This window comes from Streptomyces sp. NPDC001770 (genome assembly GCF_053596135.1).
The window spans coordinates 115,344-156,309 of record NZ_JBSFFN010000017.1 but is presented as its reverse complement, the minus strand read 5'-3'; the positions used below and the strand labels follow the sequence as shown (position 1 = coordinate 156,309).

The 40,966-nt window shown below is 71.1% G+C and carries 37 protein-coding genes, 2 pseudogenes and 1 riboswitch (1 of these 40 running past the window's edge); of the genes and pseudogenes, 15 read left to right on the top strand and 24 right to left on the bottom strand.

The annotated features are described in order from the left end of the window. A partial coding sequence (locus ACWCSV_RS17630) for a glycoside hydrolase family 27 protein (RefSeq protein WP_451143117.1) occupies positions 1-1,272 on the top strand: 1,272 nt, incomplete at its 5' end. 47 nt (positions 1,273-1,319) lie between these two features. Further along, positions 1,320-1,532 carry a hypothetical protein gene (locus ACWCSV_RS17625; RefSeq protein ID WP_451143115.1) on the top strand — a complete coding sequence of 71 codons (213 nt, stop codon included), beginning with the start codon at positions 1,320-1,322 and terminating at the stop codon, positions 1,530-1,532. Positions 1,533-1,863: 331 nt separating this feature from the next. Here the strand turns inward: ACWCSV_RS17625 and ACWCSV_RS17620 are convergent, their stop codons facing one another. The 5 genes from ACWCSV_RS17620 to ACWCSV_RS17600 form a co-directional block, all read right to left on the bottom strand. Then, positions 1,864-3,870, bottom strand: coding sequence for a GxGYxYP domain-containing protein (locus ACWCSV_RS17620; protein WP_451143113.1), 2,007 nt, complete (start codon positions 3,868-3,870; stop codon positions 1,864-1,866). A gap of 229 nt (positions 3,871-4,099) precedes the next feature. Further along, a complete protein-coding gene (locus ACWCSV_RS17615) occupies positions 4,100-5,737 on the bottom strand; it encodes a phytoene desaturase family protein (RefSeq protein WP_451143111.1) in 1,638 nt (545 codons plus the stop codon). A 104-nt stretch (positions 5,738-5,841) separates the two neighbouring features. After that, a complete protein-coding gene (locus ACWCSV_RS17610) occupies positions 5,842-6,288 on the bottom strand; it encodes an SRPBCC family protein (protein ID WP_451143109.1) in 447 nt (148 codons plus the stop codon). A 294-nt stretch (positions 6,289-6,582) separates the two neighbouring features. Then, positions 6,583-7,050 (bottom strand): DUF5709 domain-containing protein, encoded by a 468-nt coding sequence (locus ACWCSV_RS17605; RefSeq protein ID WP_451143107.1) that lies wholly within the window; start codon positions 7,048-7,050, stop codon positions 6,583-6,585. Positions 7,051-7,171: 121 nt separating this feature from the next. Continuing rightward, a complete protein-coding gene (locus ACWCSV_RS17600) occupies positions 7,172-7,498 on the bottom strand; it encodes a plasmid stabilization protein (protein ID WP_451143105.1) in 327 nt (108 codons plus the stop codon). Between the two features lie 474 nt (positions 7,499-7,972). Between ACWCSV_RS17600 and ACWCSV_RS17595 the strand changes: the two genes are divergently transcribed. Next, positions 7,973-8,245: a hypothetical protein gene (locus ACWCSV_RS17595; RefSeq protein WP_451143103.1), complete on the top strand. Its 273-nt coding sequence runs from the start codon at positions 7,973-7,975 to the stop codon at positions 8,243-8,245. 75 nt (positions 8,246-8,320) lie between these two features. On the opposite strand, the gene ACWCSV_RS17590 is transcribed toward ACWCSV_RS17595, so the two are convergent. After that, positions 8,321-10,450: a sigma-70 family RNA polymerase sigma factor gene (locus ACWCSV_RS17590; protein WP_451143101.1), complete on the bottom strand. Its 2,130-nt coding sequence runs from the start codon at positions 10,448-10,450 to the stop codon at positions 8,321-8,323. Positions 10,451-10,609: 159 nt separating this feature from the next. On the opposite strand from ACWCSV_RS17590, the gene ACWCSV_RS17585 reads away from it, so the two are divergent. The 5 genes from ACWCSV_RS17585 (at position 10,610) to ACWCSV_RS17565 (ending at position 17,599) form a co-directional block, all read left to right on the top strand. After that, complete coding sequence (locus ACWCSV_RS17585) at positions 10,610-12,322, top strand: pectinesterase family protein (protein ID WP_451143099.1); 1,713 nt, start codon at positions 10,610-10,612, stop codon at positions 12,320-12,322. 45 nt (positions 12,323-12,367) lie between these two features. After that, the gene (locus ACWCSV_RS17580) at positions 12,368-13,819 is read left to right on the top strand and encodes an RICIN domain-containing protein (protein ID WP_451143097.1); all 1,452 of its coding nucleotides are present in this window, start codon (positions 12,368-12,370) and stop codon (positions 13,817-13,819) included. A 171-nt stretch (positions 13,820-13,990) separates the two neighbouring features. Continuing rightward, complete coding sequence (locus ACWCSV_RS17575) at positions 13,991-15,523, top strand: glycoside hydrolase family 43 protein (RefSeq protein WP_451143095.1); 1,533 nt, start codon at positions 13,991-13,993, stop codon at positions 15,521-15,523. A 123-nt stretch (positions 15,524-15,646) separates the two neighbouring features. Continuing rightward, positions 15,647-16,789 (top strand): hypothetical protein, encoded by a 1,143-nt coding sequence (locus ACWCSV_RS17570; protein ID WP_451143093.1) that lies wholly within the window; start codon positions 15,647-15,649, stop codon positions 16,787-16,789. A gap of 57 nt (positions 16,790-16,846) precedes the next feature. Next, entirely contained in the window at positions 16,847-17,599 is a 753-nt protein-coding gene (locus ACWCSV_RS17565; RefSeq protein ID WP_451143091.1) for a ZIP family metal transporter, read from the top strand. A 143-nt stretch (positions 17,600-17,742) separates the two neighbouring features. Here ACWCSV_RS17565 and ACWCSV_RS17560 read toward each other — a convergent pair whose 3' ends face one another. Both ACWCSV_RS17560 and ACWCSV_RS17555 read right to left on the bottom strand, forming a co-directional pair. Beyond that, the gene (locus ACWCSV_RS17560) at positions 17,743-18,084 is read right to left on the bottom strand and encodes a GNAT family N-acetyltransferase (RefSeq protein WP_451143121.1); all 342 of its coding nucleotides are present in this window, start codon (positions 18,082-18,084) and stop codon (positions 17,743-17,745) included. Positions 18,085-18,099: 15 nt separating this feature from the next. Next, positions 18,100-19,128 (bottom strand): annotated as a pseudogene (locus ACWCSV_RS17555) (pirin family protein); the annotation flags it as partial. Positions 19,129-19,203: 75 nt separating this feature from the next. On the opposite strand from ACWCSV_RS17555, the gene ACWCSV_RS17550 reads away from it, so the two are divergent. Further along, entirely contained in the window at positions 19,204-19,692 is a 489-nt protein-coding gene (locus tag ACWCSV_RS17550) for a carboxymuconolactone decarboxylase family protein (RefSeq protein WP_451143089.1), read from the top strand. Positions 19,693-20,013: 321 nt separating this feature from the next. Continuing rightward, complete coding sequence (locus ACWCSV_RS17545) at positions 20,014-21,225, top strand: undecaprenyl/decaprenyl-phosphate alpha-N-acetylglucosaminyl 1-phosphate transferase (RefSeq protein ID WP_451143087.1); 1,212 nt, start codon at positions 20,014-20,016, stop codon at positions 21,223-21,225. A 52-nt stretch (positions 21,226-21,277) separates the two neighbouring features. Here ACWCSV_RS17545 and ACWCSV_RS17540 read toward each other — a convergent pair whose 3' ends face one another. From ACWCSV_RS17540 to ACWCSV_RS17530, 3 genes are all read right to left on the bottom strand, one after another. Continuing rightward, positions 21,278-22,792, bottom strand: coding sequence for a sodium:solute symporter family protein (locus ACWCSV_RS17540; RefSeq protein ID WP_451143085.1), 1,515 nt, complete (start codon positions 22,790-22,792; stop codon positions 21,278-21,280). A gap of 164 nt (positions 22,793-22,956) precedes the next feature. Continuing rightward, complete coding sequence (locus tag ACWCSV_RS17535) at positions 22,957-24,231, bottom strand: glucarate dehydratase family protein (protein WP_451143083.1); 1,275 nt, start codon at positions 24,229-24,231, stop codon at positions 22,957-22,959. Then, positions 24,231-25,184, bottom strand: coding sequence for a 5-dehydro-4-deoxyglucarate dehydratase (locus tag ACWCSV_RS17530; RefSeq protein ID WP_451143081.1), 954 nt, complete (start codon positions 25,182-25,184; stop codon positions 24,231-24,233). Before ACWCSV_RS17530 ends, ACWCSV_RS17535 begins: the two co-directional genes overlap by 1 nt. 801 nt (positions 25,185-25,985) lie before the next feature. Beyond that, positions 25,986-26,132, top strand: a riboswitch (adenosylcobalamin (AdoCbl) riboswitch). A 3-nt stretch (positions 26,133-26,135) separates the two neighbouring features. Here ACWCSV_RS17530 and ACWCSV_RS17525 point away from each other — a divergent pair. Continuing rightward, positions 26,136-26,351, top strand: coding sequence for a CbtB domain-containing protein (locus ACWCSV_RS17525; protein ID WP_451143079.1), 216 nt, complete (start codon positions 26,136-26,138; stop codon positions 26,349-26,351). Between the two features lie 22 nt (positions 26,352-26,373). Continuing rightward, positions 26,374-27,147, top strand: a complete 774-nt coding sequence (locus ACWCSV_RS17520) for a CbtA family protein (RefSeq protein WP_451143077.1) — start codon at positions 26,374-26,376, stop codon at positions 27,145-27,147. A gap of 152 nt (positions 27,148-27,299) precedes the next feature. Here ACWCSV_RS17520 and ACWCSV_RS17515 read toward each other — a convergent pair whose 3' ends face one another. Further along, on the bottom strand, positions 27,300-27,647 hold the full coding sequence (locus tag ACWCSV_RS17515; RefSeq protein ID WP_451143075.1) for a tetratricopeptide repeat protein: 348 nt from the start codon (positions 27,645-27,647) through the stop codon (positions 27,300-27,302). A gap of 158 nt (positions 27,648-27,805) precedes the next feature. Here ACWCSV_RS17515 and ACWCSV_RS17510 point away from each other — a divergent pair, with 158 nt between their 5' ends. Beyond that, the gene (locus tag ACWCSV_RS17510; protein ID WP_451143073.1) at positions 27,806-28,771 is read left to right on the top strand and encodes a pirin family protein; all 966 of its coding nucleotides are present in this window, start codon (positions 27,806-27,808) and stop codon (positions 28,769-28,771) included. Positions 28,772-28,826: 55 nt separating this feature from the next. On the opposite strand, the gene ACWCSV_RS17505 is transcribed toward ACWCSV_RS17510, so the two are convergent. Beyond that, positions 28,827-29,402 (bottom strand): cupin domain-containing protein, encoded by a 576-nt coding sequence (locus ACWCSV_RS17505; protein ID WP_451143071.1) that lies wholly within the window; start codon positions 29,400-29,402, stop codon positions 28,827-28,829. A gap of 271 nt (positions 29,403-29,673) precedes the next feature. On the opposite strand from ACWCSV_RS17505, the gene ACWCSV_RS17500 reads away from it, so the two are divergent. Together ACWCSV_RS17500 and ACWCSV_RS17495 are read left to right on the top strand one after the other, a co-directional pair. Then, entirely contained in the window at positions 29,674-30,021 is a 348-nt protein-coding gene (locus tag ACWCSV_RS17500; protein WP_451143069.1) for a hypothetical protein, read from the top strand. Positions 30,022-30,061: 40 nt separating this feature from the next. Then, positions 30,062-30,769, top strand: a complete 708-nt coding sequence (locus ACWCSV_RS17495; protein WP_451143067.1) for a B3/B4 domain-containing protein — start codon at positions 30,062-30,064, stop codon at positions 30,767-30,769. Positions 30,770-30,833: 64 nt separating this feature from the next. On the opposite strand, the pseudogene ACWCSV_RS17490 reads toward ACWCSV_RS17495, so the two are convergent. From ACWCSV_RS17490 to ACWCSV_RS17440, 11 genes and pseudogenes are all read right to left on the bottom strand, one after another. Then, positions 30,834-31,299: pseudogene (locus tag ACWCSV_RS17490) on the bottom strand (hypothetical protein); the annotation flags it as partial. A gap of 150 nt (positions 31,300-31,449) precedes the next feature. After that, complete coding sequence (locus tag ACWCSV_RS17485) at positions 31,450-32,211, bottom strand: isocitrate lyase/PEP mutase family protein (protein ID WP_451143065.1); 762 nt, start codon at positions 32,209-32,211, stop codon at positions 31,450-31,452. 457 nt (positions 32,212-32,668) lie between these two features. Next, entirely contained in the window at positions 32,669-33,535 is an 867-nt protein-coding gene (locus tag ACWCSV_RS17480) for a fumarylacetoacetate hydrolase family protein (RefSeq protein ID WP_451143063.1), read from the bottom strand. A 56-nt stretch (positions 33,536-33,591) separates the two neighbouring features. After that, positions 33,592-34,632, bottom strand: a complete 1,041-nt coding sequence (locus ACWCSV_RS17475) for a cupin domain-containing protein (RefSeq protein ID WP_451143061.1) — start codon at positions 34,630-34,632, stop codon at positions 33,592-33,594. A gap of 23 nt (positions 34,633-34,655) precedes the next feature. Further along, entirely contained in the window at positions 34,656-35,870 is a 1,215-nt protein-coding gene (locus ACWCSV_RS17470) for an FAD-dependent monooxygenase (RefSeq protein ID WP_451143059.1), read from the bottom strand. A gap of 94 nt (positions 35,871-35,964) precedes the next feature. Continuing rightward, a complete protein-coding gene (locus ACWCSV_RS17465; protein ID WP_451143057.1) occupies positions 35,965-36,615 on the bottom strand; it encodes a CoA transferase subunit B in 651 nt (216 codons plus the stop codon). After that, entirely contained in the window at positions 36,615-37,370 is a 756-nt protein-coding gene (locus ACWCSV_RS17460; protein WP_451143055.1) for a CoA transferase subunit A, read from the bottom strand. The genes ACWCSV_RS17465 and ACWCSV_RS17460 overlap by 1 nt, the downstream gene beginning before the upstream one ends. A 16-nt stretch (positions 37,371-37,386) precedes the next feature. Then, on the bottom strand, positions 37,387-38,139 hold the full coding sequence (locus ACWCSV_RS17455; RefSeq protein WP_451143053.1) for an SDR family oxidoreductase: 753 nt from the start codon (positions 38,137-38,139) through the stop codon (positions 37,387-37,389). After that, the gene (locus tag ACWCSV_RS17450; RefSeq protein WP_451143051.1) at positions 38,136-39,107 is read right to left on the bottom strand and encodes a fumarylacetoacetate hydrolase family protein; all 972 of its coding nucleotides are present in this window, start codon (positions 39,105-39,107) and stop codon (positions 38,136-38,138) included. The genes ACWCSV_RS17455 and ACWCSV_RS17450 overlap by 4 nt, the downstream gene beginning before the upstream one ends. An 89-nt stretch (positions 39,108-39,196) precedes the next feature. Then, positions 39,197-40,129 carry a VOC family protein gene (locus tag ACWCSV_RS17445; RefSeq protein WP_451143049.1) on the bottom strand — a complete coding sequence of 311 codons (933 nt, stop codon included), beginning with the start codon at positions 40,127-40,129 and terminating at the stop codon, positions 39,197-39,199. A gap of 4 nt (positions 40,130-40,133) precedes the next feature. Further along, a protein-coding gene (locus tag ACWCSV_RS17440; RefSeq protein WP_451143047.1) for an amidohydrolase family protein crosses the window boundary here: on the bottom strand, positions 40,134-40,966 show its 3' portion. 187 nt of this gene lie beyond the right edge of the window; only the last 833 of its 1,020 coding nucleotides appear in the window; the start codon falls outside the window, past its right edge; it ends in the stop codon at positions 40,134-40,136.

The window sequence follows — 40,966 nt, the reverse complement described above, 5'->3', positions numbered from 1 at the left end:
GCGGACTACGTGCACTCCAAGGGGCTGAAGTTCGGCCTCTATTCCAGCGCGGGCACCAAGACCTGTGCGGACAACGGGTTCCCCGGCGGCCTCGGGCACGAGCAGCAGGACGCCGACCTGTGGGCTTCCTGGGGTGTGGACTACCTCAAGTACGACAACTGCAACAACACCGGCGTGGACGCGCAGGCCCGGTACAAGGCGATGGGTGACGCGCTGAAGGCCACCGGCCGCCCGATCCTCTACAGCATCTGCGAGTGGGGCTCCAACCAGCCCTGGAACTGGGCGCCGTCCCTCGGCAACTCCTGGCGCACCACGGGCGACATCAACGACTCGTGGTCCTCCATGATCGGTATCGCCCACGAGAACCAGACGAGGGCGCAGTACGCCAAGCCCGGCGCCTGGAACGATCCGGACATGCTGGAGGTCGGCAACGGCGGGATGACCGACACCGAGTACCGCACCCACTTCAGCCTCTGGTCCCAGATGGCCGCACCCCTGCTCATCGGCAGCGACATCCGCAGCGCGAGCCCGGCGACGCTGACCATCCTGAAGAACACCGACGTCATCGCCGTCGACCAGGACCCCCTGGGCAAGCAGGGCACCGTCGTCTCCTCCTCCGGCGGACTCGTCGTGATGTCGAAGCAGTTGGCCAACGGCGACCGCGCGGTCACCCTCACCAACGAGAACGCCTCCACCGCCACCGTCAGCACCACCGCGGCGGCCGCCGGACTGCCTGCCGCGTCCTCCTACCGGCTTGCCAACCTGTGGTCCAAGGCGGTGTCGTCGACGAGCGGCACGATAAGCGCCTCGGTTCCCGCGCACGGCACGGTGATGTACCGGGTCTCGGCCGGCACCGGCAGCAGCACCGGTACGACCCACCCGCTGATCAGCGCCTCCTCCCAGCGCTGCCTGGACGCGGAGGGCGGCGGGACGGAGCCCGGTACGAAGGTCGAGATCTGGGACTGCCACGGTGGGGCCAACCAGGCCGTGACCCTCACCGCGGCCGGTGAACTGCGCCTCTACGGCGGGTCGGCGTGCGTCGACGCCGATGACAACGGGACCGCACCGGGCACCGCGGTGCAGCTCTGGAACTGCAACGGCGGAGCCAACCAGCAATGGAAGCTCAACCCCGACGGGACCGTCACCGGAACCCAGTCGGGCCTCTGCCTCGACGTCACGGGCGGCGACAAATCCGCGGGCAACGTCAACGGGACCGCGCTGGAGCTGTGGAACTGCAACGGTGGCGCCAACCAGAAGTGGAGTCTGGGCTGACACCACCTGAGGCCCGGAACGGCTGCCGGCCCGGCGTGTGCGCGTCCGTGCGCACGCCGTTCCGGCAGGTCACCGGACTACTGCTCGTCAGCCGGATGGTCGCCGCCGCGCTCGTACGATCCGAACTCCGGGCCCGGGCCATGGCCGTGGTCATCGGTAGCCTCACCGCCGCGACCGCGCTGGGCGTACCACTGCTCTTCCTGTACGGACCGGGCGGCGTCCTCGGCAACCTGGCGTCCGGGTACACCACCGACCGCTGAAGTCGCCCCGCAGGAAGCCCCGCTGCTGGTTTCCCTGAACTCCTCCGGAATCCACCTCGGCATCGACCTCGGTACCGTGGTCGGCGCGCTCAGGCTCCCGAACGGAGCGACCCTGGTGTACGGCCCGGGGACGGTGCCGGCGACCGCCGCCCCGCTGTTCCCGCGCATCACCGCACGCGCGGCGGCCCGCATCGGCTGAACCATCACGGCTCCGACCGAGGGCCCTGCCGCCACCGCACGGTGATGGCAGGGCCCTCGCGTACCGCTGGGCGCGCCCCCGCATCAGCGCCGGGGGCCGCGCTCCGCCCGGTTCATCAGCCGGCCCGGTTCATCAGCGAGCCTGGTTCATCAGGTCGAAGAAGGTGTCTGCGCGCACCACTTCGAACGGCGAGCCGAGCAGCTCGACCAGCTCGGCGGCATCGCCCGGCGTCCAGCTCCACGCGTTGATCGCACCCGCGACGAACAGGGGAGCGGTGCCGTCCCAGCCCTCAATGTGTTTCAGCAGCCCGTCCCGGTACTCCGCGGCCTTCCCCTGCGGATAGAAGTTGCCGATCACCGGCAGGCCGGCCGGCCTGGTCCGCAGGTCCCCGGTCTCCCAGGACTGGACGACACCGCGCAGTGGGGTGTTCCGCCGGTAGGAGTCGGCGATCCGCTCGTCGAACGGCATCCATCCGTCGCCCGTCGTGCTGCGCTGGTTGTACGCGTACACCAGGTCCATGCCGGTCCGGCGCAGGAAGCGTCCGGTGAGTTCGGTGTAGGCGTCCAGCGCCTCGGCGGGCCAGGAGCCCGGGTAGGTGTAACCGGCGCCGGAGGGGCCGGAGATGAGCAGGTCGTTGGCGGTGGCAGTGTTCTGGTAGTACGCCAGCAGCGCGGGGCCGATGTCCGCGAGCAGTGGGCTGACCGTCCAGTTGAGCGGCACGCTGCCCCGCGCGGGGTCTTCCCAGATCGTGCGCATGTGGCGCTGGCAGTACTGGATGTTGTCGCCCTCACCGAAGGTGAGGGTGAGGTAGACGCGGTTGCCGAGCCTGGCCTTCGGCCTCGTGCGGACCTTGTCCGAGATCTTCGCGGACACCCCGGCGTGCACGGTGCCGTTCATGAAGAAGTCCGCGGGCACCACCTCGATGCCGTGCTGGGAGGCCCGGTCGACGCCGCCCCACTCGCCCGCCACGTCGTTGGAGAACCAGCCGGCGTACGGGGTCGTGGGCTCGACCCGGCCGAAGACCTCGTCGAGGAGTGCGCCCGTCTCGCCGGACGGAGGCAGCCAGACCACCATGGCCCGGCTCGCGACGGCGTAGTCCCGGAAGTACGGGAACGGCTCGACCCGGGTCGGCGGGGTGGCGGTCGCGGACACCAGGTACTGGTTCCACACGTCGGCCTCGACCAGGAGCTGCCGGGTACCGGGCGGCGGGGTGAAGTGGTAGATGAAGTAACCGCCCCCGTCGGAGAACCGGTTGGCGTCCCCGCCGATGGAGGAGTTGGAGCCGTCGAAGAGGAACGGCGCCTCGGCCTCCGTACCGGGTGCGAAGGAGGCGATCACCTGGCCGTCCGCCTTCACCGCGACCGAACCGACCGAAGCGCCCCAGCCGTCGTCGCCGAACGAGTCCTGGAAGCGGAGGAAGACGCCGTCCCCGCCGGAGAGTTCCGCACTCACGTCGAAGGTGCGGACCTGCCGGTTCGACGAATCCCGGACGCGCTCGGTCTCCCGCGCGATCTCGCGCCAGCTCACGTGGGCGGTCTGCACCGTCCGGGCCGGCGGCAGCCCGGCCAGCAGCGTGTGGGTGCAGCGCGGGAAGAGATGCTCCAACTGCCAGCGATACGTGGCGAGTACGTCGTCCGCGTCGAAACGGCCGCGCAGGTCGGCCACGGTCTTCAGGCCGTACGTACGGGCCTGTTCGGCGGTGGCGGCGACGGCGTTCTCCAGGCCGGCCAGGGTGGTCGCGACGTTCACGGAGTCCGGTACGCCGGGATCGTGCAGGATCGCGCCGCGTATCTCGCCACGGTAGCGGGAGACCAGATCCAGCGCGCGGTCGTGACGGGTGACGCGTGCGCCGGTACCGGACAGCCAGTCGGAGTCGACTCCGCTGCTGTCGAAGTTGAAATAGAGGCGAGGGCCCCGGCGGTTGACCACCCCCTGAAGGGTCGTCAGAAGCAGCTGGTCGTTTCCGTCGAGGGCGCCGACATCGGCGACGTCGAGCCGGGTGGGGCGGCCGAACGACGGCAACAGGCGAGCCGCGGCACGGTTCTCCGTCGCACCGGCCCGAGGGGAGAAGAGGATCCCGGGACCGCCGGCCGCGAGAGCTGCTCCGCCCGCCTGCAGAAGAGTTCTTCGGGACACCATCGGCGATCACTGCTCCTTGGGGGAGGGGGCGACTGGAGCGAGACATCGTTGTCAGATCTGGTGACATCGTTGTCAAGCAAGGGGTGAACGTAGTGCCGGGCCGCGGTGTTGTCCATGGTGCGCGCAAGGAACCACCCTTGGCGCACCCCTGTTTGGCCCACTTCACGGCAATGCTGACCCGGGGTACGGGGCGGGCGCGACCGAACGGCGGTGGGCGGGCGCCGCAGCGTTACGGTGTCCGGCGGCCGGTCTCGCCCGTCCGCCCGCGGTGGGCCAGCAGGCGCTGTGCGGCGGACAGTGCGGCGCCACCGCCACGCCCGGAACGGAGCGCGGCCCGGGCCGCGTTGGCCCCGGGGGCGCCGTGCACCCCGCCGCCCGGATGGGCGGAGGCGGAGGCCAGGTACAGCCGTTTCACCGGCGTCTCGGGGCGGCCCGTGCCCGGTACCGGACGGAACACCAACTGCTGGTGCATCGAGGCCGTTCCGCCGTTGATCGCGCCGTTGCGGAGGTTGCCGTCCGCCGCTTCGAGCGCGCCCGGCGACAGGATCCGCCGGGCGATGACGCGGTCGCGGAACCCGGGGGCGTACCGCTCCACCTGCCGCTCCACCCGGTCCGCCATCCGCTCCCGCTCTCCGGCGTCCCACGCGCCCGTGAGCCCGTCCGCCCCGGCGTCCGCCTTTACCCGGTGCGGCACGTGCGTGTAGGCCCACGCCGACTCGGTGCCCAGCGGCGAACGCGTCGCGTCCGCGGTGGTCATCTGCCCGCAGAGGAGGAACGGCCGGTCTGGAATCAGGCCCCGGGCGATCTGCGCCGCCCACCGGGTCAGCTCGTCCACGCCCTCCGCCAGGTGCACCGTGCCGGCCCCGGCGGCGGCCGGTGCGCTCCACGGCACCGGACCGTCCAGCGCCCAGTCCACCTTGAACGTGGCGAAGTCCCACTCGAACCGGCGCATGTCGTCGAAGATCCGCGGCGGCAGGTGCTCCGCCGGGACCAGCGACGTGTACAGGCTGGGTGCCGACACGTCCGCGAGCACCGCCCGCCGGGCGGGAACGCCCTCCCCGGACGCCGTACGGACGCCCACGGCGCGGCCCTGCCGCACGACCACCTCGGTGACCCGCTGCCCGCACCGCACGGCGCCGCCCCGCGACCGCAACCGCCGCACCAGCGCCTCGGTCAGGGCCCCGGCGCCCCCGACCGGTGCGGGAAAGCCGTAGGACTGCCCGAGCATCGCCATCAGCCAGCCGAAACCGCCGCTCCCGGCCGCCTCGGGCGCCAGATCCGCGTGCAACGCGTTGCCGGCCAGCAGCAGTCTGCCCCCCTCGCCGAGGAACTCCTCGTCCCCCAGCCGGCGTACCGGCAGTACGAGGCTGCGGGCGAGCCGGAGCCCGCCCGCGGCCCGGAGCCGTGCCGCCAGCACGCTTCCGGCGAGGACGGGCGGGAAGGGGGAGAAGAGGGCCTTGACGATGTCGTCGCCGAGCCGGTCCCAGACGTGGCAGAGACCGAGCCAGCTCTCGCCGTCCCCCTGCGCGAAGCCGTCCAGGGCGCCCGCCGTCACCGTCCGGTCACGGTCCAGCACCGCGCAGGAGCCGTCGAGCAGCGGATGGGCCAGCACATGCGGTGCGTGGCTCCAGCGCAGGCCCTCCCGGCCCAGGTCCAGGGCGGACAGCACGGGGGAGGCCGCGGCGAGAGGGTAGAACGAGCTGAACATGTCACTGACGTAGTCGGGGTGGACCTCCCGGTCACTGCGGACGGCACCACCCGGTTCCGGCTGTTCCTCCAGGACCTCGACGCTCCAGCCCGCGTCGGCCAGGACGTTCGCCGCGACCAGCCCGTTGGGGCCGCTTCCGATCACCACCGCGTCGACCATGCTGCCGCCCTTCGGTGCGATGCAGTCTCGCCGTGTCGTGCTTTTATGCCGCGTGCCGCGCCGCCGCGTGCCGCGCCGGGCCGTGTCGGGCCCGCCGTTGGCCGTCAGGCCGGTGGGCGGGACTTCTCCTCGACGAGCCGGGCGAGCCGCGCCAGCATGCTGCGGTGGCGGATCTGGAGCACCGTGTCCAGCAGCGCGTTGTGCAGGGTGGCTCCCAGGCCCCTCAGTGGGTGCTCGTCGACGATGACGAGCGTCTTCTCGCCCCAGGGTCGGATGTCGAAGGCGATGCGCGCCGACCCCAGCGGGCCGCCGCTCGCCTCCAGCTCCAGCGCGCCGGGCCTGTCGATGCGGCGGACCACCGTGCGTCCGGTGACCTCTTTCGGACCCACACGTAGGACGTACGTGATCGAGGACCCCACCTCCGGCCACACGCCCGACTCCGGCCGGGACCGCTCGGTCCCGACCACCCACTCCCCGTAGAGGGCAGGGTCCTCCAGCACGTCCCACACCGCAGCCGGCGGCCGGTCGATGAGATGGTGACGGACAGCCATGATCCTCCTCGGGTCGGTGAGCCCGGTGCTGCCGCGGCCGGTGCGTGAACCCCGTACGAGCGGGCGTTCCGTCGCGTGGGGATTCCCGGCGCTTCGTCGTCTTCGGTGCCTCATGGGCCTTTTTGCGCCCCGTCGGCCTCGCTGCGCGGCGGCCCTCGCCCCCACTCTCGATTCAACCGCGCTCGCGGCGATCCCGCAGAGCGGCGCCCGCGCCCGCGGGCGAGCGCCGGACGTCCGGCCGCGCTCGACCGCGGGTACACGGCTCCCTGGGACGCCGGCCGCCCCGGGGCACGCTCAGCGGCCTCCGTCGCCGCCCTCCTCGTCGACCACGTGCACGGCGGCCTCTTCGGCCGAGGCGGCTCCGCCGTCGACGCCGACGTCCTCGGCGAAGACGTCCGTGTGCCGGCCGGCCGGGTCGTCGGCCTGGCTGAGACGGCCGGCCCGCGACCCGCCCTCGATCCCGGCTTCCGGCTCGCCCTCGCCCCCGGTGAGGTCGCCGATGCCGTCGCCGTCCGGCGGTTCGACGTCGGCGACCTCCTGCGCGAGCCGCTGGTCCAGGGATTCGCCGCGGCGCTCCTCGGCCCCCGTCGTGCCGTACTTGTTCACCGCCAGCGGGCGTTCGGGAGGGGAGTAGCCCTCTTCCATCTGGTCGTCCAGGGTCCGTTCGCCGAGCGCGTCCTCCATGTCGAGCTCGTCGTTGGGCGGATCCTGGCCGTCCTCCTGCGGCTGGTAGACATCGTCGCCGCGTGCCTGTTCCGGCATGGCTTGCTCCTTCACATATCCGTGGGACGGGCATCGGCGCACCCGCCCGCCGCTGGTGCGCCGGAGGATGCGGGTGCGTGGCCCCGCACCGCTCGTGCTGCCACGGCGGGGGGCGGCTGCTTCAGCGGCCGAGCGCCCTCCGCAGTTGCTCCTTGTTCATGGAGGAGCGCCCGTCGATGTTCTTCTTCTTGGCCTCCGCGTAGAGCTGGTCCCGCGTCGGGCCCTGCGCGCCCTGATGGGAGCGTTCGCCGCCACGCTGGTAGGCGGACTTCTTGTCCTCGGTCGACGTCCTGCTCGCCGTTTCCGACTCGCCGGACCGGGCCCGCTGCTTGTTCACCGTCCTGGCGGCGATCTCCTCGGCGCGGGACTCGGAGGTCCCCCGCTCCTGCTGGCTCTCCTTGATGTGCTCGTACTGGCGTTCGCGCTTCGCGTTGGATCCAGCGGGCATGGCCCAGTCCTTTCCGTCCCGTCGTCCCGTCGTCCCGGGTCGGGTCCCCGTCGGCGGCCCGGCCGGCGGCGGGGGCGTCGTCGTGAAGGGACGCTGACCCGCGTTTCCGGGAACTGCTTCCACTAAACAACGGTGGCCCGGAAAAGGCCTCTCGCCCCGTTCGCCCGCCTTCGTCCGGGGAGCCCGGGAGAGCGCCGTGGGGGAGTGAGATGGGCCGAAGGAGGCGTATTGCGCGCCCGGGGGCCATGATGTGCGCCGCTCTGCCACCGGACACCTCGTCCGGTGACCGGCGGTACGCATGGAGTAGCCGGGCCTGGGGATGCTGCTGAGGACGCCGGTGCGTGGAGAAGGGCTCGCGCGCCTCACTCCACGCACCGGCGGGATCCCGAGCGCGGCGGCGGCCCTCCTGCCACCCCCGGAGCGCGCATCGCCCCGGGGCTGCGTCATCTCTGCTTCGCCGGGCACGCTGGACTCATGACCAGCATCTACGAACGCCCTGCCACGCTCGTCCTCGGTGACGAGGAGACCCCCGTCCTGGCCATGCTGAGTGCCGGGGGAGGCGGTACGCCCGGTCCCTGGTCCGGCACGGTCCACGCCGACGGCCTGCAGTTCTCGTTCTGGCCGGCGGTGCAGAGCGGCGGGGTCGTGATCCTGATGCCGGACGGCCGACGGGGGAGGGCCCGGATCGACATGGATGCCGAAAGCGGCAGCGCCAGGATCAGCGGAGAGGGCCCGGCACCCTTCTGACCGCCGCCCGGGTCCGCACCTGCCCGCGCCCGTGCCCGCACGCGTGCCGGTCCCACCGCCGGCCGGTGACGGGGATCAGGGGGCGGTCATCGTCGCCCCCGGCGCCGTACCGCTTCCGCCACGTGGGGCGAGGAACTCCGTACGGGGAAGCGCGCCGTCGGCGGACCGGGGTGCCCGTGCCGTGTCCGGGTCTGTCGAGACGAACGGTGCGGCCCCGTCGCCACCTCCGTCCCAGGTGTTGCCGGTGGACCGGACGGCGTCCCCCAGCGCGACGTCCCGACCGTTCGCGACCGCCGCGTTGGCCCGCGCCACGGCGGCGGCGGTGGGGAGGTGGAAACCGTCCACGCCGTTGCGGTAGGCGGTGTTGCGGGTCAGCGAGATCCGGCCGGGGTTGCCCTCGTCGTTGAACCCCAGACCGGTGTTCTCCCAGGCGGCGTTGTTCCGTACGACATGGGCGACGGCGGCCCGGCTGTGGCCACCGCCCAACGTGAACCCGTTGCCGTTGCCCTGCCAGTCGGCGTCCTGCCACCGGTTCACCCCGTTGCCGAAGGACCAGTTGCTCTCCACCGTCACCGGGCTGGTGAACCCGCCCAGGTCCAGGCCGTCGTTCGCGTTGTCGTACATGCGGCACCCCCGCACGACATTGCCCGACCCGGACCCGAACGCGAGGGCGAGCCCGGCACCGCTGCGCCCGTGGTCTTCGGTGCCGTGGTTCGCGTAGAAGTCGCTGTCGAGTACGGAGTCGGCCTCGGTGCCGTTGTCACGCAGGGTCAGACCGGACTCCGCGTTGTCGTGGAAGGAGAGGCCCTGGAAGACGGTGTGGGCACAGCCCCGGCAGACGTACGCGTGGCTGGCGGAACCGTGGATCTCCAGCCCTCGTACGGTCCAGTAGTCGGCCGTCTGGGTGATCGCCCAGGAGGTCCGGGGGATGCCGGACGCGTCCACGACCGGACGTTCCCCCGGGTAGTTGGTGAGGGTGATGCGGTGTCGCGCGTCCGCATCCGTGGTGATCTCCACGGCCTCGGTGGGACGGTAGGTGCCGCCCCGCAGCAGGATCGTCCCGCCCGGCCGCACCAGGGCGACCGCCTTGCCGAGCGTGGCGAACGGATGCGCGAGGCTTCCGTCACCGCTGTCCGACCCGTCCGGGGCGACGTAGAGCTCCAGTGCGGCGACGTCGTTGCCGGGCGTGGAGGAGGCCGTGGCAACGCCCCGTACGGGTACCGAGGCCCGGGGCGCCGGAGCGGCCGACGGCGGGGAGGCCGGCGACTGCCACAGCAGGAGGCCCAGGGTCCCGACGGTGACCGCCGCTGCCGCCACGGCCACGGCCTTCGCCTTCGCTCCGGCCGCGGTGAGCGGCTCGCGCAGCCGGTCCAGCAGTGAAGGGGCCGCGGACGCGGCTGAGGCGGCGGTGTCGCGGAGCCACACCAGCAGCGCCGCGGGCACGGCGACGAGCCCGATGCCGGGCAGCAGGTTCTCCGGCGGGACCAGGCCGCTCCCGTGCGCCCGGCACTGCGGGCAGTCCCGCACATGACGGGCGAGGCGCTTGCGCCACAGGGCACTGCTCGTCCCGTCCCACCCCCGCGCCTCGGACAGGAGACCGGGACAGCGCGGGGTGGCCGCCAAGGCGTGCACCAGGGTGCGCGCAGCCGCAAGCCTGTCCTTCATCCGCTGGACCCGCACGGCCGTGTGCCGGCGGTCGAGGCCGAGGGAGGCGGCGACTTCGGACCGGGTGAGGCGTCCCGACGCCTCCTCCCAGTAGAGGGCGAGCACCTGCCGGTCGGCGGGTTCGAGCCAACCGGCCGCGCGGGCGAGATGGCGGCGCTGGCCGGTCAACGCGAGTTCGGCGACCGTGCGTTCGGCGAAGTCCGGCAGCGGGTCGGGCACGGACTCGACATCGCGGCGGGTGGAGTTCCCGCCCGCCGCCCGCCGTTGGTACTGCTGGATCTCGCGGTACGCGATGGCCACCGCCCACGAGCGGAACCGGTCGGGCTCGCGCAGCCTCGGCAGACCGCGGACGATCCGCAGCATGGTCTCCTGGACGAGATCGTCCGCATCGGTGTGCCCGTTCAGGGCCCGGCCGACGATCCCGTAGACCAGGGGCAGATGCAGGGCGACCAGTCGTTCCGTCGCCCGCCGGTCGCCGTCCCGTGCGGCGTGCGCGAGGGCTGCGACGTCTTCCTCGGTATCGGTCCGGCGCTCTGCCATGGTCTCTGTCCCACCGGTCATTCATCCGATCGATCACGCCAAGAGCCCGCATCGTGGCACAGCGCCGATGGGCTGTAAAGATCGATTACGAGACGTCGTGCGGGCGGCCCGGAAGCCCGTCCGTGCATGAACGGGCATGTGGGGAAGGCACGTTGATGGATGGCGGGCCGCCCGTGCGGGCAACGGACATCGGCCTGCGTTTCCTGGCTCGAAGTCGGCCCGTCCAAGTCGGGCACAAGAAGCTCCGCTCTTTCCCGGAAAAGTTTCCTGGAGATTTCTGTTATCCCCCACCGCCCCACGCATCTACCAGGTCGCTGCGGCTCCTCCAGCCGCGGCCGGCACCCGGGCGACGGACCCGCTGCCGTACGAGCCGCACGAAGGAGTAGGCGCATGAGGCGAGATCCCGCAGTACGACCCGGCCCGGCCGACGGACACCGGCGCCGCCGAAGCACACCCAGGTTCGGTGCGCTTGTCGCGGCGTTCGTGCTCGCGGTGTGTGCGGTGGTGGTGGGTGGCGCGGTGTCGCCGGCCGCTGCCGCGACGTTGCCGGCGACGGGTGGGGTGTACCAGTTGGCGGTGACGAAGAGCGGTAAGTGCATCGATGTGCCGGGTGCTTCGACGGCGAACGGTGCGTTGTTGCAGCAGTGGGGGTGCACCGCCGATTCGGACTGGCAGGAGTTCAGGCTGGATTCGGCGGGTTCGGGTACGTACCGGCTGGTGAATGTGCACAGCGGCAAGTGCATTGATGTGCCGGACTTCTCGACGGTGTCGGGGACGCGGTTGCAGCAGTACAGCTGCGCGGGTCAGACGAACCAGGCGTGGACGCTGGTGGCGAGCGGCTCGGGGACGTTCCAGATCGTGAACGTCAACAGTGGTCTGTGCATCAGTGACGAGGGCGCGTCGACCACGAACGGCACCGCGGTCATCCAGGAGACCTGCACCGCCAACACCAACAAGCAGTGGGCCTTCAAGCCCGTCTCCACCACGCACAACACCGTCGCGGCCGACGGAACCGGGACGTACACCACCGTGCAGGCGGCGGTCGACGCGGTCGGGACGGGCAACGCGAGCCGGGTCGTCGTCACGATCAAGCCGGGTACCTACCGGCAGGCCGTGACCATCCCCGCCAACAAGCCCTACATCACGCTCCAGGGCACGGGCGACTCCCCGGACGACGTGGTGATCGTCGGCAACCGCAACGCGGGCGACTACGGCACCTCGGGCAGCGCCACCGTGGTCGCCCTCGGCCACGACTTCACCGCGACCAACCTGACGATGTCGAACGACTTCGACGAGAACAGCTCCGACACCGGTGACCAGGCGCTGGCGCTGTACCTCGACGCCGACCGGGCCCTGCTGGACGGCGTGCGGCTCCTCGGCGACCAGGACACCTTCCTGGTCAACAACAACGCCCGTGTCTACGTGTGGAATTCGTACGTCGAAGGCACGGTGGACTTCATCTACGGAGGTGGCATCGCGGTCTTCGACAGCACCCGGATCCACGAGAAGCGGACCACCGGCGGCCCCATCACCGCGGCCAGCACCCCCGCCGAGCGTGCCTACGGGTTCCTCTTCTACCGGTCCACCGTCACGAGCACGGTGAACAACACCACCCAACTCGGCCGCCCGTGGCGCCAGGACGCCCAGGTCCTCTACCGCGAGTGCACGCTCTCGGCGGCCGTCGCCACCGCGCAGCCGTGGACGAACATGTCCACGAGCACCTGGCAGAACGCCCGGTTCCGTGAGTACCGCAACACCGGTGCGGGAGCCACGGTGAACGCCAACCGGCCGCAGCTCACCGACGCCCAGGCGGCCACCTACACCCCGCAGAAGTACCTCGCGGGCACCGACGGCTGGAACCCCGTCCGCTGATCCGGCCCGCGACTTCCTTTGCCGATGGATGAGAAGAGGGAACCCATGTTCAACAGGAGTGGCACCAGGTTCGGTGCGCTTGTCGCGGCGTTCGTGCTCGCGGTGTGTGCGGTGGTGGTGGGTGGCGCGGTGTCGCCGGCCGCTGCCGCGACGTTGCCGGCGACGGGTGGGGTGTACCAGTTGGCGGTGACGAAGAGCGGTAAGTGCATCGATGTGCCGGGTGCTTCGACGGCGAACGGTGCGTTGTTGCAGCAGTGGGGGTGCACCGCCGATTCGGACTGGCTGGAGTTCAGGCTGGATTCGGCGGGTTCGGGTACGTACCGGCTGGTGAATGTGCACAGCGGCAAGTGCATTGATGTGCCGGACTTCTCGACGGTGTCGGGGACGCGGTTGCAGCAGTACAGCTGCGCGGGTCAGACGAACCAGGCGTGGACGCTGGTGGCGAGCGGCTCGGGGACGTTCCAGATCGTGAACGTCAACAGTGGTCTGTGCATCAGTGACGAGGGCGCGTCGACCACGAACGGCACCGCGGTCATCCAGGAGACCTGCACCGCCAACACCAACAAGCAGTGGGCCTTCAAGGCGGTCACGACCGGACGGTCCTGGTCGGACAAGGCGGACGGCTTCGCCTCCACCGGCGGCGGCACCACGGGCGGCGCGGCAGGCAGCACCGTGACCGTGACGACCTACGCCGACCTGGTCAAGTACGCCACCTCCGCCGGCCCGTACGTCATCAAGGTCGCCGCCGCGATCACGGTGGACCCGTACGGCCGCGAGATTCCGGTGACCTCCGACAAGACGATCATCGGCGTCGGCACCAAGGGCGAGATCGTGCACGGCGGGTTCTTCCTGGGCACCGGCGTCCACAACGTCATCATCCGCAACCTCACCATCCGCGACACCCAGATGACCGACGACGATCCGGACGACAAGGTCTACGACTACGACGGCATCCAGATGGACACGGCCGACCACATCTGGATCGACCACAACCGCATCGAGCGGATGAACGACGGCCTCATCGACAGCCGCAAGGACACCACCTACCTCACCATCTCCTGGAACGTCATGGGCACAGAGAACAAGGCCCTCGGCATCGGCTGGACCGACAACGTCACCGCCCGGATGACCATCCACCACAACTGGATCCACGACACCAACCAGCGCAACCCCAGCATCGACAACGTGGCCCTCGCCCACCTCTACAACAACTACCTGCAGAACGTCACGTCCTACGGCAACCTGTCCCGGGGCGCCTCGAAGACCGTCATCGAGAACAGCTACTTCGAGAACGTCGCCAACCCCTTCAACATCGACACCACGGCGGCGTCCCTCACCCAGTCGGGCAGCGTCATGGTCAACTGCACCGGCAAGCAGGTGACGAACGGGACGACCTTCACCCCGAGCAGTTACTACGCGTACACCCTGGATGCGGCGAAGGACGTGCCCGCCCTGCTGAAGGAGTACGCCGGCCCGCAGAGCAACATCGGCGGCTGACCCGTCCCCGTCCTCCGGGACGCCCCCGCCGGCACCCGTTCAACGGGTGCCGGCGGGGAGGGGGCCGGGTGCGGGCCGGCCGACGGTCTGGGGCACCATGCGGGAGCGACACCCGCACGTCCCCCCCACGACCTGGCAGGACGCGCACAACGGCCCGACCCGAGGATGGACATGGCGTACTTCGACAACCCCGTGATACCCGGTTTCAGCCCGGACCCGAGCATCTGCCGCGCGGGCGAGGACTACTACCTGGCGACGTCCAGCTTCGAGTACGTGCCAGGGGTGCCGCTCTGGCACAGTCGCGACCTCACACACTGGCGGCTGATCGGCCACGCCCTCGACAGCCCGGCGCAGTTGGACCTCTCCGACACCGTCGCCTCCTCGTCCGGCGTGTACGCGCCCACCCTGCGCCACCACGACGGGCGCTTCTGGATGATCACGACCGTGGTCGGCGGCGCCGGCACCGTGCTGGTGACCGCGGCCGACCCGGCCGGCCCCTGGTCGGACCCCGTACCCGTCAAGATTCCCGGCATCGACCCAGACCTGGCCTGGGACGAGGACGGCACCTGCTGGTGCCTCTTCTCGCACGACGGGATCAAGGGCGTGCGTATCGACCCGAAGTCGGGTGAACTGCTGGGCGAACCGGTGGAGATGTGGTCGGGGACCGGATTGCAGTACCCCGAAGGGCCGCACCTCTACCGCGTCGGCGACTGGTGGTACCTGCTGCTCTCCGAGGGTGGTACGGAACGCGGGCACGCCCTCTCGGTGGCCCGCGCCCGCGCGCTCCCGGGGCCGTTCGAACCGCACCCGGACAACCCCGTGCTCTCCCACCGCAGTACGGACCACCCGGTGCAGAACACCGGCCACGGCGACCTCGTGCAGGCCCACGACGGCAGTTGGTGGATGGTGCTGCTCGGCACCCGCCCCCGGGGCGACACCCCCGGCTTCCACGGCATGGGACGGGAGACCTTCCTGACTCCGGTGCGCTGGGAGGACGGCTGGCCCGTGCCGGGACCGGTGGAACTCCACGCCCGAGGACCCGAGCTGGCCCCGCACCCGTGGCCGGAGGAGTCGCACCGCGACGACTTCGACGCCCCCGCGCTCGCCCCTCGGTGGGTGACCCTGCGCCGCCGCGACCCGGCGACCGTCGACCTCGGCGCGAAGCCCGGACACCTCGTGCTGAACTCCCGCGCCGAGGCGCTGGACCGGCCCGGCGCCGTGTTCGTGGGATGCCGGCAGCGCGATCCGGAGTGCGTCGCGCGCACCCGGGCCGACGTCCCCGAGGGCGGACGGGGCGGCCTCGCCGTACGGCTCGACGAGGCGCACCACTACCAGGTGGAGCGGGAGGGCGACATGGTGCGCGCGGTCGCCCGGATCGGCCCGCTGCGCCAAGCAGTCACCGAACGAGCCGTACCCGCAGGCCCGTTGACCCTGCGCATCGACGTGACCACCGCCGACGTCCTGCCGCCCACGGTCACCGTCCGCAGCGCCGGCCCGCAGGCCGGTACCGGCCTCCGCGTCGGGGCCCCCGACACCCTGCGGCTCGGATACGAGACGGAGGACGGGGAGTTCGAGATCCTCGCCGAGCTGGACGGCCGCTACCTCACCACCGAGGTCGCCGGCGGGTTCACCGGCCGGGTCGTCGGGCTGTACGCGACCCGGGGGAGCGCGGTCTTCGACTGGTTCGAGCTGAGCCCGGCCTGACGCCGTACGTACCCGTGGGAACGGAGTCCTGCCTGGTGAGGTACCGGTTTCCCCTTCGCTCCGAGGGCACATGAGAACGAGCGTCGGGAAACACGGGCGGTTGCCCGGGAGGGAGTGTGCGGGGTGGCTCGGAAGGTGCGGTGGCCGGCCGCGGCGCTGTGGCTGGGGCAGGAGCGGGACACGGTACGCCGATCCGTGCACTGTGCCTTCGAGCAGGCCGGTCCTGAGCGTGACACGCTCGTCCAGTCCCTCAAGGCCGCGATGGCGGCCATCGCGGCGTGGGCGCTCACAGGGTGGTGGCTCCAGGCGCCGATGGCGCTGCTGGCCCCCTGGACGGCCGTCGCCCTGGTCTGCGGCACCGTTTACCAGTCGCTGCGTACGGGCCTCCAGCAGTGCGCGGTCATCGCCGTCGGCACGGTGTGGGCCTCGGCGGCCATGGCGGTCACCCGGGACCAGACCATGGCCGCGATGCTGCTCACGGTGCCGTTCATGACCCTGCTCGGGAACTACCGCAGATTCGGGAACCAGGGCCTCGTGGGAGCCACCACGGCACTCTTCGTGATCACCGCCGGCTCGTCGAGTGCCTTCACGGTGGGGCACCGGCTACTGGAGACCCTGATCGGAGCAGCGGTGGGCATCACGCTCAACGCGCTGGTTCTGCCCCCGGTCCACCTGCGCAGTGTCCGCGACCGGCTGGACCGTTTCGCCCGGGGCACCTCGGATCTCCTGGGCGCCATGGCGCGCGGTCTGCGGGAGAAGGACGGACTGGACAGGGCGGGGAGCTGGGACGCGGAGGCCACGCGTCTCGCGCTGTCTCTCCAGGGGGTGGCCGAGGCCCGCGCCCGGGCGATGGAGGGAGCCCGGCTGAATCCGGCCATGCGCCTGCGGCGTACGGGTCCGCCGCCTCCGCCCGTCTCGGAGGACATGCGGTGGGGGCGGGTGTCCTCGCGCGTCCTCGCCGTCACGCGGACGTTGAGCGGGATCGGCGGCGGCGAGGCGGAGCTCCCCGGGCCGTCCCCGCGTTTCCTCGCCGAGCTGGCGGACGTGCTGGACCAGGCGGCGCGTGTCTGCGGTCAGGAGGGTGCGCCCGCATCCTCCGACGGTCCGGGCTCCGGGCATGCGGGGCCGGTGGTCGAGGAGGCGTGGGTGTCCCTGCGCGCACTGTCCGAAGCGTTCCGCCTCCAGGAGGGGGCGGCGGCAGCTGTGGGCGGAGAGCTCCTGCTGGAGGCAAGGCAGTTGCTTCACGAACTGGCCCGGTCGTCCTGAGAGCCGACTGTGCGCACCCGCTGCCGTACGGGGCCGGAGGGCGGGTAGACGCGGGGCATGATCGAAGTCGTGGAAGCAGGTGGCTGGGGCCTCTTGGCCGGCTCGGCGCTGTTGCTGGGTGCCGGGGTCGGGTACGCGTGGCGGTTGCCGCACTGGCTGGTCGCGTCGGTGATGGCCTTCGGGGCCGGAGTGCTCCTGTCCGCCGTCTCGTTCGAGCTGGTGGGCGAGGCGTACGAGCAGTCGGGACTGGCTCCCGCGGTGATCGGGACCGCTGCCGGGGCCGCGCTCTACACGGCGGGGAACATCGCACTCGCCCGGCAGGGCGCCCGCCACCGCAAGAGGTCGGGGCCGCGCCGGCAGCCCAGCGAGTCCCAGCAGGCGGGCTCCGGCATGGCGCTGGCGCTGGGCGCGCTGTTGGACGGCGTTCCGGAGTCCGCGGTCATCGGCGTCGGACTCAACGGCGGAGGATCGGTGAGCCTGGTGACCGTGGCCGCCGTCTTCATCAGCAACATTCCGGAGGGCCTGTCGAGTTCGGCGGGCATGCGTGAAGCCGGGCGCGGCAAGGGGTACGTCTTCGGGGTGTGGAGCGCGATCGCCGGGGCCTGCACCGTGTCGGCGGTCCTCGGCTACGCGGTGGTCGGCGGACTGTCTCCCGTGGTCACGGCCTACGTCACAGCCGTGGCCGCCGGGGCCATCCTGGCGATGATCGCGGACACGATGATCCCGGAGGCGTTCGAGGAAGCGCATCTGGCGAGCGGGCTGGTCACCACCAGCGGCTTCCTTCTGTCATTCGCCCTCTCCCACCGGTGAGACCCGAGTGGGCGGGCCCGGTGGAGCGGGGCCGCCGGTGTGCCGCCGTCACGCGGCACACACGGCAGTGGGCCCGCTCTCCGGTCCGGTTGATCCGGACGAAAGCCCTGGGTGGTGTCCGGCCGTGATCCGCCGGACACGACCTAATGGGAGCGGGCCGCCTCCAGCCACTCCAGGACCTCCGGGGTGACCGGGTCGGTGATGTCGGCGAACTCCGTGTGCTTCGTGAGGAACTTCGCCACGTAGGGGCAGACCGGCACGATCCGCTTGCCGGAGGCCCGTACGTCGCTGAGCGCCTCCTCCACGAGGACGGACGCCAGACCCTGGCCGGCGAACGCGTCGTCGATCTCGGTGTGGAAGAAGACGCGCTGTTCGTCGCGGTCGCGGTAGGCGGTCAGCCCCGCGCGGACGCCGTCGACGTGGATCTCGTAACGGTGCCTGGCGTCGACGCGCTGGACGCTCGGGGTGGGGGCGGGCCGGCTCATGGAGTGCCTTTCGGTACGGGTCGGGTTGCCGCGGGGCGAGAGGGCGGCGTTCGGGAGTGAGGGGGCGGGGATGCGGTCGCCGGGGTAGCCGTCCACGTGACCGAAGCGGCTCGACGCCGCCTCCCACGCTTCACGCGCCTCGACGATGTCCTCGTGGCTGCGGCCCACGAAATTCCACCACATGACGATCTTCTCTTCGAACGGCGTTCCGCCCACGAGTACCGCCCGGGCGGGCGCGTCCGATTCGTTGGTCAGGGACAGCGTGCTGTTCCCCGGGCCGGCATAGCCCAACTCGGCAGGACTGAGCAGGGTTTCCTCCATGCGGATGCTCCCCTGGTCCACGAGCAGACCGTGCTCGAACGCGGTGTCCGTGTCCAGTGTGACGGTCGTGCGGGGGTCGACGACCAGTTCGGCGCCGAGCAGCGGGGTGAACGTCGGTACGGGAGAGGTGTCCCCGGCGAGCGAGCCGAGGAACACCCTGATGACGGCGCCGGGCACGCGCACCGCCTCCGGGGCGTGGTGGCGGAAGTCACGGCCGGTGTTCCGGTGCTCCTCCGGAAGCGCCACCCACAGCTGGACGCCGTGCAGGACCGTGGTGCCGGGAGTCGAGACCTCGGTGTGGCTGATCCCCAGTCCGCCGGTCATGAGGTTGAGCTCACCCGGGCGCACGTAGGCGTGGCTGCCCAGGCTGTCTCGGTGCTCGATCTCGCCGCTGAACAGCCAGCTGACCGTCTGCAGTCCGGTGTGCGGATGGGGCGCCACGTCCATTCCGCCCGTCTCGGCGACGTCGTCGGGGCCGTAGTGGTCGATGAAGCACCAGGCTCCGATGAGCGTCCGGGCCCGCTGCGGCAGGGTGCGCCGTACCGTCATCGCCCGGGGGCCGCCGAGGGGTACGTCCCGGGCGGTGAGCACCTCCACCCGGGCCGCATCCGCCGGGCCGCCGTCCGCTCCGGTCTCCTCGGGCCGCACGATCCGGTCCGGACCGGTGCCCCCGTTCCCCGGCGTCCCGCTCCCGCCAAAGGTGCTTTCATGTTCAACGATCATGCTCGATGGTAAGCCGCCGCCCGTCCGGGCGTGCGGGGTGGTGGAGGGGCGAGGCGCCCCGGTGAGGAGACACGGGTGAACGGCACCGAGGCGGCACGCGCCGAACGGCGGGTCTACATCGACAAGCAGAGCCCGAAGCCGTACCGCGCGCTGGTGGCGGCCTCCGACGCGGTGCGTGCCGCCGCGGAGGAGGCGGGGCTGAGCCGCACCCTGGTGGAACTGGTCAACCTCCGGGTCTCCCAGATCAACGGATGCGCCTTCTGCCTGGACGTGCACACCCGCGCCGCGCTCCGCGCGGGCGACACGAGCCGGCGGCTGGGGGTGCTGGCGGCCTGGCGCGACACCGAGGTGTTCACCGCACAGGAACGAGCCGCCCTCGCCCTGGCGGAGGCGACGACGAACCCCGCCGACGCCGCGCTCCAGGAGGCCTCCTACGCACTTGCGCGGGAGACCCTCTCCGACGACGAGATCGCGGCCGTGATCTGGGTGGCCGTCACCATCAACGCCTTCAACCGGGTCTCCATCATGAGCAAGCACCCGGTGCGCGCTTTTCCGGGGCAGTGAGGCGCACGCGGACCCACCTCCCGGGGCGGTGAGGGGCGGCGCGGGGCCGTCTCCCGGGCTGCGCGGGACCGTCTCCCGGGCGGTCCGGCGTAGTCATCTTGTCAGGTGACCATCTGTTCGGTTTCTCCTCGAACTCCAATCAAAATGCCCCTCTGCGTGTTATTTGGGGCATATCCCTACATGTGCACCTTAGGTTGTGGAACGACTCCACTCGGGTGGCGCGGTGCGCCGCCCCGGTTTGCGCGTTCCGAGGGCGCCGTGCGGGGCCGTCCCGTCCGGCGCGGGACGCCACGGGGCCCGGAACGAGGAAAGGCAGAGCAGGTGAACGTGGTCGGCGTCATCATCTCCGGGGCTGTCGCGCTGGTGATCACCGTGGCACTCACCGCGGTCGTCCGCGGACTTGCCCCGGTCATCGCGGCCAAGGGCGGGCGCCGGGGGCCTCGGCGGACCGTCGGGACGGGCGTCGCGGTGGTCCTGGCGACCACCGGCGTCATGCTCGCCGCACCCAGGCTGGGCCTCCCGGAACCCGGATTCGGGGTGCGCCTCCTCCTCACCGCGTCCTCGGCCGTCGCGGTGCTCGGACTGGTGAAGGAGCTGCGCCCGGTCGGCGCCCGGACGGAACTCGTCCTCCACACCGCCCTGGCCGCACTCGTCGCGGCGTTCTCCGGACTCTCCCCGGTGGCAGCGGTGTTCGGAGCCGTGCTCGTGGTGGTCCTCACCCACGCGCTCCAGCTGCTGGACGGCTCCGACGGCACGGCGGCCGGAGTGACCGTCGTCCTCGCGGCCGGACTGCTCACCTGCGCGGCGGTCGACCACCACCCCGGGACGGTACTGCTGCTCGCCGTGGTGGCCGCCTCCGTGTCCGGCGTACTGCCGTACAACTGGCCGCCCGCGCGCGTCTTCTACGGATCCTGCGGATCGCGTTACACAGGCTTCCTCCTGGCGGGCTCCGTCCTGCCGCTGCTCGCCGGCGCGCCGTCCGGGAGCGCCGCGTGGATCTCCGTACCCGCGGTGATGGCGGTCGCCCTGGCCGACCTGGTCCTCGTCCTGCTGTCCCGGCGGAAAGCGGGCCGGTCCCTCCTGGCACCGGGACAGGACCACGCCGTGCACCGGCTGCGCCGGCTCCGTCTGACGCCCCGGGGAGCTGCCGTCACGCTGATCCTGGCGACGGCCGCCTGCACCGCCACCGGCACGCTGATCCACACGGGTGTGTTCCATCCGGCGGTCGGCCTGGCGCTGCCCGCGGCCGTCGCCCTCGCGGTCGTGGCCCTGCTGCGGGTACCGGTGTACGCCCCGCCCGCGCCCGGCACCGGCATTCGCCGCAAGCCCACCGGCTCCGCCCTCTCCCCGGAAGCCCCGGTGGCCCCATCGCCCTCCTCGACGCGTCACAGGGCCACCGTGCCCGGCCCCACGCAGCAGGGCGCCCCCGAGCCGAAGCCGGGGACGCCCGCCCGCACACACGCACCGCACATCGCCGCCACCAGGAAGCCGGCCGAGGGACGCCCCGCGGACCTGGCCGGCGACCGGCGCTGACCTATCCGGAGCGACCCGCCCGCGCCGACCTGAGCGGCGCTCGCGGACCGGGTCAGACCTGTTCCGCCACCGGCTGCGGGGCTGCCTCTCCGGCGCCGGACTCCGGACCGGAGAGGGCCGCCACCACCGCGTCGGCCTCCGCGTTCGGCTCCGGCAGCAGGAGGCCGAGCGCGGCGTAGACGACGAGCGAGGTGACCAGCGGGGTGACGATCACGGTCGTCTGGGAAGCCCCGTCCAGGCCGTACTTGACGAAGAAGTACCCCGCGAGACCGAGCGCCCAGGACGCCAGGGCCGCCCGCGAGCCGCAGCGGCGGAACGCCGGCAGCAGCCCCAGCAGCATCGGGATGGAGATCGGTCCCATCACGGCCGCGACCATGCCGACGACGATCCCGAGGACTCCGCCGAAGTGGTCGGACTCGATGGCCACGACCATGGAGACCGCGATGAAGACGACCGTGACCACCCGCGCCGCCAGCAGGGTCCGTTCGTTGCCCGCGTTCCGGAAGCCGGGCACGAGGGCGGGCAGGATGTCGCGGGTGACCACGGACGAGATGGCGTTGGCGTCGGAGGAGGCCATGGCCATCGTGTGGGAGAACATCCCGGCGAGGGTCAGACCGACCAGCCCCATCGGCAGATAGGACTGCGCCATCAGCGCGTAGGTCTGCTGGGGATCGCTGATGTGGGGCATGAGCACCGGCGCGGCGACGGCGGGCAGCAGCAGCACCGCGGGCCAGACGAGGTACAGGACGGCCGAAAGACCGGCCGAACGCCGGGCCGACTTGGGGGAGTCGGTGGCCATGTACCGCTGCGCCAGGTTCCACATGCCGCCGTTGTACTCGAAGAGCTTCACCACGACGTACGCGGTGAGGAAGCCGGCGGTGTACGGCCCGACCAGCGGGTCGGTGTGGCCCTCCGGGAGCCGGTGCCACAGGGTGCCCAGACCCGAGATGCCGCCCAGGTGGTCGAGCACCACCCACATCATCGACAGCGCGGCCACCCCCTGGATGACGAACTGTCCGAACTCCGTCAGGGCGTCCGCCCACAGACCGCCGACCGTGCAGTACAGAAGGGTGACGACACCGGTCAGCAGAATGCCCTGGGTCATCGACATCCCGGTGAAGACCTCCAGGAGGATAGCCACCGACGCCCACTTGGCGGCCACGTCGAAAACCTTCAGCAACGTGCCGCTCCAGGCCAGGGCCTGCTGGGTGGGGACGTTGTAGCGGCGGGCGAGGTACTCCAGCGGGGAGGCCACCTTGTAGCGCCGCCGCAGCCGGTTCCACCGGGGGGCGAAGAGCCAGGCTCCCACGCCGGTGCCCACGGCCAGCGGCAGGAACGCCCAGACGTACACGGTGATGCCGTAGTCGTAGGCGACCGCCGCGTAGGCGACGAACACGGCCGCGCTGTAGCCGGACATGTGGTGCGAGATACCGGTCAGCCACCAGGGCATTCTGCCGCCACCGGTGAAGTAGTCGGAGACGTCGCTGACGCGCCGGTGCGACCACACGCCGATGAGCAGCATCACCAGGAAGTAGCCGCCGACGGCGACCCAGTCGAGCCAATGCATGGGCATACCTTCTTGTTGCTGGGACGGCCCCGTCACCAGGACGGCCCCGTCACCAGGACGGCCCCGTCACAAGGACGGGCTTGTCACGGGAGGAGAGTGGGGGAACCGGAGGCTGTCGTCCCCGGGCGTGCGGGCACCGCGGTGATGCCCGCACGCGCCCCGGATCACCAGCGCGGTGACTTGTTCTCGTACGACGGGTCCAGCCTGCGCATGTAGCCGGTGTCGTCCCGGTTGCGCAGGCCGCAGCGCAGGTACTGCTCGTGCAGCCTGGCCAGCGCGTCCCGGTCCAGCTCCACCCCCAGGCCCGGGGTGCGGGGCACGGCGACGGAACCGGCGCGGAAACCGAGGGCTCCGGGGACGATGACGTCCTCCGCCGGGTCCTTCCACGGCCAGTGGGTGTCGCAGGCGTAGGAGAGGTTCTCCGTGGCGGAAGCCAGGTGGGTCATCGCGGCCAGGCTGATGCCGAGATGGGAATTGGAGTGCATGGACAGGCCCATGCCGAAGGTGTCGCAGATCCCGGCCAGCAGCTTCGAGCGTTCCAGACCGCCCCAGTAGTGGTGGTCGGAGAGCACCACCTGCACCGCGTCCTGGCGCACCGAGGAGTGCAGTTCGTCGAAGGCGACCACGCACATGTTGGTGGCCAGCGGCATCGAGGCCTCGCGGGCGACCCGGGCCATGCCCTCCTGCCCCGGAGTGGGGTCCTCCAGATACTCCAGAACGCCTTCCAGGTCGCGCGCCACCTTCAGCGAAGTCTCCACGGTCCAGGCCGCGTTGGGGTCCAGGCGCAGCGGGGTGGTGGGGAACGCCTCGCGCAGCGCCAGGACCGCCTCGACCTCTTGATCCGGCGGCATGACCCCGCCCTTGAGCTTGATGGCGGTGAAGCCGTACTCGTCGACCATGCGCCGGGCCTGCGCCACGATCCCCCCGGGATCCAGGGCGGCGCCCCAGCCGTCGGGCTCGTGACCCGGGTGCGTCTCCCACTTGTAGAACAGATAGGCGCTGAAAGGAACGTGGTCGCGAACCGCGCCGCCGAGCAGATCGCTCACCGGGCGGCCGACGGCCCGGCCCCGGATGTCCAGGCAGGCCACCTCGAAGGGGGAGAAGACCCGGTCCACCGTGCTGCTGGTGGTGATCATGCCCGTAAGGCCGTGGCCGTCGCTTCCGGAGTCGCTGCCGATCACCTCGGCGATCCGCCGGCGCATCGGACCGGTGGCGTGGACGTCCATGCCAGTGATCGCGTCGGCGGCCGCACGCAGCCGGCGCAGATGACCCTCGTCGGCGTAGGTCTCGCCCAGCCCGGACACGCCCTGGTCGGTGTGGACCTCCACGACGGCGCGGAGCGCGTACGGCTCGTGGACGCCGACCGCGTTGAGGAGGGCCGGGTCCTTGAACGCCACGGGGGTGATCCCGATGCGGGTGATCCGCAGGCTGTCGCTCATCACAGCACATCCACGGCAACGGCACCGGCGCCGCTGACGGCCCCGGTCGTCACCAGAGCGCGGCCCTGCGCGACGATCCGTTCCAGTTCCGCGAGGTGCCCGGGCGTGGGATCGGTCAGCGGCGGGCGTACCCCGCCGACGTCGAGGCCTCCTTGCCGGACCGCAGCCTTGACCAGGGCGACCGAGTAACCGGGGACTTTCTCGCGCAGAGCGATCAGAGGATGGAAGAAGCCGCCCAGGAGCTGCTGGACGGTGGCGTCGTCCCCGGAGGTGACGGCCCGGTGGAAGGCGAGGGCGATCTCCGGCGCGAAGCAGAACACCGCGGACGAGTACAGCTCGACCCCGATGCCGCGACAGGCGAGCACGGTGCTCTCCGCGGTGGGCATCCCGTTGAAGAACTGGAACTCCGCGCCGCCGCACTCGCCGTCCGCGCGGACGGCGGTCACGATCCGGGACAGCAGGGAGAGATCACCGGTACCGTCCTTGAGGCCCACGACCTGGGGCATCCGGGCCACTTCGAGAGCCGAGGGAACGTCGAACCGAGCGGTGCCCCGCTGGTAGACGATCACCGGCAGCGAGCCGGCCGCGACCACCTGGCGCACATAGGCGACCAGTCCGGCAGGCTCTCCCGTCACCAGGTACGGAGGCATCAGCAGCAGCCCGTCGGCCCCGGCCTCCTCCGCGGCCCACGCGTACTGCCGGGCCAGAGGCAGCGAACCGCCCGCCCCCGCGAAGACCGGCACCCGACCGTCCGTCGCTTCCACCGCCGTCCGCACCGCCGAGGCGAACTCCTCCACACCGAGCGCGTGGAACTCCCCTGTGCCGCAGGCGACGAACACCCCGCCCGCCCCGGCGCGGACTCCGCTCCGTACGTGTTCCGCCAGCTTCGCGGTATCCACCGAATCGTCCGGAGCGAACGGAGTCACGGGAAAGAACAGAACACCCTCGAGCATGGAGCACCCTTCCGAGTTCATATGTATGAACGTTGGTCAATATGGCGAATCGCTGCACGGAAAGTAGGCGCCACCGCGCGCCGGGGTCAAGGGCCATGCATGGGTCGGTTTCAGGCAGGTGGGCCCGAAACGATCTACGTGTGACAGTGGGGAGCGTGGCCTTCGGCCAGAGGTCCGGGACTGTCGAGCCGTCGACTGTGAGAGGGGGGAATGTCTGTGTGAACGCAGCTTGAACTGGGGTGATGGCGCAGGTTGCTCATTGGGCGTCGCCCGCGAGGGGCGGGGTGAGGTCCTGCGGGTTCGCCGCGAGGGCTGCTGTTCGAGTGTGGATCCTGTAAGTGATTTTTGGCCATGATGCGGGTGAGGGTGAGGGATACCGGACGTTGAGCACGTGTGCGAAAGTCTTGCGATCGTTCCGCCGGCTGCACAACTGTGCGTGACCATGCACGATTGGGCGGGGCCGGGCGCGGGTCGAATGGATGCGGCTGGGGCCCGGATCGACCGCGACCGGGCCGCACACCCCTTGTTGGCCAGAGGCGGCTGGAGTCACCGGTCCACCGGTCCGCTGGTTCGCCGGTCCGCCGGTCCGGCCGGGCGGCGGGGCCGGAGTCGCGGCGCCCGGCGAGAGGGGCCTGCGACGGGGAGGGCGAGCCGAGTCGGCCGGCAGGGTCGCAGGTGAGGCGAATGTCACCCGCAGGATCGATGTGGAAGTTCATTCATCCTCAACATCTGCTCACAGCAAGCGTGTTGAGGAGAGGGCGAAGCAATGCCCCATGGCGGCGCCCGAACACAGGCGCTATGGTCTGACCAGCATGACGACGGCGCAACGGAAGTCCGGTGAGAATCCGGCACGGTCGCGCCACTGTGAACCCGTACCTGCGGGAAGTCAGACCCAGCACCGTCGTCTCAGGCACCACGATCGGGACGCGTGTTCCCTCAGGAGGTTCTGCCATGGCACACATTGCCGCACCCGCGACCGGCGTACCCGCCGTCACCCCCATATCGCTGAAGGCGATCGCCCCGTGGGCGGTCTTCTTCGGCATTCTCATGCTCGTCCTGCTGTACTTCGTCGGCGCCGAGCAGGGCGCCACCTCGCTCATCTCCGGCGAGGCCGTTCACGAGTGGGTCCACGACGGCCGTCACCTTCTCGGCTTCCCCTGCCACTAGACCTCAGGGGAACCGAACTCTCATGAATTCCATATCCGTTCGAGCGCTCCTGGTCCGCGGCATGCTCGCGGGCCTGCTCGCGGGCGTCGCGGCACTCCTCGTCGCCTACTTCCTCGGCGAGTCCCGGGTGGACGCGTCCATCGCCCTGGAAGAGGCCCACAACCACGACCATCACGGAGGCGAGGAGCTGGTCAGCCGGACGATGCAGGCCACCGGAGGTCTCGCCACCGGCGTCCTCGTCTTCGGTGTCGCCGTCGGCGGCATCGCGGCACTCGTCTTCTGCTACGCCCTCGGCCGCATCGGGAACTTCGGCCCACGGGCCACCGCGGCCCTGGTCGCCGGGGCGGCGCTGCTGACCGTGTACCTCGTACCGTTCCTCAAGTACCCGGCCAACCCGCCGGCCGTCGGCAACCCGGACACCATCGGCCAACGTACGGGGCTCTTCTTCCTCATGGTGGCGCTCAGCGTCCTGCTCGCCGTCGCCGCCGTCATCGCCGGGAGGCGGCTCGCACCGCGCCTCGGCAACTGGAACGCGACCGTCGCCGTGTCCGCCGGATACGTCCTGCTGATCGGACTCGCGTACGTGTTCCTGCCGTCGTTCGACGAGGTGGGCGCGGACTTCCCGGCGACCCTGCTCTGGGAGTTCCGGCTCTCCACCCTCGCGGTCCAGGCAACCCTGTGGGTGAGCTTCGGGCTGATCTTCGGTGCCCTCACCGAGCGCCTGCTGCTTCCCTCACCGGGACGGGGCGCGGCCTCCCGGGACAGCGCTCCCCGGCCCGCCGGGGTGGTGGGCTGACACCACCTCGCGACTGAATCACCGCGCACGTGTGCGGCCGGAGATCTCTCCGGCCGCACATGTCGCCGTAGTACGTCCGTCGCCGAACCGGCGCGATGTCAGCGGGCCCGACGCGGTTGCCGCCGCGTCGCCGCCGATGCGAAGCGGGCCCGTCAGCCGGTGGGGAAGTCGCCGTTCAGGGCGGCGGCCATCCGCAGGTGCGGCCCGGCTTCCTCGTGCCGGCCCTGGCGCTCCAGCGTGCGTCCCAGCAGCAGGCGCGCGTAGTCCTCGACCGGATCCCGCTCCAGGACGACCCGCAGCTCCGCCTCGGCCTTCCCGAGCCGCGCCGAGTGGTAGTAGGCGCGGGCGAGCAGCAGGCGCGGGGCAACCTGCTCGGGGACCTCGTCCACGAGCCCGCCGAGAATGCGCGCCGCGGTGAGGTACTCCTTCGCGTCGAAGAAGAACTGCGCGCGGTTCCAGCGGTCGGCGGCCGTGCCGAACTCGTAGTAGTTCTCGTCCATGTGGTTCCTCCTCTGCCGCCGGCGGGGCGGCTTTTCGAGCCTCCCGCCCGTGTGATCGCGACAACGTACCCCGGTGGTTGAATATTCCACTAAATCGCCGAGGTGACGATCGCGCCACTGACCCTCCAGCCCGGCCGGAGCGCAATAGGTTGACCACCATGAGCAACCTCGATCGCCAGGCCGCGCTGTCCGTCTGCGGAGGGCGGGGCTTCGTCGTCGCCGAACCGGTACGTGAACTCCTCACCCCGCGCCACGTACGGCTCGGTGAGTCCACCGAAGTCCGCAGGCTGCTGCCCAACCTCGGCCGCCGCATGATCGGCGCCTGGACCTTCGTCGACCACTACGGCCCCGACGACATCGCGGACGAACCCGGCATGCAGGTGCCGCCCCACCCGCACATGGGGCTGCAGACCGTGAGCTGGCTGCACGAGGGCGAGGTGCTCCACCGCGACAGCCTCGGAAGCCTCCGGACCGTACGCCCCAGGGAGCTGGGTCTGATGACATCGGGCCGGGCCATCAGCCACTCCGAGGAGAGCCCGAAGGGCCACGCCCGGTTTCTGCACGGCGCCCAGCTGTGGGTGGCCCTTCCGGAGGCCCACCGCCACGTCGAACCCCACTTCCAGCACCACGCCGACCTCCCCACGGTGACGGCCCCCGGCCTCACCGCCACGGTGATCCTCGGTGAACTCGACGGAGCGGCCTCGCCGGGCACCGCCTACACCCCGATCGTCGGCGCCGACCTCGCCCTCACGGCGGGCACCGAGACCCGCCTGCCGCTCGACCCGGACTTCGAGTACGCGGTCCTGTCGATGTCGGGCGAGGCCCACGTCGACGGTGTGCCCGTACTCCCCGGATCGATGCTCTACCTCGGGTGCGGCCGTACCGAACTTACCCTGCGCGCGGACTCGGACGCCGGACTCATGCTCCTCGGAGGCGAGCCGTTCGCTGAGGAGATCGTCATGTGGTGGAACTTCGTCGGCCGGTCCGGTGACGAGATCCTACAGGCGCGGAACGACTGGGAGACGGGCTCGCGGTTCGGCGAAGTGCACGGCTACGACGGTGCCCGCCTGCCTGCCCCCGAACTGCCCACCACGCCGCTGAAGCCGCGCGGGCGAGTGCGCTGACCTGGGGAAACCTATGGCCGTGCCGGCCTGATCCCACTTCTGGACCATCGGGTCGCTACCCGGGACCCGGGGGCAGGTGGACGGTCATGATCAGGTGGCAGGCCACGGCGCCTGAACCACGGTACGTGTGGGTGGTGTCGGCGTCGAAGGTGGCGGTCTGGCCGGCGGCGACGGGGTACGCGGTGCCGTCGACGACGAGGGCCATCTCGCCGGCGGTGACACTGACGGTCTCGGTCACGCCGGCCTGGTGGGGGTGGCTGGGGTATTCCTCGCCGGGCTCCAGGGTCCAGCGCCAGACTTCGGTGGCCGCCGGTCCGCTGGTGGTCAGCATGAGCCGGGCCTCGCTGCCGCGCTCGCCCTTCCACAGAGGCACGACGGTGCCGGCGTCCACTACCCGCACCCGCTGTTCGGGGCGGCCTTCCATCAGGGCGGAGACGGAGGCGCCGAGGGTGTCGGCGAGGCGGACCAGGGTGGCGAAGTTCGGGTTGCCCTGCGCCTTCTCCAGGGCGACGAGGGCGCCCTTGCTGACCTTGGCGCGGCGGCCGAGTTCGTCCAGGGACAGTCCGGCGCGGGTGCGGGCCGCGCGGACGTTGTGCGCGAGCGTTCGCAGCGCCGCTTCGGTCTCGGTCATCGCTCTCACCCCTTCAAGCGGTTCGGTCACTGCACTGGCCCGTGCGGTCGTTCGGTTGACGACCCTCGGTCGGTGCATTATACGGTGTAGTCGTTCCATTGATAGTAAGGGATGTGCTGCCTGTGATCGCTCTGCTGCTGGCCCTGGGCAGCTCTCTGGCCTACGGGTGCGCCGACTTCCTCGGCGGTCTGGGTGCCCGCAGGCCGTCGTCGCCGTCAGCCTCCTCGCCCTCACCTGACCCCACGCCCGTACCTCTGGAAGGAGCCCGGCGATGTTCACCCGGCCCTGGGACGCCGCCCTGGACGACGCCGAATGGCAGACCTGGATCGCGGACGGCCACGACTTCGGCATCCTCGGCGTCAACGGCCTGCCCGGTCAGGCAACCGACCGCCCCATCGACCTGAATCAGCCCCACAAAGGGCGGATGCTGCCCGGCATCCGCGGCCCGCGCCTCGACGTCACCGAGGTCCACGCCGAGTTCACGTACGACGACCACAGACCCGCCGAACAGCGCACCGACACCGCTCGCCGGCCCACCGAACGCGGCACCGCCCCGGACGCACCCACCGCGGCCCAGCAGCTCCGCCGCCTGGACCGCATCGGCACCTGGAAGCCCTGACCATCCCCCGGCCCGCACACAGAACGGAACTGCTCGCACGATGACCGCCTTCCGCATCAGCCCCGCCGTCGCCGACGCCTTCCCCGACACCCTCGTCGCCGTCGTCACCGCCACCGGCCTGAACGGCCGCGAGCCCTGGCCCCACACGGCTGCCGCCCTGGAGGACCTGGAGCAGGATCTCGCCTCCGGCACCTGGGCCCCCGCCGACGAGAGTGACCCGCGCATCGAGGCATGGCACACCGCCTACCGCTCCTTCGGCACCAACCCCCGCCGCATCCGGCCCAGCGTCGACGCCCTCGGCCGCCGCCTGGCGAAGAAGGGCACCCTGCCCCGCATCAACCCGGCCGTCGATTCCTACAACGCCGTCTCCGTCCGCCACGGCCTGCCCGCCGGCGCCTTCGACCTCGACCACGTCACCGGCGACATCGAGATCCGCTACGCCGAAGGCACCGAGACCTTCACCCCGCTCGGCGAACCCGACACCGTCGAGAACCCCAAACCCGGCGAGATCATCTACACCGACACCGCCGACGTCCTGACCCGCCACTGGAACCACCGCGACGCCCACCGCACCCGCGTCACCGAAGACTCCACCCACGTGGCCTTCGTCCTCGAAACCCTGAACGCCACCCGCGACGACCACCTCCTGGTCACCGCCGCCGACGAATTGCGGGTCCTGCTCGCCGCACACTCCGCCCGGAGCACCGTCCACCGCCTCAGCCCCGCACACGCGCAGGTCACCCTCTGACACCACGCCCCTGGCATACCAGTGGCAGCGCAGGCCGAACAGCACCTCGTTCGGGCCCTGGGGCTCACTCCTGGCCACCGCCGTCATCGTCCTCGTCCAGCTCCGGCGCGTCCGGATCGCGCGGCGGACGCAGGGCGCGGAGCCGGGACCTGGGCGGTGAAGCCGTAGCGGCCGGGCAGGTCCAGGTTGCGGTGCTTGAGCGGGGAGAGCCGGGCGATGTCCTTCTCGCGGATCTCATGGCCATCGGCGCGGAGCTGCGCGACGGCGGCGTCGATGTGCTCGGTCTTGGCGATCCGCCCGCACACGGCGAAGGACGCCCCGAGCGGGGTGGGGCGGCCTTCGCGGCCGGGCATGCGCGGCGGGTCGTAGGCGCGGACCTGGCTGCAGGATGTGCGGGGAGTCACGCGGGGCACTGGGCACGACCATTTGCCCCGCGTGAAGCCGAAGTGCTCCGGTGGCGGGGCGGCGTTGACGGTGCGCACCGGTACTCGGAGGAGCAGCTCGTCCACGGAGGCGAGCAGCCCCTCTCCCTCGCGTCCTCCCGGCAGTTCGCTCGGGGCGCCACCCGCCTGCGTCCCGACTCTCGATGCGTCCTGGCAGCGCGATGGGGCGATGGGGCCGCACGGGCGCGCCCGTGCGGCAGGGCGCCCCATCGAGGGCCCCGCCGCACGGTCAGCGCGTCAGGGAGCCCACGGCCCGAGCACGCTCTTCATCGCGTCGGTCATCGCGACTTGCAGCAGCGGGCCGTAGGTGATCCTGCCGACACCGAGGCGCCGGAAACGCTCGAGGTCGTGCTTGACCGGATGGGCGGTGGAGTTCACCGGGACGGCCACGGAACCAGTCACGGCCACGAGCAGATCGTCGTCGTCCTGAATACGCACGGGGTAGAGGCTGTCGGCGCCGGCCTCCTCCATGGCCCGCAGGCGCTCGATCACCTCGTCGAGGACATCGGCGGGTTTCTCCGCGTGGAGGAAGAGGTCGGTGCGCCCGTTGATCCAGACCGGGATGCCCGCGTCGTCGGCCGCGGCGCGCAGCTCGGCGATGTAGCGCGCGTGCTCGTGCGTGCTGCGCACGCGTCCACCGTCGGAATGGACGGTGTCCTCAAGGTTGAGACCGACGCCGCCGGCCTCGGTGAGTCCGGCGATGAGGTCCACGGGCTCTTGTCCGTACCCGGCCTCCAGGTCCACGGACACGGGGATGTCGACCGCTGCGATGATCGGTCGGACCGCGGCGAGTACCTCCTCGAAGGTCTGCCCTTCGTGGTCGTCGGCCCCCCGGGAGGTGGCGAGCGGATGACTGCCGATGGTCAGAGCGGGGAACCCGGCGTCGGCTGCCGTCCGCGCGGACCAGACGTCCCACACGGTCGGCAGGACGAGCGGCTTGTACTCGGCATGCAGCTGCTTCAGGCGCTGAGCGCGCTCAACGGTGGTGCGAAAGTCCATGACCAGCACGCTACTCCCGGATCGACTCGCCAGGTGAACGGCCGGGCGCGCGGCAGAAGGCTGACAGGGTCCTCCGAGGGCACTGCGGACGGCTTGTCGCTCCCGGCGAGTGGGTGCGGCGCAACGCGGGGTGGAGACGTGCGGCCTATGGCTGCGCTCGGCGGATGCCGTGGTTTGTGGGTGATTCCGCGTCATGAGCGTCTCGTCGCTGTTCCTGTGCCCCTGTTGCGTCGTTCGTGTCCGCCGGGGCGGCCGGTTCGGAGGACCGGGTGGCGGGCCGTGCCTCGCTGAGAGGTGATGGCGGACCGCCCCCTTGCCCGACCAGCGGTAGCAGCCTGTCGCGCTGCCCCGCTCCGGGCGTCTCCCGGTCGCGTGTGTGAGGTGGTGCCGGTCGGCTGACCGGTGGCCCCGGGGGTCCGGGAGTGCCCGGCACCACACCTCGAAGGACGTGTCGCTGTCAGCGCGCCCGGCGCCCGGGGCGTCGCTCGTAGGGGACGGCCCGGGTCCCGTCGACGCCCACTTCCAGACGGCCGATTCGTTCGATGTCCAGGACGATCGTGTCGCCGTGGCTGAGCGGCCCCACGCCGGCCGGTGTGCCGGTCGCGATCACGTCACCAGGGTGGAGGGTCATGACGGACGACGCGTAGGCGATCAGTTCACGGACGCCGAAGATCAGGTCCGCGGTGTTGGTCCGCTGCCGGGTGCCACCGCTGACGTCGCAGCGCAGGTCGAGGCAGTCGGGGTCCGGTATCTCGTCGGCGGTGACGATCCACGGCCCGATCGGTGTGAACGTGTCGAACGACTTGCGGGTTGAACGGTCCTCGCCGGATCGCACGGTGATGTCCAGCACGCAGGTGTAGCCGAAGACGTGGTCCAGCGCGTCGGCCGCGTCGACGTGGCAGGCGGTGCGGCCGATGACGACGCCCAACTCGCCTTCCTGGTCGGTGCGCTTGTCCGTGTAGGGCAGGAGGACGTCCTGGCCCGGTCCGATGACCGACGAGTTGGCCTTGAGGAATACACCCAGGTCGGAGATGGAGGTGGTGTACTCCATCTCGGCCTTGTGGTCCAGGTAGTTGACCGGCGCCCCGATGATCTTGCCGGGACGGGGCAGCGGCGCCTCCAGGACAGCCTCGGCCAACGGGAAGCGCGTGAGGCCGGAGAGGTCCAGCGGGGCAGCACCCCCACTGGCCGCGGTCTCGATGTGCCGGTGCAGCGCTCCGGCCGGGCCGGGTGTGCCGGTACCGACGAGTCGCTCGGTCACGTCGACGAGGTCGTCGCCGTCGACGACTCCGAGTCGCCCGTCGTTGAACAGGGCCAGACGCATCTGGGCCTCCTTGCGGATTGCGGGATACGGATACGGGATGTCCGGGTGGGTGCGGGTCAGGCGCCGGGGTCGGCGTCTTCCGCGCGGTACAGGCCGAGGGAGCGCATGACGGGCTCGTTGCTGTAGGAGAACAGGACGGCGTCGTTGGAGGCGGAGTGGTTGAGGTGCCGGTAGGACGCCCAGCCGGGCACGGTGAAGGTGTCGTTCTCGGACCACTCCAACCGCTCGCCGTCCACGACCGTGGTGCCTTCACCGCGGACCACGGTGAAGATGGTGGAGGCGGTGTGCCGGTATCCGGCTCCCCGGAAGCCCGGTCGCAGCCGCTGGACGCGGCAGCCGATGGTCGGCATGACGGGACCGCCCGTCCGCGGGTTGGTGTATTCGAGGACGATGCCGTCGACGCCGCTGCCCGCCGCGGTGTCGGAGATCCCCTCCAGAGCGCGTCGGGTCTCTTCCCATGTATAGCGGGAGACAGGGGAGTTGGGGCCGTCCTGGGTGAGCCGGACCGGATTCAGCCGGCCGTGCAGGAATTGCCTTCTGCCGGCGTCGTCCGGGCGGGTCACTGGCTGGAGGCGCTGCGGGTACGTCTCGTAGAAGCCCGCCTCCAGGGCGTTGACGAGGGGGTAGTCGAGGGCGTCGAGCCAGATCATCGGAGCGTCGCCCTCGTGCGTGTGGTCGTGCCAGTGCCAGCCGGGGGTGAGCAGCAGGTCGCCCGGCGACATGAAGACACGCTCGCCGTTGACCGTCGTCCACGCACCGCTGCCCTCCAGGATGAAGCGGAAGGCGTTGGACGTGTGCCGGTGTGCCTGGGCGGTCTCGCCGGGCAGGATGATCTGCAGTCCCGCGTACAGGGTGTTGACGGTGGCGGGTGGATCGGTCAGGCCGGGGTTCACCAGCATGAGCACCCTGCGTTCCGCCTCGTCCAGCGAGAGCGTTTCGGAGAAGTGCAGCAGATGCGGCCGCAGTTCCCGCCAGCTCCAGCGGTAGGGCACGGCACGGCTCTTGGGCTGTGCGGGGAAGAGATTGCCGTAGAAGCGCCACAACGGGGCGGCTCCCAGGCTCTTCAGGGCCTTGTAGGCGTTGTCGTCGGTCGTCACGGTGTCCTCCTCGGCGAGCCCGTTCACCGGGCGGGAGCAGATGCGGGGGTGGGGGTCCACACCCAGGAGATGTCGTCGAACGCCCCGGGGCCGCGTGACGAGAGGAGCTTGTTGCGCAGGGTGGCCCCCACGCCTTCCAGGTGGCAGATCTCGCCGAAACGGCGGGCGCTGGTCTGGATGAGCGCCGCTCGTTCGCGGCGCCGGTCCGCGTAGGCCGCGAAGGCCTCGGCGGGGTCCGAGCACCCGCCGAGAGCCTGTCCGAGCGCCACCGCGTCCTCCAGTGCCTGGCACGCGCCCTGTGCGAGGTACTGGAGCATGGGGTGGGCGGCGTCGCCGAGGAGGGCGATACGGCCGTGCACCCAGGTGCCGATCGGGGCGCGGTCGTAGAGCGGCCACCGCCGGTCGCGCGAGACGAGGGGCAAGGCGTCCCGCACGGCCTGGCAGGTGCCGGCGAAGCGCTCCTCCAGTTCGGCTTCGGTGCCCCAGTCGTCGGAGTCCGGGGTGTAGTGGTCGCTCTCGAAGACGGCGACCTGGTTGTAGAGCTCACCACGGCGTACGGGGTACTGCACCAGATGCATGCGGGGCCCGGCCCAGACCATCACCGCTTCCGAGGCGGCGTGTCGGGACATCGGGCCGGTCATCTTCCCGGTGGGGAGGGCGCCGCGGAAGGCCACGTACCGCGAACAGACCGGTTCTCCGTCGTTCACCAACGACCGGCGCAGGCGGGAGTGCAGTCCGTCGGCCGCGACCACCGCGTCGGCGGTCAGTTCCGCGTGGTTCTCGGCGAAGGCCAGGTGGACGCCGAAGCCGTTCTGTTCCGCCTCGGTGACGGTGTGCCCTGTGCGCAGAGTGACGCCCGGATGTTCCTGGCAGGCGGTCAGCAGCGCGGCGTGCAGGTCGGTCCGGTGGGTGACGAGGTAGGGGTGCGCGAAGCGGTCGGAGTAGGCCGCGCCGTGGAGATCGAGGGCGGTGACCTCGTGTCCGGTGAGGGCGTCCATCATCACCAGCCGGGGCGGTGCCACGGCGGTGTGCCGTACGGCGGCGAGTACGCCGAGTTCATCGAGGGCGAGGGAGGCATTCGGGGCGAGTTGCAGGCCGGCGCCTATCTCGCCGAAGCGGGTGGCTCGTTCCACGAGGGTCACGCGGTGGCCGGAGCGGGCGGTCGCCAATGCGGCTGCCAGTCCGCCGATGCCGCCGCCGACTACGGCGATGTGGAGTGGGGAAGAGGTGACGGGCATCTGGCCTCCGTGAGTGAGCAGGGGTGTTCTGGCGTGCGAGCGGTCCCAGGCAGTGCGTTGCCGGGGGGCCGGAGGAGCAGCGGTGCCGCAGGGCTCAGCAGGCCGCGGAGACGCTGTCCACGCGCACGGCGGCGTCGGTCCGGGCGGTGACGTCTTCGACGGTGACGCCTGGGGCGGTCTCGACCAGGGCGAGCCCGTCGGGGGTGACGTCGAGGACTCCGAGGTCGGTGACGATCCGGTGGACGCAACGCTCGCCGGTGAGGGGGAGCGTGCACTCGCCGAGGATCTTGGGTGCGCCGTCCTTGGCGGTGTGTTCCATGAGGACGATGACGCGGCGGGCCCCGTGGACGAGGTCCATCGCGCCGCCCATGCCCTTGACCATCTTTCCGGGGATCATCCAGTTGGCGAGGTCACCGCGTTCGGACACCTGCATGGCGCCCAGTACCGCGGTGTCGATGTGGCCGCCGCGGATCATGCCGAAGGAGAGTGCGGAATCGAAGAAGGAGGCTCCCGGCAGCACGGTGACGGTCTCCTTGCCGGCGTTGACCAGGTCGGGGTCGACCTCGCTTTCTACGGGGTAGGGGCCTGTGCCGAGGATGCCGTTCTCGGAGTGCAGGACGACGTGGACGCCGGGCGGGAGATGACCCGGAAGGAGAGTGGGCAGGCCGATGCCGAGGTTGACGTAGGAGCCGTCGGTGAGTTCGGCGGCGGCACGGGCGGCCATCTGGTCGCGGGTCCAGGCCATCAGACGCGTACCGTCCTCTTCTCGATCTGCTTGTCGGCGGCCTGCTCGGCGGTGAGGGCCACGATCCGCTGGACGTAGATGCCGGGCAGGTGGATGTCCTCGGGGTGGAGTGCGCCCGGTTCGACGAGCTCCTCGACCTCGGCGACGGTGACGCGGCCGGCCATGGCGGCGAGGGGATTGAAGTTGGCGGCGGCACGGCGGAAGAGCAGGTTGCCGTGGTGGTCGCCGCGCCAGGCCCGTACGAGGGCGAAATCGGTGGTGATGCCGTGCTCCAGGACGTGGGCGCGGCCGGCGAAGTCGCGTGTCTCCTTGGGCGGGGAGGCCACGGCCACCGTGCCGTCGGCCGCGTACCGCCAGGGCAGGCCGCCGTTCGCCACCTGGGTGCCGACGCCGGCCGGGGTGTAGAAGGCGGGGATGCCCGCACCGCCCGCGCGCAGCCGTTCCGCGAGGGTGCCCTGCGGGGTGAGTTCGACCCCCAGTTCACCGCCGAGGTACTGACGGGCGAACTCCTTGTTCTCGCCGACGTAGGAGCCGGTGACGCGGGCGATGCGGCCGGCGGAGAGCAGGACGCCCAGACCGCGGCCGTCGACCCCGCAGTTGTTGGAGACGACGTTCAGACCGGTCGTGCCCCGGTCGTACAGGGCGCGTATCAGGGTTTCGGGTACACCGCTGAGGCCGAAGCCGCCGACGGCGAGCGAGGCACCGTCGGGGATGTCGGCGACCGCTTCGGCGGCGTCGGCGCGGACCTTGTTCATGCGTGCGTGGTGCCTTTCAGTTGGGGGCCTCGCGCAGGGCGTCGGAGACGGACTTGACGCCGCCGTGCGCGGTCATACCGCCGTCCACCGGAATCTCCGCACCGGTGATGAACGACGCGCCGTCGGACAGCAGGAACGCCACCAGCGGCGCGACCTCGCCGACGGTGCCCGTGCGACCCAGTGGCGTCTCGCGGACGTTCACCTCGCGGAACGCGGGTGCGGCCGAGGCGGTCATCCCGGTCTCGATGTAACCGGGATGGATCGTGTTGACGCGGATGCCGCGCGGTCCGAGCTCAAGGGCAGCGGCCTTCGACAGGCCGCGCAGTGCCCACTTGCTGGTCGTGTAGGCGACTGGGTAGTGAGCGGTGAGGGCAGCGGACGATCCGACGTTGACGATGGAGGAGCCGGGGCGCATGAGCGGCGCCACATGCTGCATGCCGAGGAGCGGACCGGTGACGTTGACCGCGTGGACGCGGGCCATGTCCGCCGGGCGTACGTCGCCGAGCCGGGCCCGCCAGGTGATGCCGGCGTTGTTGACCAGACCGTGCACCTGCCCGTACGACTCCCGCAGTTCGTCCGCGAGTTCGGCCCAGTCCGTCTCGCTGGTGACGTCGAGGCGTCGGCAGCCGGGTGCGCCGGCCACGTCGGTGGGGATGACACGGGCCCCTTCCAGGGTGAGCAGCCTGGCCTCCGCGGCGCCCTGTCCGCCGGCCGCGCCGGTGACGACGACGACCTTTCCGAGCAGCCTCCTGGAGCGCTGGTCGGTCATGGCCGCTCCCGGAGGCGGCGGCGTCCGGTGGGGAGGGGGACGGGGGCGGCGCCGGCGACGACGGTGTTGGTGAGGACGCCGAGTCCCTCGACGGTGAGCGTGACGGTGTCACCGGGCTTCAGCGGCGGTGGGGACTGCTCGCCGCGCCTGCCCCAGAGTTCGGCGAGACAGCCGCCGTTGCCGCAGGTACCGGAGCCGAGGACGTCGCCCGGGACGACCCGGGTGCCGCGGGAGGCATAGGCGGTCATCTCCTCGAAGGTCCAGCTCATGTGGGACAGCAGGTCCTCGCCGACCACCCGGCCGTTGATCTCCGCGGTCATGGCCAGCCGCAGGAAGCCGTCCGCGTCGCGGTGGGGCTCCAGTTCGTCGGCGGTGACGAGGTACGGACCCAGGGTGGTGGCGGTGTCCTTGCCCTTGCAGGGGCCGAGGCCGACCTTCATCTCCGCGCTCTGGAGGTCGCGTGCGGACCAGTCGTTGAAGACGGTGTATCCGATGATGTGGTCATGGGCTTGACGTGGTGTCAGGTCACGGCCCTCGCGGCCGATGACGGCCCCGACCTCCAGCTCGAAGTCCAGGACGGACGAGCCGGGCGGTACCGGGATGCCGTCGAGGTGACCGTGGATCGCGTGGGGGTTCGTGAAGTAGAAGGTCGGGGCCGCGTACCACTGTTCGGGGACGCCGCCGACCCCTTCCACGGACCGGCGCACCCCCTCCACGTGTTCCTCGAAGGTCACGAAGTCCCTTACGGAAGCGGGCTGGAGCGGGGGAAGCGGCCGGACCTGGGAGACGTGCGGGCCGGCCGGCCCGCCGAGGGCCGTCGACCCGGCGGTGAGCAGCGCGGGGAGGCCGGAGCTCTCCCGGATCAGTGCGGTGAGCGAGGTGACCCCGGGCAGGGGGAAGAGGGTGCCGTCCTCTTCCACGACCGCCACCCGGCGGTGCTCCTGATGTTCGTACGTGGCGAAACGCATGGTGCGGCTCCGGCGGAGTGCGGACGACGGGAAGGGAGCGCCTCGGGGGCGTGGGCCGTGGCCCGCGCCCCCGGACTCGGCGGAAGGGATCAGACCGGGGGAGCGATGAAGACGCCGCGGTCGGGGTCGTTGAAGGACTCCTTGGCGACCAGCTCGTTCATGGCGTTGGCGGTGCCCCACTGGTCGGTGACCTCGGGCCGGGAGAAGTCGTACACGTGCGGGTGCCAGGTGTCCTCGTCCAGGCACTCCAACTCGGTCGTGTACTCGACCGTGTTGCCGTGCGGGTCGAGGAAGTAGGTGAAGGTGTTGTCACCGGCCATGTGCCGGCCGGGGCCCCAGACCTTCTTGAAACCGGCTCCCATGACGCGGCCGGAGCCGCGCATGTACTCGTCGATGCCGCGCATCTCGAAGGAGACGTGGTGCAGGGCGGTGTGCGGGCCCTGGGCGATGGCCATGGAGTGGTGCTGGTTGCTGATCCGCATGAAGTGCATGACCTCGCCCATGTTCGGGGAGCTGAGGGTGTCGGAGAGGGCGAAGCCGAGGTGGCGCTCGTACCACGCGCGGGTGCGGTTCAGGTCCGGCGAGTTGAGCACGACGTGCGAGAGCTTGACCGGGATGGCCTCCTTCTCTTCGATCTTCCGGTGGCGCCGCACCGCGACGTCGGCGGACACCTCGATGGTGCGGCCGTCGACGTCGAAGAAGCGGAAGCCGTATCCGCCGCCCGGGGTGTCGACCTTGCCCGGACGGGAGATCAACCGCACGTCTCCGGCTATGAGTCGCTCCGCCAGGGTGTCCACGTCGGCTGCGGACGCGGCGCCGTAGGAGACGAGGTCGAGTCGCTTCTCGTCGGCCTCGCGCAGCCGCACGACGTACTGCTCGGGGGAGCCCTCGGCGGCCAGGAAGGAGATGCCGGAATCCTCGGCGACCTTGGTCAGTCCCCAGACGCCCGCGTAGAAGTCGAGCTGCTTGTCGTAGTCGGGCACGGCGAGGTCGACGTGCCTCAGGTGGGTGAGCAGGCGCATGGTGTCAGTCCGTCCGGAGGAGGGAGGCCGCGTTGCGGCCGCGGATCGCGTGGAAGTCGGCCTCGGGCAGGGCGGCGGCGCGCAGGGCGCCGACCGGGTCCTCGGATCCCATGTCGAAGGGGAAGTCCGAGCCGAGCAGGACCCGGTCGGCCCCGGCGACGCGGACCAGTTCCCGCAGTGCATGGGGATCGTGGACGAGGGAGTCGAAGTACAGCCGCTTCAGATAGCTGCTGGGCGGGTGGGCGCAGCCGGCTCCCGCGTCGGACCGGGCGGACCAGGCGTGGTCGGAGCGGCCGATGTGGGTGGGCAGGTAGCCGCCGCCGTGGGCCGCGACCAGCTTCAGCCCGGGGTGCCGGTCGAGTACCCCGGAGAAGATCAGGTGCGAGAGCGCGACGGCGTTCTCGGTGGGCTGGCCGACCGTGTTGGACAGGTACCACTGGTCGAGGCGCTCGTCGAGGGTGCAGCCGAAGGGGTGCAGGAAGAGGATCGCGCCCGTCTCCTCGGCCCGGGTCCAGAAGGGTTCGTAGGCCGGGTCGGAGAGTTCGCGGCCGGGTGCGTGGCTGGAGATCTCGACGCCGAGCAGCCCCTGCGCGAGAGCGTGGTCGAGGGCGTCGACGGTGAGCTCCGGGTGCTGGAGCGGTACGAGGCCCAGTCCGCGCAACCGGGCCGGCGCCGCCGAACAGTGCTTCGCGGTGGCCTCGTTGGCCAGCCGGTACACCTTTTCGGCCGTCGCCTCGTCCGCCCAGTAGTGGTAGTGCGAGGGTGAGGGGCTGACCAGTTGGACGTCGACACCCTGTGCGTCCATCGCCGCCAGCCGTACGGTGACGTCGGTCAGGC

Coding starts and splice junctions, on each gene's coding strand:
- ACWCSV_RS17610 (WP_451143109.1), bottom strand. CDS start 6,288: ATGGCTGTCCGTCACCATCTCATCGACCGGCCGCCGGCTGCGGTGTGG.
- ACWCSV_RS17540 (WP_451143085.1), bottom strand. CDS start 22,792: ATGCATTGGCTCGACTGGGTCGCCGTCGGCGGCTACTTCCTGGTGATG.
- ACWCSV_RS17585 (WP_451143099.1), top strand. CDS start 10,610: ATGGCGGGCCGCCCGTGCGGGCAACGGACATCGGCCTGCGTTTCCTGG.
- ACWCSV_RS17520 (WP_451143077.1), top strand. CDS start 26,374: ATGAATTCCATATCCGTTCGAGCGCTCCTGGTCCGCGGCATGCTCGCG.
- ACWCSV_RS17575 (WP_451143095.1), top strand. CDS start 13,991: ATGGCGTACTTCGACAACCCCGTGATACCCGGTTTCAGCCCGGACCCG.
- ACWCSV_RS17535 (WP_451143083.1), bottom strand. CDS start 24,231: ATGAGCGACAGCCTGCGGATCACCCGCATCGGGATCACCCCCGTGGCG.
- ACWCSV_RS17620 (WP_451143113.1), bottom strand. CDS start 3,870: ATGGTGTCCCGAAGAACTCTTCTGCAGGCGGGCGGAGCAGCTCTCGCG.
- ACWCSV_RS17590 (WP_451143101.1), bottom strand. CDS start 10,450: ATGGCAGAGCGCCGGACCGATACCGAGGAAGACGTCGCAGCCCTCGCG.
- ACWCSV_RS17525 (WP_451143079.1), top strand. CDS start 26,136: ATGGCACACATTGCCGCACCCGCGACCGGCGTACCCGCCGTCACCCCC.
- ACWCSV_RS17460 (WP_451143055.1), bottom strand. CDS start 37,370: ATGAACAAGGTCCGCGCCGACGCCGCCGAAGCGGTCGCCGACATCCCC.
- ACWCSV_RS17455 (WP_451143053.1), bottom strand. CDS start 38,139: ATGACCGACCAGCGCTCCAGGAGGCTGCTCGGAAAGGTCGTCGTCGTC.
- ACWCSV_RS17595 (WP_451143103.1), top strand. CDS start 7,973: ATGACCAGCATCTACGAACGCCCTGCCACGCTCGTCCTCGGTGACGAG.
- ACWCSV_RS17605 (WP_451143107.1), bottom strand. CDS start 7,050: ATGCCGGAACAGGCACGCGGCGACGATGTCTACCAGCCGCAGGAGGAC.
- ACWCSV_RS17480 (WP_451143063.1), bottom strand. CDS start 33,535: ATGCGTCTGGCCCTGTTCAACGACGGGCGACTCGGAGTCGTCGACGGC.
- ACWCSV_RS17470 (WP_451143059.1), bottom strand. CDS start 35,870: ATGCCCGTCACCTCTTCCCCACTCCACATCGCCGTAGTCGGCGGCGGC.
- ACWCSV_RS17465 (WP_451143057.1), bottom strand. CDS start 36,615: ATGGCCTGGACCCGCGACCAGATGGCCGCCCGTGCCGCCGCCGAACTC.
- ACWCSV_RS17500 (WP_451143069.1), top strand. CDS start 29,674: ATGTTCACCCGGCCCTGGGACGCCGCCCTGGACGACGCCGAATGGCAG.
- ACWCSV_RS17615 (WP_451143111.1), bottom strand. CDS start 5,737: ATGGTCGACGCGGTGGTGATCGGAAGCGGCCCCAACGGGCTGGTCGCG.
- ACWCSV_RS17560 (WP_451143121.1), bottom strand. CDS start 18,084: ATGAGCCGGCCCGCCCCCACCCCGAGCGTCCAGCGCGTCGACGCCAGG.
- ACWCSV_RS17450 (WP_451143051.1), bottom strand. CDS start 39,107: ATGCGTTTCGCCACGTACGAACATCAGGAGCACCGCCGGGTGGCGGTC.
- ACWCSV_RS17515 (WP_451143075.1), bottom strand. CDS start 27,647: ATGGACGAGAACTACTACGAGTTCGGCACGGCCGCCGACCGCTGGAAC.
- ACWCSV_RS17510 (WP_451143073.1), top strand. CDS start 27,806: ATGAGCAACCTCGATCGCCAGGCCGCGCTGTCCGTCTGCGGAGGGCGG.
- ACWCSV_RS17530 (WP_451143081.1), bottom strand. CDS start 25,184: ATGCTCGAGGGTGTTCTGTTCTTTCCCGTGACTCCGTTCGCTCCGGAC.
- ACWCSV_RS17495 (WP_451143067.1), top strand. CDS start 30,062: ATGACCGCCTTCCGCATCAGCCCCGCCGTCGCCGACGCCTTCCCCGAC.
- ACWCSV_RS17505 (WP_451143071.1), bottom strand. CDS start 29,402: ATGACCGAGACCGAAGCGGCGCTGCGAACGCTCGCGCACAACGTCCGC.
- ACWCSV_RS17565 (WP_451143091.1), top strand. CDS start 16,847: ATGATCGAAGTCGTGGAAGCAGGTGGCTGGGGCCTCTTGGCCGGCTCG.
- ACWCSV_RS17445 (WP_451143049.1), bottom strand. CDS start 40,129: ATGCGCCTGCTCACCCACCTGAGGCACGTCGACCTCGCCGTGCCCGAC.
- ACWCSV_RS17600 (WP_451143105.1), bottom strand. CDS start 7,498: ATGCCCGCTGGATCCAACGCGAAGCGCGAACGCCAGTACGAGCACATC.
- ACWCSV_RS17580 (WP_451143097.1), top strand. CDS start 12,368: ATGTTCAACAGGAGTGGCACCAGGTTCGGTGCGCTTGTCGCGGCGTTC.
- ACWCSV_RS17485 (WP_451143065.1), bottom strand. CDS start 32,211: ATGGACTTTCGCACCACCGTTGAGCGCGCTCAGCGCCTGAAGCAGCTG.